Annotated in this window: 58 protein-coding genes and 3 tRNA genes (2 of these 61 running past the window's edge); 32 read left to right on the top strand and 29 right to left on the bottom strand. The window is 53.8% G+C overall.

The genetic code is table 11. The features are described 5' to 3' along the window. Positions 1-874: the 3' portion of an FAD:protein FMN transferase gene (locus tag OVA10_RS10535; RefSeq protein WP_268195885.1), read on the top strand. Its footprint begins 92 nt before the window's first position; the window shows 874 of its 966 coding nt (coding positions 93-966); its start codon lies beyond the left edge, outside the window; it ends in the stop codon at positions 872-874. Here OVA10_RS10535 and dcuR read toward each other — a convergent pair. Then, a complete protein-coding gene (dcuR, locus tag OVA10_RS10540) occupies positions 855-1,574 on the bottom strand; it encodes a two-component system response regulator DcuR (protein WP_100779675.1) in 720 nt (239 codons plus the stop codon). The two genes, OVA10_RS10535 and dcuR, sit on opposite strands and share 20 nt — an antisense overlap. Next, positions 1,571-3,187, bottom strand: coding sequence for a sensor histidine kinase (locus OVA10_RS10545; protein ID WP_102104040.1), 1,617 nt, complete (start codon positions 3,185-3,187; stop codon positions 1,571-1,573). Before OVA10_RS10545 ends, dcuR begins: the two co-directional genes overlap by 4 nt. 164 nt (positions 3,188-3,351) lie before the next feature. Here OVA10_RS10545 and OVA10_RS10550 point away from each other — a divergent pair, with 164 nt between their 5' ends. From OVA10_RS10550 to OVA10_RS10570, 5 genes are all read left to right on the top strand, one after another. Then, positions 3,352-4,215, top strand: coding sequence for an N-acetylmuramic acid 6-phosphate etherase (locus OVA10_RS10550; protein WP_268195887.1), 864 nt, complete (start codon positions 3,352-3,354; stop codon positions 4,213-4,215). A 211-nt stretch (positions 4,216-4,426) separates the two neighbouring features. Next, the gene (gene drpB, locus OVA10_RS10555) at positions 4,427-4,696 is read left to right on the top strand and encodes a cell division protein DrpB (RefSeq protein WP_100779678.1); all 270 of its coding nucleotides are present in this window, start codon (positions 4,427-4,429) and stop codon (positions 4,694-4,696) included. Positions 4,697-4,744: 48 nt separating this feature from the next. Beyond that, positions 4,745-5,440, top strand: a complete 696-nt coding sequence (locus OVA10_RS10560; RefSeq protein ID WP_268195889.1) for a phosphohydrolase — start codon at positions 4,745-4,747, stop codon at positions 5,438-5,440. A gap of 49 nt (positions 5,441-5,489) precedes the next feature. Next, on the top strand, positions 5,490-6,923 hold the full coding sequence (locus OVA10_RS10565) for a DNA cytosine methyltransferase (protein ID WP_268195891.1): 1,434 nt from the start codon (positions 5,490-5,492) through the stop codon (positions 6,921-6,923). Beyond that, on the top strand, positions 6,904-7,395 hold the full coding sequence (locus tag OVA10_RS10570; RefSeq protein ID WP_248858684.1) for a very short patch repair endonuclease: 492 nt from the start codon (positions 6,904-6,906) through the stop codon (positions 7,393-7,395). The genes OVA10_RS10565 and OVA10_RS10570 overlap by 20 nt, the downstream gene beginning before the upstream one ends. Here OVA10_RS10570 and yedA read toward each other — a convergent pair. Beyond that, positions 7,367-8,281, bottom strand: coding sequence for a drug/metabolite exporter YedA (gene yedA, locus OVA10_RS10575; protein WP_268195892.1), 915 nt, complete (start codon positions 8,279-8,281; stop codon positions 7,367-7,369). The two genes, OVA10_RS10570 and yedA, sit on opposite strands and share 29 nt — an antisense overlap. 177 nt (positions 8,282-8,458) lie before the next feature. Here yedA and OVA10_RS10580 point away from each other — a divergent pair, with 177 nt between their 5' ends. The 3 genes from OVA10_RS10580 (at position 8,459) to dgcQ (ending at position 11,449) form a co-directional block, all read left to right on the top strand. After that, positions 8,459-9,370 (top strand): DUF808 domain-containing protein, encoded by a 912-nt coding sequence (locus OVA10_RS10580; protein ID WP_100779682.1) that lies wholly within the window; start codon positions 8,459-8,461, stop codon positions 9,368-9,370. Positions 9,371-9,448: 78 nt separating this feature from the next. Further along, entirely contained in the window at positions 9,449-9,631 is a 183-nt protein-coding gene (locus tag OVA10_RS10585) for a YodC family protein (RefSeq protein WP_100779683.1), read from the top strand. A gap of 126 nt (positions 9,632-9,757) precedes the next feature. Beyond that, positions 9,758-11,449: a cellulose biosynthesis regulator diguanylate cyclase DgcQ gene (gene dgcQ, locus OVA10_RS10590; RefSeq protein WP_268195893.1), complete on the top strand. Its 1,692-nt coding sequence runs from the start codon at positions 9,758-9,760 to the stop codon at positions 11,447-11,449. Here dgcQ and OVA10_RS10595 read toward each other — a convergent pair. After that, positions 11,416-12,243 carry a mannosyl-3-phosphoglycerate phosphatase-related protein gene (locus tag OVA10_RS10595; RefSeq protein ID WP_231275930.1) on the bottom strand — a complete coding sequence of 276 codons (828 nt, stop codon included), beginning with the start codon at positions 12,241-12,243 and terminating at the stop codon, positions 11,416-11,418. The two genes, dgcQ and OVA10_RS10595, sit on opposite strands and share 34 nt — an antisense overlap. Positions 12,244-12,536: 293 nt before the next feature. Beyond that, on the bottom strand, positions 12,537-12,764 hold the full coding sequence (gene yodD / locus OVA10_RS10600) for a YodD family peroxide/acid resistance protein (protein WP_268195894.1): 228 nt from the start codon (positions 12,762-12,764) through the stop codon (positions 12,537-12,539). A 128-nt stretch (positions 12,765-12,892) separates the two neighbouring features. Between yodD and dsrB the strand changes: the two genes are divergently transcribed. Beyond that, complete coding sequence (gene dsrB, locus OVA10_RS10605) at positions 12,893-13,087, top strand: protein DsrB (RefSeq protein ID WP_181826524.1); 195 nt, start codon at positions 12,893-12,895, stop codon at positions 13,085-13,087. An 89-nt stretch (positions 13,088-13,176) separates the two neighbouring features. Here dsrB and rcsA read toward each other — a convergent pair whose 3' ends face one another. The 14 genes from rcsA to fliF all read right to left on the bottom strand — a co-directional run bounded on the left by rcsA (position 13,177) and on the right by fliF (position 24,704). Beyond that, positions 13,177-13,800 carry a transcriptional regulator RcsA gene (gene rcsA / locus OVA10_RS10610; protein ID WP_100779687.1) on the bottom strand — a complete coding sequence of 208 codons (624 nt, stop codon included), beginning with the start codon at positions 13,798-13,800 and terminating at the stop codon, positions 13,177-13,179. A 286-nt stretch (positions 13,801-14,086) separates the two neighbouring features. Next, positions 14,087-14,881 carry a flagellar biosynthetic protein FliR gene (gene fliR, locus OVA10_RS10615; protein ID WP_100779688.1) on the bottom strand — a complete coding sequence of 265 codons (795 nt, stop codon included), beginning with the start codon at positions 14,879-14,881 and terminating at the stop codon, positions 14,087-14,089. 8 nt (positions 14,882-14,889) lie between these two features. After that, positions 14,890-15,159: a flagellar biosynthesis protein FliQ gene (gene fliQ / locus OVA10_RS10620; RefSeq protein ID WP_039032550.1), complete on the bottom strand. Its 270-nt coding sequence runs from the start codon at positions 15,157-15,159 to the stop codon at positions 14,890-14,892. Positions 15,160-15,169: 10 nt separating this feature from the next. Then, complete coding sequence (gene fliP / locus OVA10_RS10625; RefSeq protein WP_100779689.1) at positions 15,170-15,907, bottom strand: flagellar type III secretion system pore protein FliP; 738 nt, start codon at positions 15,905-15,907, stop codon at positions 15,170-15,172. Continuing rightward, on the bottom strand, positions 15,907-16,281 hold the full coding sequence (gene fliO, locus OVA10_RS10630) for a flagellar biosynthetic protein FliO (RefSeq protein ID WP_123427516.1): 375 nt from the start codon (positions 16,279-16,281) through the stop codon (positions 15,907-15,909). The genes fliP and fliO overlap by 1 nt, the downstream gene beginning before the upstream one ends. Before the next feature lie 2 nt (positions 16,282-16,283). Continuing rightward, positions 16,284-16,697 (bottom strand): flagellar motor switch protein FliN, encoded by a 414-nt coding sequence (gene fliN / locus OVA10_RS10635; RefSeq protein WP_100779691.1) that lies wholly within the window; start codon positions 16,695-16,697, stop codon positions 16,284-16,286. Beyond that, positions 16,694-17,698, bottom strand: a complete 1,005-nt coding sequence (fliM, locus tag OVA10_RS10640) for a flagellar motor switch protein FliM (protein WP_107703323.1) — start codon at positions 17,696-17,698, stop codon at positions 16,694-16,696. Before fliM ends, fliN begins: the two co-directional genes overlap by 4 nt. A gap of 4 nt (positions 17,699-17,702) precedes the next feature. Beyond that, the gene (gene fliL / locus OVA10_RS10645; protein WP_100779693.1) at positions 17,703-18,170 is read right to left on the bottom strand and encodes a flagellar basal body-associated protein FliL; all 468 of its coding nucleotides are present in this window, start codon (positions 18,168-18,170) and stop codon (positions 17,703-17,705) included. 105 nt (positions 18,171-18,275) lie between these two features. After that, positions 18,276-19,502 (bottom strand): flagellar hook length control protein FliK, encoded by a 1,227-nt coding sequence (gene fliK / locus OVA10_RS10650; protein ID WP_268195895.1) that lies wholly within the window; start codon positions 19,500-19,502, stop codon positions 18,276-18,278. After that, positions 19,499-19,942, bottom strand: a complete 444-nt coding sequence (fliJ, locus tag OVA10_RS10655) for a flagellar export protein FliJ (RefSeq protein ID WP_100779695.1) — start codon at positions 19,940-19,942, stop codon at positions 19,499-19,501. The genes fliK and fliJ overlap by 4 nt, the downstream gene beginning before the upstream one ends. 21 nt (positions 19,943-19,963) lie before the next feature. Beyond that, entirely contained in the window at positions 19,964-21,334 is a 1,371-nt protein-coding gene (gene fliI / locus OVA10_RS10660) for a flagellar protein export ATPase FliI (protein ID WP_100779696.1), read from the bottom strand. Beyond that, positions 21,334-22,041, bottom strand: coding sequence for a flagellar assembly protein FliH (gene fliH / locus OVA10_RS10665; RefSeq protein WP_100779697.1), 708 nt, complete (start codon positions 22,039-22,041; stop codon positions 21,334-21,336). The genes fliI and fliH overlap by 1 nt, the downstream gene beginning before the upstream one ends. After that, on the bottom strand, positions 22,034-23,029 hold the full coding sequence (gene fliG / locus OVA10_RS10670; protein ID WP_100779698.1) for a flagellar motor switch protein FliG: 996 nt from the start codon (positions 23,027-23,029) through the stop codon (positions 22,034-22,036). Before fliG ends, fliH begins: the two co-directional genes overlap by 8 nt. After that, complete coding sequence (gene fliF, locus OVA10_RS10675) at positions 23,022-24,704, bottom strand: flagellar basal-body MS-ring/collar protein FliF (RefSeq protein ID WP_100779699.1); 1,683 nt, start codon at positions 24,702-24,704, stop codon at positions 23,022-23,024. The genes fliG and fliF overlap by 8 nt, the downstream gene beginning before the upstream one ends. 228 nt (positions 24,705-24,932) lie before the next feature. Between fliF and fliE the strand changes: the two genes are divergently transcribed. Both fliE and yedD read left to right on the top strand, forming a co-directional pair. After that, complete coding sequence (fliE, locus tag OVA10_RS10680; RefSeq protein WP_100779700.1) at positions 24,933-25,247, top strand: flagellar hook-basal body complex protein FliE; 315 nt, start codon at positions 24,933-24,935, stop codon at positions 25,245-25,247. Positions 25,248-25,332: 85 nt separating this feature from the next. After that, positions 25,333-25,746: a lipoprotein YedD gene (gene yedD, locus OVA10_RS10685; protein WP_123427523.1), complete on the top strand. Its 414-nt coding sequence runs from the start codon at positions 25,333-25,335 to the stop codon at positions 25,744-25,746. 45 nt (positions 25,747-25,791) lie between these two features. On the opposite strand, the gene amyA is transcribed toward yedD, so the two are convergent. The 4 genes from amyA to fliD all read right to left on the bottom strand — a co-directional run bounded on the left by amyA (position 25,792) and on the right by fliD (position 29,578). After that, positions 25,792-27,279, bottom strand: coding sequence for an alpha-amylase (gene amyA, locus OVA10_RS10690; protein ID WP_123427525.1), 1,488 nt, complete (start codon positions 27,277-27,279; stop codon positions 25,792-25,794). Positions 27,280-27,380: 101 nt separating this feature from the next. Beyond that, the gene (gene fliT / locus OVA10_RS10695; protein ID WP_102104022.1) at positions 27,381-27,740 is read right to left on the bottom strand and encodes a flagella biosynthesis regulatory protein FliT; all 360 of its coding nucleotides are present in this window, start codon (positions 27,738-27,740) and stop codon (positions 27,381-27,383) included. Further along, the gene (fliS, locus tag OVA10_RS10700; protein WP_268195896.1) at positions 27,740-28,150 is read right to left on the bottom strand and encodes a flagellar export chaperone FliS; all 411 of its coding nucleotides are present in this window, start codon (positions 28,148-28,150) and stop codon (positions 27,740-27,742) included. The genes fliT and fliS overlap by 1 nt, the downstream gene beginning before the upstream one ends. A 24-nt stretch (positions 28,151-28,174) precedes the next feature. Next, positions 28,175-29,578 (bottom strand): flagellar filament capping protein FliD, encoded by a 1,404-nt coding sequence (gene fliD, locus OVA10_RS10705; protein ID WP_123427527.1) that lies wholly within the window; start codon positions 29,576-29,578, stop codon positions 28,175-28,177. 239 nt (positions 29,579-29,817) lie between these two features. On the opposite strand from fliD, the gene OVA10_RS10710 reads away from it, so the two are divergent. The 4 genes from OVA10_RS10710 (at position 29,818) to OVA10_RS10725 (ending at position 36,717) form a co-directional block, all read left to right on the top strand. Beyond that, positions 29,818-30,723 (top strand): flagellin N-terminal helical domain-containing protein, encoded by a 906-nt coding sequence (locus OVA10_RS10710; protein ID WP_102104019.1) that lies wholly within the window; start codon positions 29,818-29,820, stop codon positions 30,721-30,723. Between the two features lie 183 nt (positions 30,724-30,906). After that, positions 30,907-31,815, top strand: a complete 909-nt coding sequence (locus tag OVA10_RS10715) for a flagellin N-terminal helical domain-containing protein (RefSeq protein ID WP_268195897.1) — start codon at positions 30,907-30,909, stop codon at positions 31,813-31,815. 183 nt (positions 31,816-31,998) lie between these two features. Next, complete coding sequence (locus OVA10_RS10720) at positions 31,999-32,901, top strand: flagellin N-terminal helical domain-containing protein (RefSeq protein ID WP_102104017.1); 903 nt, start codon at positions 31,999-32,001, stop codon at positions 32,899-32,901. A 174-nt stretch (positions 32,902-33,075) separates the two neighbouring features. After that, positions 33,076-36,717, top strand: a complete 3,642-nt coding sequence (locus tag OVA10_RS10725) for a glycosyltransferase (protein WP_268195898.1) — start codon at positions 33,076-33,078, stop codon at positions 36,715-36,717. Positions 36,718-36,755: 38 nt separating this feature from the next. Here the strand turns inward: OVA10_RS10725 and OVA10_RS10730 are convergent, their stop codons facing one another. Both OVA10_RS10730 and OVA10_RS10735 read right to left on the bottom strand, forming a co-directional pair. After that, positions 36,756-40,310, bottom strand: coding sequence for a glycosyltransferase (locus OVA10_RS10730; RefSeq protein ID WP_268195899.1), 3,555 nt, complete (start codon positions 40,308-40,310; stop codon positions 36,756-36,758). Between the two features lie 22 nt (positions 40,311-40,332). Continuing rightward, positions 40,333-41,109: a dTDP-4-amino-4,6-dideoxyglucose formyltransferase gene (locus OVA10_RS10735; protein WP_268195900.1), complete on the bottom strand. Its 777-nt coding sequence runs from the start codon at positions 41,107-41,109 to the stop codon at positions 40,333-40,335. Between the two features lie 284 nt (positions 41,110-41,393). Between OVA10_RS10735 and OVA10_RS10740 the strand changes: the two genes are divergently transcribed. The 8 genes from OVA10_RS10740 to sdiA all read left to right on the top strand — a co-directional run bounded on the left by OVA10_RS10740 (position 41,394) and on the right by sdiA (position 48,470). Then, a complete protein-coding gene (locus OVA10_RS10740; RefSeq protein ID WP_181826519.1) occupies positions 41,394-42,569 on the top strand; it encodes a DegT/DnrJ/EryC1/StrS family aminotransferase in 1,176 nt (391 codons plus the stop codon). Positions 42,570-42,781: 212 nt separating this feature from the next. Next, positions 42,782-43,501 (top strand): RNA polymerase sigma factor FliA, encoded by a 720-nt coding sequence (gene fliA / locus OVA10_RS10745; protein ID WP_100779721.1) that lies wholly within the window; start codon positions 42,782-42,784, stop codon positions 43,499-43,501. Between the two features lie 53 nt (positions 43,502-43,554). Further along, positions 43,555-44,106, top strand: a complete 552-nt coding sequence (gene fliZ, locus OVA10_RS10750) for a flagella biosynthesis regulatory protein FliZ (protein WP_100779722.1) — start codon at positions 43,555-43,557, stop codon at positions 44,104-44,106. Between the two features lie 85 nt (positions 44,107-44,191). After that, a complete protein-coding gene (gene tcyJ, locus OVA10_RS10755) occupies positions 44,192-44,992 on the top strand; it encodes a cystine ABC transporter substrate-binding protein (RefSeq protein WP_100779723.1) in 801 nt (266 codons plus the stop codon). A 106-nt stretch (positions 44,993-45,098) separates the two neighbouring features. Next, on the top strand, positions 45,099-46,085 hold the full coding sequence (dcyD, locus tag OVA10_RS10760) for a D-cysteine desulfhydrase (protein ID WP_268195901.1): 987 nt from the start codon (positions 45,099-45,101) through the stop codon (positions 46,083-46,085). A gap of 20 nt (positions 46,086-46,105) precedes the next feature. Then, on the top strand, positions 46,106-46,774 hold the full coding sequence (gene tcyL / locus OVA10_RS10765) for a cystine ABC transporter permease (protein ID WP_181826516.1): 669 nt from the start codon (positions 46,106-46,108) through the stop codon (positions 46,772-46,774). Beyond that, positions 46,771-47,523, top strand: coding sequence for an L-cystine ABC transporter ATP-binding protein TcyN (gene tcyN, locus OVA10_RS10770; RefSeq protein WP_268195903.1), 753 nt, complete (start codon positions 46,771-46,773; stop codon positions 47,521-47,523). Before tcyL ends, tcyN begins: the two co-directional genes overlap by 4 nt. Before the next feature lie 224 nt (positions 47,524-47,747). Next, positions 47,748-48,470, top strand: coding sequence for a transcriptional regulator SdiA (gene sdiA / locus OVA10_RS10775; RefSeq protein WP_100780854.1), 723 nt, complete (start codon positions 47,748-47,750; stop codon positions 48,468-48,470). Positions 48,471-48,539: 69 nt separating this feature from the next. Here the strand turns inward: sdiA and OVA10_RS10780 are convergent, their stop codons facing one another. Then, complete coding sequence (locus OVA10_RS10780; RefSeq protein ID WP_100779727.1) at positions 48,540-48,764, bottom strand: DUF2594 family protein; 225 nt, start codon at positions 48,762-48,764, stop codon at positions 48,540-48,542. A 468-nt stretch (positions 48,765-49,232) separates the two neighbouring features. Between OVA10_RS10780 and uvrY the strand changes: the two genes are divergently transcribed. The 7 genes from uvrY (at position 49,233) to OVA10_RS10815 (ending at position 54,043) form a co-directional block, all read left to right on the top strand. Beyond that, positions 49,233-49,889 carry a UvrY/SirA/GacA family response regulator transcription factor gene (gene uvrY / locus OVA10_RS10785; RefSeq protein ID WP_268195904.1) on the top strand — a complete coding sequence of 219 codons (657 nt, stop codon included), beginning with the start codon at positions 49,233-49,235 and terminating at the stop codon, positions 49,887-49,889. Further along, positions 49,886-51,718 carry an excinuclease ABC subunit UvrC gene (uvrC, locus tag OVA10_RS10790; RefSeq protein WP_123427543.1) on the top strand — a complete coding sequence of 611 codons (1,833 nt, stop codon included), beginning with the start codon at positions 49,886-49,888 and terminating at the stop codon, positions 51,716-51,718. Before uvrY ends, uvrC begins: the two co-directional genes overlap by 4 nt. A 56-nt stretch (positions 51,719-51,774) precedes the next feature. Continuing rightward, complete coding sequence (gene pgsA / locus OVA10_RS10795; protein ID WP_100779730.1) at positions 51,775-52,323, top strand: CDP-diacylglycerol--glycerol-3-phosphate 3-phosphatidyltransferase; 549 nt, start codon at positions 51,775-51,777, stop codon at positions 52,321-52,323. 150 nt (positions 52,324-52,473) lie between these two features. Next, positions 52,474-52,549 (top strand) — tRNA-Gly (locus OVA10_RS10800). A 51-nt stretch (positions 52,550-52,600) separates the two neighbouring features. Continuing rightward, positions 52,601-52,674: transfer RNA gene (locus OVA10_RS10805), tRNA-Cys, on the top strand. A 12-nt stretch (positions 52,675-52,686) separates the two neighbouring features. After that, positions 52,687-52,773, top strand: a tRNA-Leu gene (locus OVA10_RS10810). 601 nt (positions 52,774-53,374) lie between these two features. Then, positions 53,375-54,043: a YecA/YgfB family protein gene (locus OVA10_RS10815; protein WP_100779731.1), complete on the top strand. Its 669-nt coding sequence runs from the start codon at positions 53,375-53,377 to the stop codon at positions 54,041-54,043. Positions 54,044-54,101: 58 nt separating this feature from the next. Here OVA10_RS10815 and tyrP read toward each other — a convergent pair whose 3' ends face one another. Further along, positions 54,102-55,313 carry a tyrosine transporter TyrP gene (gene tyrP / locus OVA10_RS10820; RefSeq protein ID WP_268195905.1) on the bottom strand — a complete coding sequence of 404 codons (1,212 nt, stop codon included), beginning with the start codon at positions 55,311-55,313 and terminating at the stop codon, positions 54,102-54,104. A 182-nt stretch (positions 55,314-55,495) separates the two neighbouring features. Here tyrP and OVA10_RS10825 point away from each other — a divergent pair, with 182 nt between their 5' ends. Continuing rightward, positions 55,496-55,735: a YecH family metal-binding protein gene (locus tag OVA10_RS10825; protein WP_268195906.1), complete on the top strand. Its 240-nt coding sequence runs from the start codon at positions 55,496-55,498 to the stop codon at positions 55,733-55,735. A 30-nt stretch (positions 55,736-55,765) separates the two neighbouring features. Here OVA10_RS10825 and ftnA read toward each other — a convergent pair whose 3' ends face one another. After that, the gene (gene ftnA / locus OVA10_RS10830; RefSeq protein WP_100779734.1) at positions 55,766-56,263 is read right to left on the bottom strand and encodes a non-heme ferritin; all 498 of its coding nucleotides are present in this window, start codon (positions 56,261-56,263) and stop codon (positions 55,766-55,768) included. A gap of 206 nt (positions 56,264-56,469) precedes the next feature. Continuing rightward, positions 56,470-56,786: the 3' portion of a YecR family lipoprotein gene (yecR, locus tag OVA10_RS10835; RefSeq protein WP_100779735.1), read on the bottom strand. Its footprint extends 19 nt past the window's final position; only the last 317 of its 336 coding nucleotides appear in the window; the start codon falls outside the window, past its right edge; its stop codon occupies positions 56,470-56,472.

Below are 56,786 nucleotides of genomic sequence, written 5' to 3' on the forward strand. Positions count from 1 at the left end.
ATCTCGCGTGTTTCGCCTCATCAAACAGTACGAAGATCTCCTGACCGTCAACCGCGCACCGTCGCAGGTGATGGACATCAACCAGGCTGCCGGGAAACACCCCGTCAGCGTCAGCCGTGCGGTGTATGAGCTGATCCGCGTCGCGAAGGCCGCAAGCACACTGGAAAACAGCGCCTTCAATCTGGCCATCGGCCCGCTGGTGAAGCGCTGGAAGATTGGATTTCAGGGTGACAGCGTGCCGCCCGCAGAGGAGATCGCAGCGCTAATGGCGCTGACCGATCCGGCTGATGTTTTACTCGACGATTCGGCCAGCAGCGTATTCCTGACCAAACCGGGCATGGAAATTGATCTCGGGGCCATCGCCAAAGGCTACATTGCCGACAGGGTGCGCGATTACCTGCGCAAAGAGGGCGAAACCCTCGGCCTGATTAACCTCGGCGGCAATATTCAGACGCTCGGCGCGCCGGAAGGGGGCTGGTCCCTCGGCATCAAAACGCCTTTCGGCGGGGCCGATGAGCTGGTCGGTACACTGACGGTGGAGAATAAGTCGGTGGTGACATCGGGCACTTACGAACGCTTTTTCGAACGCGACGGCAAGCTCTACCACCATATTCTGAACCCGCGCACGGGCTATCCGCTGGATAACGAACTCGATAGCGTCACCATTATCTCGACGAACTCTATCGACGGGGATATCTGGACCACGCTGATTTACGGGATGGGCGTGGAGAAGGGCTGTGCCGCGCTGCGCGCGCGGCCTGATATTGAAGCGGTGTTTGTCACCAAAACGAAAGAGGTGGTGCTCTCCTCCATGAAGCATTTCCGCTTCACGCTTCTGGATAATCGCTATCGCCTTACTGGCAATATTGTTTGAGCAGACCCGCCTGCTCTGGCTGCAGCCGGTAGCGATACACCGGACGCCCCGTCGCACCATAGTGAATGCTGGTGAACAGAATGTTAATCTGCGCCAGCCAGATCAGATACTTACGGCACGAGACGCGGGAAATTCCCACTGAGTTCGCCAGATCGTCGGTGGAAAACTCGGTGTCGGGATGGGCTTCAATCCACTGGCAAATGGTGCGCAGCGTCTGCGGTGTTAAGCCTTTCGGCAGACGCTTGCTGTCTGCCAGCTCCGGCGCGCCGCCGTGCAGCAAGCGATCCACATCGGCCTGTTCATAATACTGATGCGAGCCCATCAGCTGCTTCTTCTCCTTCCAGCCGTTCAGCGCCTCTTCAAAACGCGGGAACTGGAAAGGTTTGATCAGATAATCCACCACGCCGTAGTGCATCGACGTCTGAATAGTAGTGGCATCGGACGCCGACGAAATCATGATCACATCAATCGGGCGGCCAGAAGCGCGAATCACCGGCAGCAGGTCGAGACCGTTGTCCTGCTGCATATAGACATCCAGCAGCACCAGATCGACAGGCTGTGCAGGATTATTAATCACCGCTTCGGCCTGATTCAGCGTAGAGGCGACGCCGCAGCAGCTAAACCCCTCAACCCGGTTAACGTACAGACGGTTCAGGTCGGCCACCATGGCATCATCATCGACAATTAAGACATTTATCACGCGATTTTCCTCTCGCTATCCCAGGGGATCTGTACAAAAAATTGAGTAAATACGCCAGGCTCGGATTCGACGGCAATCTCACCGCCCAGTTTTTCGAGCTGCTGGCGAACAAGGAAAAGCCCCACGCCGCGATTTTCACCCTTCGTGGAAAAGCCCTTCGTAAAAATATGCTCCAGCTGCGCAGGATCGATACCCGGACCGTCATCGCTGATTTCACAGCTGAGCCAGCCATGTTGATAATGCATCAGCAGACCCACTTCGCCCTCAGGCTGGCCGGTCATCGCATCCAGCGCGTTTTCGATCAAATTACCCAGCACGGTAATCAGCACCGTCACCTGTTCCGTATTCGGCGTGTCCGGCACCTGACACTCGTCGGCCAGCGTCAGGGTAAACCCCGCTTCCTTGGCGCGGTTGATTTTACCGAGCAGGAACCCGGCGATGACCGGTGATTTAATTTTATGCTGAATAGCGCCGATATCGGTCTGATAATTCTGCGCGGTCTGAATGACGTACTCTTCGAGCTTGTCGTAGCGCTTCATGTGCAGCAGGCCGAGGATCACGTGCAGCTTATTCATAAACTCATGGGAGTGCGTGCGCAGGGCGTCGACATAGCTCACCATGCCATCCATGCGCTGCATCAGCTCGCGAACTTCGGTCTTGTCGCGAAAGGTGCTGATCGCCCCAATCACTGAATTCTGGCTTCTGACCGGAAAGGTGTTGCACAGCAGCAGACGTCCGTTGCAGTCGATCTCCTGATCCTGCAGGGCTTTTCCGGTTTGCGACACCCGGCGCAGGGAGGCGAGCATCGGCATGTGGCGCGGCTCATCGGTGCTGCTGGCGGGCAGGAGCAGGATCTGGCGGGCGGCATGGTTAATCATGGTCACGCGCCCCTGGCTGTCGACGGCGATCACCCCCTCTTTCAGAGACTGCAGCATCGCCTGGCGCTGTTCAAACAGGGCGGAGATTTCATAGGGTTCCAGCCCAAACAAAATCCGCTTGAGCAGATGTACCAAACCCCAGGTGCCGAGCGTACCCATTAGCGCGCTGAAGAGCACCGTCCAGATCGCCCCCCAGCGGCTGCGGCTGATCTGTTCATCGACTTTGTTGAGGGAAATCCCGACGGCGACCACGCCAATCTGCTGGTGATTATCGTCGTACACCGGCGTGAACACGCGCAGCGCTTCGGCCAGCACGCCGTGGTTGACCGAGACGTTCTCCTTCCCTTCCAGCGCGGGTTTGATGTCGTCGCCGATAAAGCGTTTGCCGAGCAGGGTGTTGTTCGGGTGAGAGTAACGCACGCCCTGCATGTTGGTGACAACCGCGAAAAGCAAATCGTTTCGGCGAGTGATCGCATCAGAAACGGACTGGATGGGGCTGTTTTCCGGCGAGTGTTGCAGGCCGCGTTTCACATCCGGGCTGTCGGCGAGGGTACGGGCGATGGCCAGCGCGGTATCTTTGACGCCGTCGCGCGTGGCGCGGGTGACCTGCATAAAGTAGAGCGCGAACGTCACCAGCAATACTGACCCAATCACGCTGCACACCATCAGCGTGACAAGGGTATTGAGCTTCATTGGGCGCTTGCGCGTCATGGCTAAAGGCTGCAAATCGCTCATCGAAACCCCGTGGATAATGATAAAGGGGTAATTATCGCTGATGACGGCGCTTTCTTAAAGCGATGTAAAAGCTGACGAATGCTCGCCTTTTCGTGACCCCCCTCGCAGGTCATCCATATAAAACACTTTATAGTGTGGGGGAATTCATAAATAAGGAGCAGTTTATGAGCGTTAAGCTGAACGGTTTGGTCACGGAAAGACGCCACGCGGATACGGCGGATATCGACAGGTTGTCAACCCTGGACATGCTGAATGTGATTCATCAGGATGATAAGTGCATTACCGATTCTATTACTCCCTTCTTACCCGTCATTGCCCGTGTGGTCGATAACGCGGCGGCTACACTGAGCCACGGCGGACGGCTGTTTATTGTCGGCGCCGGAGCCTCCGGCCGAGCGGCGCTGCATGCGGCGCTGGAGTTTGCGCCGGGAAAACACCCGGTGATGGGTCTTGATGCCGGAGACGGCGCGGGAAACTACGATCGTGGTGTGGCCGATCTGCAGGCGATGAATTTTGGCGATCACGACATGATGCTGGCGCTCTCTGTCAGCGGCAAAACGCCGTGGGTCTGGGGGGCGATGCGCCACGCCTGGTCACTGGGATCGCCGGTCGCCATCATTACGCATGAAGCACAAAGCGAAGCGGCACAGCTGGCGAGTATGGTCATTGCGCCGCAAACCGGGCCAGACGCGGTAGCAGGCTTTACGAATGCCAAAGCGGGGATGGCGCAAAAACTGATCCTCAATATGATTGCGACGGGATTAGCCGTTCGCACGGGCCGGGTTTACAGCAATATGCGCGTGGATCTGGAAGCAAAAAACACCAAATGGGCCGAACGACAAATTGCGATTGTGATGGAAGCGGGTGGCTGCACGCGTGCCGTCGCTAAAGCGGCGCTGGAGAGCTGCAATCACCACTGTAAGACCGCCGTGCTGATGGTATTGACCGGTCTGGACGCCTGGCAGGCCCGTGATTTGCTCGAAAATAACAATGGATTTATTCGCGTGGCGTTGCAGGAAGCGCCGTAAATCCTGAGGTGGTGAACAAAAAGGTCGCAGATGCGGCCTTTTGTGTTTTTGAGATTCTGATGATTAATTGCGTGCGATCAACTTAAGGTAAATCCCTTCACCTTTACCGTCGCCTGACGACAAAAACAGTGCCAAAATGTGACTTTATTCACACTTTTGAGCGCGCAATGTGAAAGCAGTAACGTCGTTACCGCTGCAGTAAAGGGTAAACATGGAACAGAACACGACTCGAGGCCTGGGAGGCAAGCTCGCCCTGTGGGCGTTTTACGCATTTTGCGGGTACTTTGCCTGGGCAATGCTCCGCTATTTATGGGTGGTCAGCAAAATTCCGTCTGCGCCGGATATGGTTGTCGAGGGCGATTTAGGCTCAACCAGCGGGAAGTGGATCGGTGCGTTTCTCGGTTTTCTGGTGCTCGGGGCGGTGGGCCTGATACTGGGCGGTATCGCCTGGTACACGCGCCCGCGCGGCAACAACGAGTGAATGGCCGACGGAAAATTGTTAAGGTGAGCGTTTTGTGAAGGAGAGAGCATGGAACTTGCCCACTGGCCCCAACGCTACGAAACCTGGTTAACGGAACACCACGCCACGGATGATGCGGCCCATGACATTTCGCATTTCCGCCGCGTGTGGATGACGGCGCAGCGCATAATGGTGGGGCAACCCGTCGACGCGCTGGTCGTCCTGACGGCCTGTTATTTCCATGACATAGTCAGCCTGCCGAAAAATCATCCGGAACGCAGCCACTCCTCGCGGCTGGCGGCGCGCAAAACCCGGCAAATCCTCACTGATTTTTTCCCGGATTTCCCGGCGGATCGCTTTCCGGCCCTGGAACATGCCATCGAAGCCCACAGCTTCAGCGCCGGGATTGCGCCGCAAACCCTTGAAGCCAAAATTGTGCAGGACGCCGACCGGCTGGAAGCACTCGGTGCGATTGGTCTGGCGCGCGTCTTTGCCGTTTCGGGAGCGCTTGGCGTGGCGCTGTTTGATGCCGACGATCCCTTTGCTGATGAGCGCGAACTCAACGACAAACAGTTTGCCCTCGACCATTTCCAGACCAAACTGCTGCGTCTGCCAGAGACCATGCAAACTGAAATGGGGCGCGAGCTTGCGAATCATAACGCGCACTTTTTGGTGCAGTTCATGGCGAAACTCAGCGCGGAGCTGCAGGGCGATTGTCTTGGCAGCGATGCGCAGGTGCTGAGCCGATTCCAGCGCAGTCTGTAGCGTCGAACTATGGTAATCTGTCCCCAGTCTCTTTTGCCCGGTTAAAGGTATGCAGGAAAAACGATCAGTGATACCGCCCGCACTTCTGCTGGCAGAGAAATCCACGGCCACGGTGCAGGCGTTATTAAGCAAACTGCTGACCATCTATGATGCGAAAACGCTGGTCAATGACCTGAATGCGCAAGGTGAAAGCCACTGGAGTCCTGCGATCCTGAAGCGACTGGTCACCAGCGAGCGGGCAGGGCACCGTCTTAGCGAGCGGGAATTCATCTACCTGCAAAATCTGCTGCCGCGCCCGCCAGCCATTCATCCCAATTATGCTTTCCGCTTTGTCGACTTGTTCGCCGGTATCGGTGGGATCCGCAACGGCTTCGAGGCCATCGGCGGTCAGTGTGTCTTTACCAGCGAATGGAACAAACACGCGGTACGCACCTATAAAGCCAACTGGTACTGCGATCCGCATGCCCACCATTTTAACGAAGACATCCGCGATGTGACGTTAAGCCACAAAGCGGGCGTCAGCGATGCAGAGGCGGCGGAGCATATCCGACAAAATATTCCTCAGCATGATGTGTTGCTGGCCGGCTTCCCTTGCCAGCCGTTCTCGCTGGCTGGCGTGTCGAAAAAGAATGCCCTTGGGCGGGCACACGGATTTGCCTGCGATACGCAGGGCACGCTGTTTTTTGATGTCGTGCGGATTATCGACGCCCGTCGTCCGCCGATTTTTGTGCTGGAAAACGTCAAGAACCTGAAAAGCCACGACGGCGGAAAAACCTTCCGCATTATTATGCAAACCCTGGACGAGCTGGGCTATGACGTGGCGGATGCACAGGATATGGGTGCCGACGATCCCAAGATTATCGACGGCAAGCACTTCCTGCCGCAGCACCGCGAGCGCATTGTGCTGGTGGGCTTTCGCCGCGACCTGAACCTGAAAGGCAACTTTACGCTGCGCGATATTCCGTCGCGCTATCCGGCGCATCGTCCTTCCGTGGCCGAACTGCTGGAGCCGGTGGTGGACGCCAAATTTATCCTCACGCCGGTGCTGTGGAAATACCTCTACCGCTATGCCAAAAAGCATCAGGCGAAAGGCAACGGCTTTGGTTTTGGCATGGTCGACCCGACCAATCCGCACAGCGTGACCCGCACGCTGTCGGCCCGTTATTACAAGGACGGAGCCGAGATTCTGATCGATCGCGGCTGGGATAAAGCGCTCGGAGAAGTGAATTTTGACGACCCGCAGAACCAGCGCCATCGTCCGCGCCGCTTAACGCCGCGCGAGTGCGCGCGCCTGATGGGCTTCGAATCGCCGCAGGGTTACCGCTTCCGCATTCCGGTTTCTGATACCCAGGCCTATCGCCAGTTCGGTAACTCCGTGGTGGTGCCTGCGTTTGCGGCGGTGGCAAAACTGCTTGAGTCGCGTATCCAACTGGCCGTCAAATTACGCCTGAGCGAGGCCGTCAATGACGGATGTGCACAATAAGGCGACGCGCAGCAAAAACATGCGTGCGATTGGCACGCGTGACACCGCAATTGAAAAACGGCTGGCAGGGCTTTTAACCTACAGCGGCTTTGTATTTCGCGTGCAGGATGCGGCACTGGCAGGCCGCCCTGATTTCGTCCTCGACGATTATCAATGCATTATCTTTACCCACGGCTGTTTCTGGCACCATCACGACTGTTATCTGTTTAAAGTCCCGGCGACGCGCACCGAGTTCTGGCTGACCAAAATCGGCAAGAACGTGGCGCGTGACCAGCGTGATATCACTACGCTGATGGCGCAGGGCTGGCGCGTGTTGATTGTCTGGGAATGTGCCCTGCGGGGCAGACTGAAACTCGATGATGCCGCGCTGACCGAGCGGCTGGAGGAGTGGATCTGCGGCGGCGGTCAAACCGCGCAGATCGACACAACAGGCATTCACGCGTTTACTGCTTTTCCACCTCACACGGGGTAACGGTCGGTTTCGCCGGGAACAGGTATTTTCCGAGCGTCACCAGTACCACCGCCATAATAATCACCCCCAGCGCTATCCATTCGACGGATGACAGCACTTCTCCCGCAAAGGTCGTCCCCAGCAACACGGCTACCACCGGGTTGACGTAGGCGTAGCTGGTCGCAACGGCAGGGCTGACGTTGCGGATCAGGAACATGTATGAGTTGATCGCGATAATCGAGCCAAAAATTGCCAGATAACCGACCGCCAGGAAACCGGACAGCGTCGGCATCGTAGTCAGTTTTTCACCGCTCACGGCCGAGACGAAAAGCAGCGCCATGCCCGCCGCCAGCATCTCGATGGCACCGGCCATCATGCCGGAAGGCAGTTCCACTCGTGAACCCAGAACGGAGCCAAATGCCCAGCTCAGGGAGCCAATCAGAATCAGCACCGCGCCCCACGGATTACCGCTCAGGTTCCCGCCGCTGTTGAGCAGAACAATGCCCGCCAGACCAATGGCGATCCCCATCCACTCCAGCTTGCGGGTGCGGATGCCGAACAATCGGCTAAAGCAGAGGGTAAACAGCGGTACCGTGGCGACCACCACCGCCGCAATACCGGAGGGGACGTTCTGGTGCTCGGCCACCGTCACACCGCCGTTACCGACGGCCAGCAGCAGCAGGCCGATCAGCGCGGCGTTTAACATCGGGCGCAGCGGTGGGAGTTTATGCCCGCGCAGCAGGAGAAATGTCAAAAGCAGCACACCGGCAGAGATAAAACGCACGCCAGCCATCATCAGCGGTGGCCAACTCTCCACGCCGATACGAATCACAAAATAGGTCGAACCCCAAATGATGTAGAGCGAAAACAGCGCTCCAATAAGGGGTAATAATTGCCGAAAACGCATAATCCTTCACCGCGATATAAAAAGGTCGCATACAGTAAACGTGAAAACTATCGGGCTGGCGAGTCCTTTAATTGTGTCTTTGATGTGAATTATTTGTTGACTTGAGCTACCTGTTTCAGCGTTTCGCTTTTTGCTCCATACTATTCACTTAATTATCAAAATAAGAAGGATCAGATTTTGGCAGGAAGTAGCTTATTAACATTGCTTGATGATATTGCCACCTTGCTGGATGACATTTCAGTGATGGGAAAACTGGCCGCGAAGAAAACGGCCGGGGTGCTGGGGGATGATTTATCCCTTAACGCGCAGCAGGTGACGGGCGTGCGCGCCAACCGTGAGCTGCCGGTGGTGTGGAGCGTGGCGAAAGGGTCCTTTATCAATAAAGTGATTCTGGTGCCGCTGGCTCTGCTGATCAGCGCCTTTATCCCCTGGGCCATTACGCCGCTGCTGATGATTGGCGGGGCGTTCCTCTGTTACGAAGGCGTCGAGAAAGTGCTGCACTCCTTCGGTTCCCATAAAGACGCAGAGACCCCGCAGGCGCGTCAGCAGCGCCTGGAAGCGCTTGCGGCGAAGGACCCGCAGGCATTCGAGCGCGATAAGGTGAAAGGGGCCATTCGCACGGACTTTATCCTCTCGGCTGAGATCGTGGCGATCACCCTTGGTATCGTGTCGGAATCGCCGCTGCTTAACCAGGTGCTGGTGCTCTCCGGTATCGCGATTCTGGTCACCGTAGGCGTGTATGGCCTGGTGGGTGTGATCGTGAAACTGGACGACATGGGCTATTGGCTGGAGCAAAAATCCAACGCGCTGGCAAAAGCGGTGGGTAAAGGTCTGCTGGTACTGGCGCCGTGGCTGATGAAATCACTCACCATTATCGGCACCCTGGCGATGTTCCTCGTCGGCGGTGGGATTGTGGTACACGGTATTCCACCGCTGCATCACGCGATTGAACATTTCTCCGCTGAATACGGAGCGGTGGTGGCAGCGATAGCACCGATGATCGCTAACCTGGTGATTGGCTTCATTATTGGCGCCATCGTGATTGCCGCCGTGAAGGGTATCGAAAAGCTGCGCGGGGTTTCGCACTAATTGTTCCCTGCGTCACTATGCAAAAATGCCATTCCTCGTCTAGATTGAAACAGTTTCACCCTGATACAGGAGGCGGGTATGGTCTTTGTGGTCAGTGATGAAGTTAAGTCAAAAAAGGGTGGTCCACCAATGATTGTCACCGGCTATTCCAGCGGTATGGTGGAGTGCCGGTGGTACGACGGGTACGGCATCAAGCGGGAAGCGTTTCGTGAAGACGAGCTTCTGCCAGGTGACGAACGACAGCGTCGCGACACGGCTTAATCACGCAACGCCAGGCATGTCCGGGCGTTTTTGTTGACTATCGTCCTGCGCAGTGCTTGTCTTAAGATATCGAACCGCGGCGTTGGGTTATAAGCGGATGATGCAAGATTTCAGCAGGGAGTGTCTGTGCAGCGCGATGTCTATAAAGCAAAAAAGCAATTTCTGGAACGGTTACGCCATCATCCGGGAAAAATTGTTAATCTCTGTTTTTTGGTTGTCCTCATTTTTTCTACAATCCTGACCTGGCGCGAAGTGGTGGTGCTTGAAGAGGCGTACATCTCAAGCCAGCAAAACCATCTGGAAAATGTCGCCAACTCCCTCGACCGACAGCTTCAGTTCAGCATTGATAAACTGCTCTTTTTTCGTCACAGCATGGGCGATGCGCTGCAAACGCCGCTCGGCTTTCGCGTGTTGCACGATGCGGTAACCAGCTTCAACCGCCTGCGCACCGACCCCTTCTGGCAGCTGGATGTCGACCAGCAGCGCACCTTACCCATTAGCGGCGTCTCAGACGCGACGGTGGCGCGTACCACCTTATTGGCGCGGGATAATCAGCGCATCGGCAATGAACTCTCCGCCGCGCTGGAGGTGGGGTATTTACTGCGTCTCGCCACCTCGACCACCGGTAAAGAGCGGCGCGTCTCGTACGTCTCGCGGGCGGGTTTTTTCCTCTCAACAGATCCCTCACCGCTCAATCACACCCTGATCTCGCGTTATTACGAGCTGGTGACGCGCCCGTGGTTTACCGAGCAGACTGAGCGGCAAAACCGCGCGCGCGGCGTGCGCTGGTTTATAGCACCGGTATCCGGGGCGCAGGAAGAGCGGGTGATCACCGCCAGCCTGCCGGTCTATCTGGACCACTACTGGTACGGCGTGCTGGCGATGGATTTCACCCTCCCGACCATGAAGCAACTGCTGACGGAAGCCGTCGATAAGCGCACGGACGGGGAGTATCAGCTTTACGACAGCCGCCTCAACCTGATCACCACCTCCGAGCCGCCGGACGGCCTGGTGAATCAGTTTGACGAGCGCGAGCGGGCGCAAATTGCTCACGCCATCGAAGGCGACACGGAAGGGGGAATTCGACTGAATTCGCGCTATGTCAGCTGGGAGCGCCTCGATCATTTCGATGGCGTGGTGCTGCGGGTTCACACCCTGCAAGAGGGCGTTAACGGTGAGTTTGGTAGCATCAGCATTGCGCTGGCCCTGCTGTGGGCGCTCTTTACGGCGATGCTGCTGATTTCCTGGCTGGTGATCCGTCGGATGGTCAGCAACATGTACCGGATGCAACATTCCCTGCAGTGGCAGGCGTGGCACGACCCGCTGACGCGTCTGAACAATCGCGGCGCCTTGTTTGAACGGGCGAAGGTGCTGGCCGAAGAGTGCCGTCAGCAGAAATTGCCGTTCTCCGTGATTCAGATCGATCTGGACCATTTCAAAAGCATTAACGACAGATTCGGCCACCAGGCGGGCGATAAAGTGTTGTGCCACGCAGCCGGGCTGATCGCCAGCGCGTTACGCACCAGCGACGTGGCCGGGCGTGTCGGTGGCGAAGAGTTTTGCGTGGTGCTGCCAGGGGCCACGGCGCAGGAGGCGGCAAATGTCGCCGAGCGTATTCGCGCCTGTATCAATCGCAAAGAGATTCTGGTGATGAAGAGCACCACCACGCGGATCAGCGCCTCGCTCGGGGTGAGCAGTACGGAGGAGAACGGTAATTTCGACTTCCCGCAGCTGCAATCCATTGCTGATATGCGCCTCTACCTGGCGAAGCAGCAGGGGAGAAATCAGGTGATGTGGCGCGATGCAGCTAAGAAATGATCGAGTCCTTCACTCCAGCCTTCCGGTCCCGGTTGGGTGGTGTGATAGACCCGCTCAGGAATGTCATCCTGTAGCTGAATACCGAAACGGTTAATGCCTTTTACCACCACGGCGTAATCGACGTTATCGAGCAGGGGGGCGTCATTAGGGCCATCGCCCAGTCCGATGGTGGTGGGAACAAATCCCTCGCGTTTGCGGTACTCGTCTATAAGCCAGTTCACCGCCTGATCTTTACCGCCGCGCGCGTCCAGAATGTGCCAGAACCGTGCTCCCTGCACGAACTTCAGGCCGAGCTGGACCAGTTCAGCTTCAAACTGCGTCATACGCTCATCGCTGTCGCGCCAGATAAGGGTAATCGAGGCTTCATGCAGTCGTGCCAGCGCTGAACGCTCGCGGTTAAGCCCGGTCCATTCCCCGATGACCCGTTCATCGACATCATCGAAAGTCGTGAATTTATACCCGGTGCGCTCACGTATCGGATCAATCAGACGGCGAATCTCAGTGTGCGGTGTCCCGTTAATCAGGCGCGGCGCGTCGGGGTGATCGTCCCAGCGCACGTCGAGCTGAATAACCGCGCCGTTTTCGGCGATAAAGGGCAACCCTTCCAGCCCCAAATCCTGCTGAATTTCGAGCGTTTCGGCAGCCGTTTTGCTGCTGCATAAAATGACCGGGATCTGATGATCCTGCAATTTATTCAGCCAGGACGTGGCGGGGCGCCAGTCATAGGTATGAATATCCAGCAGCGTACCGTCGAGGTCGGTAAAAATCAGCAGCGTCTCCTTAAGTAGGGACATAGCATCTCCTGAAAGGTGTTGTGCCTGAGATTAATCCTAAAACAAATTTTGCATAAGCAGTCCCGATTCCGGAACCGATCCCGCCGACCCGCATGGGGCAAGGGCCGCGATTCATAATCAAAACTGACAGTTACCGCAAATAGCATTTATGAAAGGAATATATCCTTGTCATGCAATTTTATTGGGGATAAGGTAAATCCCACATCAGATTTCCTGGTGTAACGAATTTACAAGTGCTTCTTGCATAAGCAAGTTTGATCCCGGTCATCCCCATGACCGGGATTTTTTTCGCCTCACCGATTCACTTCGCTGACACTGAAATCATGAATGTCTAATTCGAACGCCTCGGCCAGCTCACGGTAGGTGTGATAATCCCGTCCGTCGATGCTTACGCGCGTAGGATCATATTCCGCACGCTTCACTTCGCTCTCACTGATTTCGTTAATCGCGGCCAGCAGGGCATCGACATCGACGTTCACCTCACGTTTCGCCGTGTCGCTGTACTCTTTCGCGGTCTTCATTCTTCATACCTCATTTCGCCGTTCCCAGCGTTAAGTATAGACTGCCCACAAAAGCGCCATTCACTCTTGCAACCGCTGCCAGTTGCTGCGTTTTGTTCTACACTGGCTCAAAACCACAGGAGGATTTTATGAAGGTCAACGATCGGGTCACCGTCAAGACGGACGGCGGACCGCGCCGCCCAGGCGTAGTACTGGCAGTGGAACAGTTCAACGAAGGCATCATGTATCTGGTGTCGCTGGAAGATTACCCGCTCGGTATCTGGTTCTTTAACGAGATTGGCCACTCTGACGGGATCTTTGTGGAAAAAGCAGAATCTGAGTAAGACGGTGTCGGGTGAGGAGAACTCGCCCGGCCCAAAAACGAAAAATCTCTGGCCAGGCCAGAGATTGATATGTGTGAAGAGTGAAATTATCAGCGCATATTGACAAAAATACCGTTAGTCACATTATCTGTCAGACGAACAACATGATAGATGACCTGTTTATTATGCGTTTTTATTTTCCTTTTAATATTACCCTTATGTGACGATACCGTTTTTGCTTTGATATTCATCTGGTCAGAGATTTGAATTGTGCCTTGTCCCGCCATCCACATTCTCAGCATACTCGATTCAGTACGGCTTAATGATAACGTGGGTAAGTTAAACTCAGCTACACTCTTTGTCTCTTTATTCAAATAATCACCCAAAATGTCATCCAGCGACTCGGGCTTAATTGATTTAGAACTGATTAATAGGTTTTTACGCACTAGCAAATATTCATCGAAATGGATATTTGCAATGGCCATAAAAACAATAAACAGGGTTTTAGGATGTTGATTAATGATCTGCTTAATGTGCTGACTGTTGGCTGGATCGTGAATGAAACAGTCCTCATTAATAAACACCACGCCAGGCTTGTAAGTATCACAAGCGGCTGCAAGTTCGCCAACATCATGAACATCGTTGATGTCTCGCTTTTTAACCCCTCTGCTGGTCAGATACCCGGTTAGCCCTAGCCGGGTGTAACTGCATAAATCCATAATGATCGTTGACATGGCATACCCTCACTCAATGCGTAACGATAATTCACCATCTGCCTGAGAGCTCATAAACAGCCATACGGGATGGAATAAAAGGTATAAACCTGTGAGCAATACAAAGACTTTCAGGCGAACTCACTATCCCGTAAAGTTACGTATAATTTGCCAGGAATCATCTTAAAGTAAAGTAAATGTTGAGTAATGTGAAGGGCATAAAAACAAATAAACCGCACCAGATATATCCTGGTAGATGTTTTTCATGTTTTATTTTAAGAATATCCTTAGAGAGACAATATAAACATCAAGGATTAATATTCTTGGGTAGCTCGTGAACAATATCGGCCAGAAGGTTAAACAATTCGCCAAATAAATGTTCACAGAAGGGGGCGATAAGTGGCATTAACAAGCCCATCAATATCAGACCGACGGTTAAGGTGATCGGGAAGCCAATGACAAATACCGACAGCTGCGGCGCCATACGGTTCAGTAACCCGAGCGCGAGGTTAACGGTCAGGAGAAGCGTAATGACCGGCAGCGCCAGCATCAGTCCGTTGAGAAAAATCAGCCCGGCTGCACGGACCAGCGCCATAAACGCATTGCTGTTCACCGGGTTTCCGCCGATCGGCAGCGTGTGGAAGGTATCCACCAGCATCGAAATCAGCCACAGGTGGCCATTGAAGGTTAAGAACAGCAGCAGCGCCAGCATATCGATGATACGCGCCAGCACCGGCATGTTGAGGTGGCTACCCGGGTCAATGAACGTGGCGAAGGACAGACCCATCTGCAGGCCGATCAGCTCACCGGCGGTACGGATGGCCGCAAACGCCAGTTGCATGGTAAAGCCAATCGCCACGCCAATCAGCACCTGCTGTAGCGCAAGCCAGACGGCCTGCGGGGAGAAAATCGCGACATTGACCGGCGGCAGATTAGGGGCAATCACAAAGGTAATCAGCATCCCCAGCCCAATTTTGACGCGCTTGGGGATCGATTTTTCACTCAGCACAGGGGCGGTCATGATCAGCGCCATCACGCGCAGCAGCGGCCAGAAATAGAGTCCGAGCCACTGTATAAACTGGTCGCTGGTGAAATGTAGCATTCAGCCGATCAGCCGATGATGTACGGCAGGTTGGTAAACAGGTTGCGCATGTAGTCGAGCAACAGGTTTAACATCCACGGCCCGGCGATGATAATCGCCACGAAAACCGCGATGATTTTCGGAATGAAGGAGAGCGTCATTTCGTTAATCTGCGTCGCGGCCTGCAAAATACTGATGACCAGACCGGTGACCAGCGCCACCAGCAGCAGAGGGGCGGCCACGGAAATGGCGACTTTCATCGCTTCCGTGCCCATCATCATGACCGATTCGGGTGTCATTCGGCTTGCCTCAACTGTAGAAACTCTGCGCCAGCGATCCGACCAGCAGCTGCCAGCCGTCGACCAGCACAAAGAGCATGATCTTGAAGGGCAGGGCAATGGTGGCGGGGGGCACCATCATCATCCCGAGCGCCATTAGCACGCTGGCGATCACCAGGTCGATAATCAGGAACGGGATAAAAATGGTGAAGCCAATCTGGAACGCGGTTTTCAGCTCGCTGGTCACGTAAGCCGGCAGCAGAATACGCATTGGCACCGCTTCAGGTCCCTGAATCGGGCCGGTGTTCGCCAGGCGAGCAAACAACGCTAAATCCGCTTCACGGGTCTGGCGCAGCATAAATTCTCGCAGCGGCTGAGCGCCTTTTTCGAGCGCCACCTGCATGGAAATTTTGTCTTCACTGAACGGCTGATAGGCGTCGGCGTATATCTTGTCGATCACCGGCGACATAATAAAAAAGGTCAGAAACAGGGCTAATCCGAGCAGCACCTGGTTCGGCGGCGCGGAGGGCGTACCCAGCGCATTTCGCAGCAAACCAAAGACGATGATGATACGGGTGAAGCTGGTCATCATCAGTAGAACGGCCGGGATAAAGGTCAGGGCGGTGATAAACACCAGCGTCTGAACCGGCAGGGACCAGCTTTGACCACCACCAGCAATGGGGGTCGAAATCAGACCGGGTAATTGGGCATAGACCGCGGGAGTAAACAGGGCGATGCCTGCCAGCGTAAGGGACAACAAACGGCGCATCAGGATCTCCCGGAACGCTTAAGCAAACTCTTCATAACGGACTGAAAATCCGCTGGACTCTCTGCGTGCTCTGGCACCGTTTCCGGCGCAGGAGGCAGTTTATGCAGCACAGTAATTTGTGATGCCGTCACGCCCAATACCAGGCGCGCATCTTCTACTTCAACGATCACCACGCGCTCGCGCGGGCCGAGCGACGTACTGGCGCTCACTTTAAGACCGCGCGCGTGGGCGGTTTTACCCGCCAGGCCAAAACGTTTAGCCAGCCACGCGACGATCAAAATAAAGGCAATAATACCGAACAGCGCGCCGCTCACCTGGAGCAGCGGCGAGCCGGGAACCGCAGAGGGCTGTGATACCGTTGCCTCAGTTTTCATGCTTAACGGCTCAGACGACGCATACGTTCGGATGGGGTGATGATGTCGGTGATACGCACGCCGTATTTATCGGCTACCACCACCACTTCGCCCTGTGCAATCAGATAGCCGTTGATCAGAATATCCAGCGGCTCACCGGCAAGCCCTTCCAGCGCCACCACGGAACCCTGCGTCAGGCGCAGCAGCTCTTTGATGGTCATACGGCTACGGCCCAGCTCCACGGTCAGCTTGACCGGGATATCCATAATCAGATCGATATCCTGCAGCGTACCGCTGACGTCGCCGCCGCCTATCTGCTGAAAGACCGCGTCCGCCGCGCTTTTGCTCGGGGTTGCCTGTTGCTCGTTTAACGCATCAGCCCACAGATCGTCCAGTGCTCCGCTGTTTTCATCGGACGGATTGTTTATGTCACTCATTTGGGCTGTTCCTCATTCAGCGAATTCAATATCGGATTGATCAAGTGCTCAACGCGTAGCGCGTATTGACCGTTAACGGTGCCGTACTGACTGGTCAATACCGGTACGCCATCCACATGGGCAATTATGCGGTCGGGTTTTTCTATCGGCAGAACATCGCCGGGTTGTAATTTCAGGATCTGGGACAGGCGCAGCGGGATATCCGCAAAGCTCGCCACCAGTTCAAGCTGTGAGTGCTGAACCTGACGCACCAGATTCTCGCGCCAGTTCTGATCTTCATTGCGCGAGTTTTCCAGCGGTGGGTTTACCAGCACTTCACGCAGAGGTTCAATCATGCTGAAGGGCAGACAAATATTAAATTCGCCGGTCAGGTTGCCGATTTCGACGTGGAACGGCGTATTGACGACGATATCGTTCGGCGACGTGGTGATGTTGGTGAATTTGACCTGCATCTCCGAACGCACGTACTCCACTTCCAGCGGGTTAATCGCTTTCCATGCGTCGCTGTAGGATTCCAGCGCCAGCTTCAGCATGCGGTTAATGACACGCTGCTCGGTATGGGTAAATTCGCGCCCTTCGACCTTCGTCGGGAAACGACCGTCACCACCAAACAGGTTATCCACCGCGATAAAGACCAGGCTCGGTGAAAACACGAACAGCCCGGTGCCACGCAGTGGTTTCAGGTGGATAAGGTTAAGGTTGGTTGGCACCGGCAGGTTGCGGGCAAACTCATGATACGGCTGAATGCGAATCGCCCCGACGGTGATGTCCGGGCTACGACGCAACAGGTTAAACAGCCCCATACGGAACTGACGCGCAAAACGTTCGTTGATGATCTCCAGCGCCTGCAGGCGCTCGCGCACCACGCGACGCTGGGTATTCGGGTCATAGGGGCGAATATCAGGTTCGCCGCCCAGTCCCGGTATTGGTTCATCGCTCTTATCGCTGTCGCCATTGAGCAGCGCATCGATTTCCGCTTGAGAAAGAATACTATCGCCCATGTCTTTACCGCAGGATAAATGCTGTGTACAGAACGTCAGTGACTTCCTGCTTAGGTTGACCTGCTACCAGTGGCGCTGCCAGCGTTTGTTTGATGGCCTCGACCAGCTTTTGCTTCCCGTCATCGGTGGCAAGCCCGGAGGCGTCCTGACGAGAGAAAAGCAGTAACAGGCGGCTGCGCACTTCTGGCAAGTATTCGCTCAGACGGGTGCGAGTTGCGTCATCTTTCAGGCGCAGGGTAATGCCGACGTACAGCACGCGATCCGCATCACCGAGGTTAACGGTGAACGTATCCAGTGCGAAAAAGACCGGGGCCGGAGGCGGCGGGGGTTCGGCAACGGCAGCGGCTGACGGCGCCTGCTGTGAACGCCAGTAACTATAGCCAGCGGTCGCACAAGCGGCGAGCGTAATTAACACCAGCAGCGGGACCCAGATGGAGCGCTTGCTTTTTTTGGTGATAGCGGAGTCAGTCATCTGATTCGAGCATCCTGTTTCGGTACAGCTAATACAGTGATTATCCCGTGTCCTGCTTTGGTCAAAGCGTGGAAAAGACGGGGATAATCACGTTACCTCTGGCGTTTAGGCAAAGATGTCTACGGCGCCATTTCCACGTGCTGCGGACTGCAGTGCAGCAGGCGTGACCAGCAATTCATCGTTGTCGTCGTTAAATCCACCCTGCTGACCAGAGCGCGAAGCCTGCTGTTGCTGCTGGGAAGAGGACTGCTGCTGACCGGCAAAGCTCTCGCTGCTGATGTTGCTTTGCGACAGCTGAATGCCGTTCTCCGCCAGCTGCGTGCGCAGCATAGGCAGCGCTGCTTCCAGCGCCGCACGCACGTTGCTGTGGGCAGAAACCATCTGCAACTGTGCCTGGTTATCTTCAAGTTTAAGCGAAATTTGCACTTGTCCCAGATCTTCTGGATGCAGGCGCAGTTCAGCGCTTTGCTGACCCTGTTTCGTGAACAGCGTGACGTGCTGACTGACGGCCTGCTGCCATTCGTGTGTCCCCAGCGGCTGGCTGATAACCGGCGCGGGAGCGGCGGCTGCGGCAGGCGGGGCGGTAATATTGCTGGCGAGAATTGGCGCAAGCGTGGAGGTTGGCGCCGTCGCCGAACCGGCACTCGCGACGTCCTGCTTCGCGGCAGAGGCTGCGGCTGCCGGTGTTAACGGCTGCGCGCTGGCTGGAAGAGGGTTGCTGTCCGCATCGGCGCTGTTTGCCTGAGTTTTACCGCGAAGCGAAAAATCAGCGACGTCCATCAGTGAACCGCGTCCTGAAGCAGGCTGTGTCGCCGTCGGCTGCGTTGCCACTGTATGGGTCTCAACGGCCTGGGCAACGGCCGCCGTCGCCGTTTGCTGATGCGGTAACATCGCCATCAGCGCACTCAGCCCGGCCAGCTCTTCGTCGTTCAGATCCGTTTTCAGGTCATCTTTTTTCGCGTTCGCGTTCGCCGTCAGCGCTTTCAGCGCATCGCCGTGAGTGGCAGGAATTAACCCGGACACCAGCGTTTGCAGAGGAGCGTCCTGCGCCGTGTCATCGGCCACGAGCTGATCCTGACGTGCCAGCAGAGTGGCGAGTTTCGTCTGGAGAGCGCTATCGCCGTCCTTGAGGATCGCCTCTTTCGACAGCTTGCTGGTGGCGGCTTTCAGGGACGCGAGCGTAATGGGCGCGTCTTTGCCCTGGCCTGCGGTGTCGCTTAACGCACCCGCCAGCAGGGAGAGAAAATCTTGCGCGCCTTCTGCGCCTTTTCCAGTCTGCGTACCGCCGGACAGGTCAGTGTCGGTCATCAGCAGTTGTTGCAGTGTGATCATTCCGGTTTCCTCGTTGATGCGCGCTGGGCAAACTCATCCATTTTTTTCTGATCAAGGCGGTTCTCGGCAAGCAGGGTGGCGGCGGTTTGTCGGTCCTGTAACGTAGTCCAGGCCTGGAGCCGCTGCTTTTTCTCTCGCCAGAAATTCAGTGCCTTATCGACTTTCTGGTCCCACTGGGACAACTGCTGGCGATGCTGCTCGATCGCCTTTTCCAGCGTCTGAATAAACTGCTGATAGTTAATCCAGCGCTGGCTGCCAATGCCCTGTGTCATATCGGTATTGAGGTTGGTGCGATATTCGTGCTGATAGTCGATTAACATCGTCAACTGTTCTTCAGCCTGCTGATATCCGCGTCGCATTGCGCCAAGCTGCAGTGCGGCATCATCAACTTCTTTTTCAGCCAGATCTTTTAGCGTAGCTAATGCGCTGTTTTGCGCCATGATCTTCGCCCTCCACCTGTGTTACACCTGCGGGAATATCAGTTCCAGAGCCTGGATTGAGTCTTCCCAGTCGGCGCGTTCAAAAATACCTTGTTGCAAGAACGCTTCCAGTTGCGGCCAAAGCGTAATCGCCTTGTCCAGCATCGGGTCGCTGCCTTTGGCATATGCCCCCACGCTCACCAGATCGCGGTTGCGCTGGAAGCTTGAGAGCAGTTGTTTAAAGTTACGCACGCGGGCGTAATGTTTTTCGCTGATCAGCGCGGTCATCGCACGGCTGATCGACGCTTCAATATCAATCGCCGGATAGTGGCCCGCTTCGGCCAGACGACGCGAGAGCACGATGTGACCGTCGAGGATCGCACGCGCCGAGTCGGCAATCGGGTCCTGCTGGTCGTCGCCTTCGGTCAGAACCGTGTAAAACGCCGTCACCGAGCCGCCGCCGCTAATGCCGTTACCCGCGCGTTCAACCAGCGCAGGCAGTTTGGCAAACACCGAAGGCGGATAGCCTTTGGTCGCCGGTGGTTCGCCGATCGCCAGTGCGATCTCACGCTGCGCCATCGCGTAGCGGGTGAGGGAGTCCATAATCAGCAGCACGTGCTGGCCGCGATCGCGGAAATCCTCGGCAATACGGGTGGCGTACGCCGCGCCCTGCATACGCAGCAGCGGAGAGACATCTGCCGGTGCGGCGATGACCACGGAACGAGCGCGGCCTTCGGCACCGAGAATGTTCTCGATAAAATCTTTTACTTCGCGGCCACGCTCGCCAATCAGCCCGACGACAATTACGTCGGCCTGGGTGTAGCGGGCCATCATCCCGAGCAGCACCGATTTACCGACGCCGGAACCGGCGAAGAGGCCCATACGCTGGCCGCGACCGACGGTAAGCAGGGCGTTGATCGGGCGCACGCCCGTATCCAGCACGTGTTCAATGGCGGTACGTTGCAGCGGGTTAAACGGCTGGGTGATCAGCGCACCGGTTTCGGTGGTATCCGGAGCGGGCAGGCCGTCGAGCGGTTTACCTGCGCCATCGAGGACACGGCCTAACAGCGCCGGACCGAGCGGCAATTGCTTACCGCTGTGCAGCCCGTCGCCGGCATTATTTTTCGCATACACGCGCGCGCCGGGCAGAATGCCTTCCACCTCTTCCAGCGGCATCAAAAACAGTCGCTGACCGTTAAAACCGACGACTTCGCTTTCCACTTCGCGCGTTTCATTGGCGTCCTGACGTTCAATCACGCAGGTCGCGCCGAGAGGCAACTGCAAGCCGGTGGCTTCCAGAACCAGCCCGGTTGCGCGGGTCAGACGCCCGTAACGACGAACCGATGGCAGTTGCGCCATCTTCGTTTCAAAATTGTCGAGCGTGTTGAGCCAGCGCGTGAGACGGGCGGTCATCAGACAACTCCCGGTGCAGCCAGGCGGCACAGTTCCTGCCAGCGCGTGGCGACGCTGGCATCCAGATCGCCTTCGTCGGCAGAGACTTTACAGCCGCCGTGATGTAACGACGGATCGCCGCGCAGACGCCAGCCGTGCAGGCTCAGCGTCGCGCCCAGCATCTCTTCGACCCGCTGGAGATCGTCAGGGTGTACGCGCAGCTGAGGTTTACCGCTGAACAGCGGCTCCTGCTGGAGCAGACCCTGGATCTGTTTTATCAGCGCCGAGTTATCCACCACCGGCGTATGACCAATCACCTGACGTGCCGCTTCCAGCGCCATCTGCATCAGGCGTGAGGCGATCACGCTATCCAGCGCGTCGAGGGTATTCTGAAATTCGCTCACCAACTGCTGCATCCGCGCATGGATCGGCGCCTGCTGCTGGCGAGACTGCTCAAGACCTTGCTCCAGGCCCTGTGCTTTGCCTTCTTCATAGCCCTGCTGGTGGCCCTGATGGCGACCTTCGCTCAGACCGGCGTTATAGCCTTGCTCATGCGCCTGCATTTGCAGCTGCGCCAGCATCTGCGCACGCTGCTCTTCTTCGCTCAGCTCTGGCGCCTCTTCGTCTGGCTCTTCCGTGAGGGAAGGGGCCAGCGCGGGCATAAACTCCGTCATCGGAGGGGCCAGATCGTCAGGAGTCCAGCGCTTCCACGGCAGCTCCTTAGACATACGCATCGTCTCCGCTGCCAATCACCATCTCGCCAGTTTCGGCCAGACGACGAACGATAAGCAGGATCGCTTTCTGCTCGTTTTCCACCTGAGACAGACGAACCGGGCCACGGTTGGCAAGGTCGTCGCGCAGGATATCCGCCGCACGCTGGGACATGTTGCGCAGGAATTTCTCGCGCAGCGGCTGCTCGGCACCTTTGAGGGCGATAAGCAGGGATTCGGAATCCACTTCCTGGAGCAGGCGCTGAACGCTGCGATCGTCGACCTCGACCAGGTTTTCGAACAGGAACATCTCGTCGATAATTTTCTGTGCCAGCTCGCCGTCGAATTCGCGAACGGCGGTAATAACGGCTTCTTCCTGCTGGGTTTTCATCAGGTTGATGATTTCCGCTGCAGTTCTCACGCCGCCCATTTTGCTGCGCTTGAGGTTCTGGCCATCGAGCAGGCTGTTCAGCACTTCGGTCAGTTCCGCCAGCGCGGCCGGCTGGACACCCCCGAAGGTGGCGATACGCAGCATCACGTCGTGACGCAGACGCTCGTCGAACAGGGCCAGAATATCTGCCGCCTGACCCCGTTTGAGGTGGACCAGAATGGTGGCGATAATCTGCGGGTGCTCGTCGCGAATAAGGTCGGCGGCGCTCTGCGGCTCCATAAAGTTGAGCGTTTCGATGCCGCTGGCGGTATCGCGCGTCTCGAGAATGTCTTCCAGCAGGCTGGCAGCTCGCTCCTCGCCCAGGGCTTTGACCAGGACGGAACGCAGGTAGTCGTTGGCGTTGACGTTGAGGGCAGCAAACTGTTCTGCTTCCTGCTCAAACTCCGCCAGCACTTCCGTCAGCTGCTTGTTAGAGATCTGACGCACGTTCGCCATCGCCGCACTGAGCAACTGCACTTCACGCTGGGAGAGGTGTTTGAACACCTCAGCCGCACGGTCTTCACCGATGGTCATCAGCAGGATGACGCTTTTATCTTTACCGCTTAGATTACTCATCTTCGTTACCCATCCACTGGCGAATCACCAGCGCGACGACGCGTGGATCGTTATCGGACATTTCGCGAATACGCTGGCTCATGACCTCAGCGCCCATGCGCTGGTTGGCACGGCGTTGCTGCATCTGCTCGTCTTTGCTCAGGCGAACTTCAACGGCGTCTTCCGTTTCCTGACGCGAATTCATGCTTTCTTGTGCGGCTTTCAGCTGCTCTGCGCGACGGTTGAGCTGTGGACGAATACCTTTACGCCACAGCAGCCACGCCACAATCAGTACCAGTAACCAGCGGCCTGCAGACATCAGCTGATCGATAAACGACTGCTGTTGCCAGAACGGCAGCTCGCCACCCGTTTCGTCGGTCGCCGTGAACGGAGAGTTCACTACGTTCAGGGTGTCACCGCGTTTCTCGGAGTAGCCCATGGCTTCGCGGGTCAGGTCTTCGATCTGCTTCATCTGATCGGTGGTCAGCGGCAGCGGTTTCCCGTCCGGCAGCGTTTTGTAGTTCACCACCACGGCAACGGAGAGACGCTGTACATCGCCAACATTCATTTTGGTGTGGCGAATGGTACGGTCGACTTCGTAGTTGGTGGTCTCGTTACGGCTGGAGTTACGTGGACCCGTGCTGGCCGCCGTCGAGGTGGTCTGCTGTGCATTATTCTGCTGACCGTTCTGCTGGTTCGCCGGAGGCGTCGAAATTGGCGCCGCGTTAGCCGGGGCAGGGGTATTCGAGAGCGCACCTGGTACGCCGCCCGGATTCTGGCCGCCGATCTGCTCGGTGGTGTTCAACTGACGGGAACGCATGACCGCCTGAGCCGCATCGCCGTTCGGGCTGTACTGCTCTTCCGTCTGCTCTTTATTGGCAAAATCGATCTGTGCAGTGACCTGTGCGTGGACGTTGCCGGTGCCAACGATAGGACCGAGGATCGCTTCGATACGGCGCTGGACGCGGCCTTCCACGTCGGTTGCATACTTCAGCTGGGCGTCGTTCAGGTCACGGCTGCTGGTATTGGACTGGGTCAGCAGATGGCCACCCTGATCGACCACGGTCACGTTACCCGGCGGCAGACCAGCTACGGCGCTGGAGACCAGATGGGTAATGGCGCTGATCTGCCCTTCGTCCAGCGCACGGCCGGGTTCGAGAGTGGCGGTTACCGAGGCGGTCGGCGATTTTTGCTCGCGCACGAAGAGGGACGGTTTTGGCATCGCCAGGTGTACACGGGCCGTTTTGACCGGACCGAGCGTTTCGATGGTGCGGGCCAGTTCACCTTCCAGCGCACGCTGGTAGTTGATCTGCTCGCTGAACTGGCTGATACCGAACTTTTCCTGATCCAGCAGTTCGAAACCGACGGCGCCACCTTTCGGCAGACCTTGCTGGGCCAGACGTAAACGCAGTTCGTGGACTTTGTCCGCAGGAACTTCCAGCGCACCCCCATTATCGGCGAAGCGATAAGGGATGTTCATCTGGGTCAGTTGGGTGACGATAGCCCCGCCGTCCTGATCGGACAGGTTACTATAAAGGGTGCGATAGTCCGGGCTTTTCGCCCACAGGACCATCGCCACGAGAATCGCAATAGCGGCAGCGCCTGCCACGATCAACGGGATTTTAGGGTTCGCGCGCAGGCGGTTCATCCACTCGAGCGATTTATTTTGCGGTGCTGCCGATGCTGTCGCAGTCATAGCGCACCTCGTGGCTCGTTGTGGATAACGTTATTCGTGTAGTGAAACAAAACTGACTCCCGGGTCGGCAAACACGACAAAAGGTCCATATTGATGGCCCTGCCATTATTTGATGATTCGGGATTTTCTATTCGTCAAATAACCTGGTTTTTTAACGCTATTTACCGCCATTATCTCATTGACAAGGTGCTAGTCTTGACCCCGTAAAAAACCATCCAGGGGAGAGTCATGGCAATACAAGGCATTGAAGGGGTGATCAGCCAGTTGCAGGCAACGGCGATGACAGCCCGTAATCAGGACGTTACGGACACACAATCGACGGTCAGCTTTGCAGGACAGCTGCACGCCGCTCTCGATCGCATCAGCGACACGCAAAACGCGGCACGCGCGCAGGCAGAGAAGTTCTCCCTCGGCGAACCGGGTGTGGCGCTGAACGACGTGATGACCGATTTGCAAAAATCATCGGTCTCTTTGCAGATGGGTATTCAGGTGCGTAATAAGCTGGTATCGGCTTATCAGGAAATGATGTCGATGCAGGTGTAGTTCCCGCATGCTATTCAGCATCTTACGCTGGCAGCTTTAACGCTTTAATGCCACAATCTTTTTTTCTTCGCAGGCAGGAAAGATGATGAAAAAAATGATTATGGCTGGCGCGTTGCTGGCATTAACGGGATGTGTGCAGGTCGATAATTATCAGGACGTGATTAAGCATCCTGTTCCCTCAGATCTGGCGGGCTACTGGCAGACCAAAGGGCCGCAGAGCAAAATGGTGAGTCCTGAAGCGATCGCCACGCTGGTAGTGACAGAGCAGGGCGATACCCTGGATTGCCGACAGTGGCAGCGCGTGATTGCGGTGCCGGGTAAAATCATGCTGCGTTCAGATGATTATTACAACGTCACCAGCAAGCTGGATATCTATCCACTCGAACGCGATGGCAACACGCTGGAATATGATGGAATGGAGTTGCAGCGCGTCGACCGTCCAACGGTGGAGTGCGCAGATTACCTGACCAAAAATCCGCTTGAGAGCCAGGTGAAGTGAGTGTTTGCCGGGTAAGCGAGAGCGCCACCCGGCAAACCATCCCCGTTACAGCACATCCTCCATCACCCAGATACTTACGCTGCCGCCATTGCAGGTGAATGTCCCTTCGCCCTCGGCGCTGGTGGTGATCGTCTCTTCGCGATTGCCGAGGAAATCTTTCCAGTTCTTGTTGCCGTAATTATCCCCAAGATTAATCACTTTTTCGCCGTCGTCTCCGTTGGAGAGCACCACGACGCAGCCTGGATCCTCATCCGTCCCGCTGCGGCTGAATGCAATGCAGTTAGGATGATCGAACCACAATGTCTGCACGCCGTGGGCGAAACGCTGGCGGGCCAGGATCAGCTCGTGAAGCTGTTCGATTACCGGCATGTCGATGTGGTAGGTTTCGCCGTCGCCGCCGGTGTCGTCGTAGCTCGCCCCGAACAGATCCGGATAGAACACGCTCGGTACGCCGTTTTCGCGCAATAAAATCAGCGCGTAGGCCAGCGGTTTAAACCAGGCTTCGACCGGCGCTTCCAGGGCCTGCAACGGCTGAGTGTCATGGTTGGCCACAAGCGTGACGGCATGGAACGGGTCGGCTTCAACCAGCGTGCCGGTGAAGATCTGGCTCATGTCATAGTCGCGGCCCTGGCGGGACGCTTCGTGGAATTTCATTTGCAGCGGGGCGTCGAACAGCATGGTTTTGCCCTCCACCTGATCGATATAGTGCTGCAGTTTGTCGACTTCGTGGGACCAGTATTCGGCCACGATAAACAGCGGTTTGGGGGCCACTTCCTGGACGTGTTCGATCCACTCTTTATAGAACCAGGCCGGAATGTGCTTCACCGCGTCGAGACGAAAACCGTCGCATTGGGTTTGCTCCATCACCCAGCGCGCCCAGTATTTTATCTCTTCCGTCACGGCGTGATTGCGGAAATCGATGTTTTCGCCCATCAGATAATCGAAATTCCCCATCTCATCATCGACCTGATCGTTCCAGCCTTCGCCGGTGTAATCATTGACGATCTTAAAGATGCTGTCCTCGTTGGGGTTTTCGATATGGTCGATACCGCTGAAGCATTTGTAGTCCCAGATAAACTCGGAATACTGCCCGGCGCGAACGGGGAAGGTGTAGCGGGTCCAGGCTTCGCATTCGATGATCTCATCGTCAATCTGGGTGCGATCCTGCTCGTTCACACGCTGCACGCGGATTGGCTCTTTCTCATCCGCGCCCATTTTGTGGTTCACCACCACGTCCAGCAGCACCGCGATCTCATTGCTTTTTAAGGCATTGATGGCTTCGAGTAGCTGGGCTTTATCACCGTATTTGGTGGCGATGGACCCTTTCTGGTCAAACTCACCGAGATCGAAAAGATCGTAAGAGTCGTATCCGACGGAATACCCGCCCGATGCGCCTTTGTAAGCCGGAGGCAGCCAAATCATGTTGATGCCGATCTCGTTGAGATTGGGCGCCAGTGCAGTGACTTCCTGCCACAGCTCACCGCCTGTGGGGTAATACCAGTGAAAACATTGTAATAGAGTGGGGTTTTTCATCTTCCGTGCTCCAGAATGAGGACACAGAGAGTATGGTCGAGAAGAAAAGAATTAGCGGGTGAAATACGAAATTTCATTCACCCGCCAGGGCCACCGTCAATCTAGAGATCGTTGGGGAAAAGGATATTGCCTGATAGACGTCCATAGGTCGCATTAAGATTATGTTGTCGGGAGGTTTGCCCAACCAGAGCTTTTAACTCTTCCATACGCTGATGCAATAACGCTTTGAGTTCCACCTCATTGCTGAGGATCTGTTTCAGAATAGGGCGAATTTGTGCCTGAAGCTGGGGCGCAATTTCGCTTGCATCCTGGTAACGGGTAAGTTTTTCTACGGCCGAAAGGTAATCGACTTCATAAGCAATAAGTTCATCCCAACGCCCAGATTTTGTCAGCACCAGCATCGCGGTGCTGGTGGCTAACAACTGCTGATAATGCTGGAGCAACCCGAGATTGGCATCCATTAGTAATTGTCCCGCACGTTTTGAGAATGTGGGCCTATCTCTTTCCAGGCGTCAGCGATGTTATTCAGTAACTCCACCACTTCATTGATGGCATTAATGTCATTATGAAGATTGCCCTGTAAAAGGCGCCTTGTCATATAGTCGTAAAGACTATCAAGGTTTGTCGCCAGTTCTCCGCCAACTTCATGGTTGATCCCGGACTGCAAACCGTTACTGATAATATTAATTGCTTTGCTCAGCGCCTGCCCTTTACCGGGAATATCCCCTTGCTCAATCAGTATCATGGCTTTTTTCATGGCGCTTAACGCGCCATCAAAAAGGAGTACCACTAACTGATGCGGGCTGGCGCTCAGGACGGCGCTCTCCACGCCAACCTGGGCATATGCCTGAATCCCCGATTTTGTATACATGGTAAAACCTCAACTCATCATTGATTAACTGTTCATGGCGTTGAACTGTTGAGTCAGATAGCTACCGGTGGAATCCATCTGAGAAACAAGCTGGCTCAAGCTGGTAAATTGCGTTTTATAACGTGCCATGGTGGCGGTAATTTGGTCGTTGACGCGATCGTATTGATCCGAAAGCTGTTTCAACGTTTTGTTAATGCCGTCGGTGGCGTTTTTAACGGAACCGTCGGTACCTAAGATACTTTTCAGCAAGTTGCTGGTTTCGGTCGCGAAGCCCGTTGTCTTGCCATCACCCGACAGGAACGAAATCACATCGGCCGATTTCTCGGTGAGCGCTTTATTCAGCTTGGTGCTATCAACGGTCAATTTACCGGTGATGTCCTGCGTAATCCCCAGCTGAGACAGAGTGGCTAAATCGCCGCTACCCTGAGGCGCAGAGAGTTTTGAACGCAGCTGAGTCTGAATACTGCGCAGCGTACCATCGCCCAACAGATCGCCGTTGCTGGTGTCCTGCGCGCCATTACCCTGATCAACCTTGGTATATTTCGTCTGGTTACCAATGGTGGTTTGCAGCGAGTTATACGCGTCCACAAAGGCCTGAACCGCGTCGAGCATCGGCTGGTTATCTTTCACCACCGTCAGCGTTTCTGGGCTGCCTTTATTGGTTTTGGTCAGGTTCAGCGTTACGCCTTCTGGCGCATCGGTAATGGTGTTGCTGCTACGGGTAATTTCAATCCCGTTAATTTTTACGACCGCATCGGAAGCCGCAACCTGCTCGGTCATGACATTGCTTGATCCTGCCGGATCGTAGCTCACGTATTTAGCCAGTTCAGCGTCATCCGTGGTGACGGTCATTTTATTCGTCGTGCCGCTATCACGAGACGTCAGTGCCAGATAATAGCTGTTGTCGTCTGCTTTAATAATACTGGCGGTCACGCTGCCCTGTTTGGCGTTAATCGCGTCACGCACATCAGAAAGGCTGGTTTTATCGCTAGCCAGTGTGACGGTCAGCGGATCTTTTTGGCCCGGCTGAGTGATCGTGATCGTGCGCGAACTCATGCTGCTGTCGCCAAGATCGGTATCTTTGCTGGCCACTTTCGGGCTGAGCAAAGATTGTGAAGCGGCTAAAGAACTGACTTCAACTGAATAGGTGCCCGCTGTTGCGCTAGTGGAAAGCGTGGCGCTAAATGCCGAGTTGGTGGTGGACACCTTTGCCTGAGCAATAGCCGAGGTATTTTTTAACGCGTCAGAGGCCGTTTGTAATTTGGTTAACGAAGCCTGAACCACGTTCCACGCAGTGAGTTTTGCTTTATAAGAGGTTTGCTGCGTAGTAATCGGTGTCAGTTTGGTCTGCTCAGCAGTCTGTAAATTGTCATACAACGTACTGAGTCCCAGATTGGTACCTGCGCCGAGCGAACTGATACTTGCCATAACACTTCATCCTTTATTGAGACAATCACTGGATGGTCTATCGGCAGAAACGCAAAAAAGATTAGCGTTAATTTAAAAAAACAATGCGCAAATAAAGGAGGCAAATAATGGGTAGTTTGCGCCTTTAAAAAAATGATCTTTTTTCTAAAGGTTGAGAAAGCGGTGTCGATAATCACATTGACGGCGAGAAAGCCGTAGGCAGACGCCTAAATCTGACAACTAATTCAAAGGAATACACTATGGCTGTTATTAATACTAACACCCTTTCTCTGATGACTCAGAACAACCTGAGCAAATCCCAGTCATCTCTGGGCACCGCCATTGAGCGTCTGTCCTCCGGCCTGCGTATCAACAGCGCAAAAGACGATGCTGCGGGTCAGGCGATTGCTAACCGTTTCACCTCTAACATCAACGGTCTGGGTGTTGCTGCACGTAACGCCAACGACGGTATCTCTCTGGCACAGACCGCTGAAGGCGCGCTGGGCGAGATCAACAACAACTTGCAGCGTATCCGTGACCTGACCGTTCAGGCGCAGAACAGCTCTAACTCTGCATCTGACATCGACTCCATCCAGGCTGAAGTTAACCAGCGTATGGAAGAAATCAACCGCGTTACCACGCAGACCGACTTCAACGGCATCAAAGTGCTGAACACCGGTACTGGTTCAAGCAGCTACAGCTTCCAGGTAGGTTCTAAAGATAACGAAACTATCGCTATCAACCTGACCAGCTCTGACAGCTTCAACCTGTACAACGCCACTGGCGCAACCTTTGATACCTCTGGTCAGACAATTAACGGTACAGCACGTACCACCAAGGCTGAAGGCTTTGACGTGCTGAGCGGTACAGTGAACTCTACCGGTGGCGTAGATGGCGGCCCACTGGCAGACATCGATGCGGCAATCAAATCTGTTGATAACCAGCGCAGCCTGCTGGGTGCGTCTCAGAACCGTTTCGAGTCCACCATCACCAACCTGAACAACACCGTAAACAACCTGTCTGCAGCGCGCAGCCGTATTCAGGATTCTGATTACGCAACGGAAGTGTCCAACATGTCTCGTTCGCAGATCCTGCAACAGGCTGGCTCTTCTGTTCTGGCCCAGGCCAACCAGGTTCCGCAGACCATGCTGTCCCTGCTGCGTTAATACCCTTATTGATGCAAAAAAAGCGCCGCTTGTCGGCGCTTTTTTCTTTTTAGAATCAAATCAAAAACAATAAATAGTTTTAAAACCTAAAGTTTAAAAATGTGGTGTCGATAATCTTTATACAGGCGATGAAGCCGTTGGCACTATGCCAAGCACATGACTCAATTTTGAAGGATACTTACCATGGCTGTGATTAATACCAACACCCTTTCTCTGATGACTCAAAACAACCTGAGCAAATCACAGTCTTCTTTAGGGACTGCGATTGAGCGTCTGTCTTCTGGTCTGCGCATCAACAGCGCAAAAGACGATGCTGCAGGTCAGGCGATTGCTAACCGTTTCACCTCTAACATCAACGGTCTGGGTGTTGCTGCACGTAACGCCAACGACGGTATCTCTCTGGCACAGACCGCTGAAGGCGCGCTGGGCGAGATCAACAACAACAACTTGCAGCGTATCCGTGACCTGACCGTTCAGGCGCAGAACAGCTCTAACTCTGCATCTGACATCGACTCCATCCAGGCTGAAGTTAACCAGCGTATGGAAGAAATCAACCGCGTTACCACGCAGACCGACTTCAACGGCATCAAAGTGCTGAACACCGGTACCGGTTCTAGCAGCTACAGCTTCCAGGTGGGTTCTAAAGATAACGAAACTATCGCTATCAACCTGACCAGCTCTGACAGCTTCAACCTGTACAACGCCACTGGCGCAACCTTTGATACCTCTGGTCAGACAATTAACGGAACGGCGCGTACCACTAAAGCTGAAGGCTTTGACGTGCTGAGCGGCACTGTTGATGCTTCCGGTGCGGTAGATGGTAGCCCGCTGGCAGACATCGATGCGGCAATCAAATCTGTTGATAACCAGCGCAGCCTGCTGGGTGCATCTCAGAACCGTTTCGAGTCTACCATCACCAACCTGAACAACACCGTAAACAACCTGTCCGCTGCACGCAGCCGTATTCAGGATTCTGATTACGCAACGGAAGTGTCCAACATGTCTCGTGCGCAGATCCTGCAACAGGCTGGCTCTTCTGTTCTGGCCCAGGCCAACCAGGTTCCGCAGACCATGCTGTCTCTGCTGCGTTAATACCCTTATTGATGCAAAAAAAGCGCCGCTTGTCGGCGCTTTTTTCTTTTAGAATCAATCAACAAGCATTAAATATTTTTAAAATCTCTAAAGTTTAAAAACCTGTTGTCGATAATGTTTATGTAGGCGATGAAGCCACTGGCGGCATGCCAAACCCATGACTCACTTTGAAGGATACTTACCATGGCTGTGATTAATACTAACACCCTGTCGCTGACGACTCAGAACAACCTGAGCAAATCTCAGTCTTCTCTGGGTACCGCAATCGAGCGTCTGTCTTCTGGTCTGCGCATCAACAGCGCAAAAGACGATGCCGCTGGTCAGGCAATCGCGAACCGTTTCACCTCTAACATCAACGGTCTGGGTGTTGCTGCACGTAACGCCAACGACGGTATCTCCCTGGCGCAGACCGCTGAAGGCGCGCTGGGCGAAATCAACAACAACTTGCAGCGTATCCGTGACCTGACCGTTCAGGCACAGAACAGCTCTAACTCTGCATCTGACATCGACTCCATCCAGGCTGAAGTTAACCAGCGTATGGAAGAAGTTAACCGTGTTACTCAGCAGACCGACTTCAACGGCATCAAAGTGCTGAATACCGGTACCGGTTCAAGCAGCTACAGCTTCCAGGTTGGCTCTAAAGATAACGAAACTATCGCTATCACCCTGAGCAGCTCTGACAGCTACAACCTGTTCAGCACCGCAGGCGCGACTGGCGCAACTGGCGGCATGGTGAACGGCAATGCCCGTACCACTTCTGCTGAAGGTTTCGACGTACTGAGCGGTACCGTCACTTCTGGTGGTACTACCGATGGCAGCCCACTGGCAGACATTGATGCGGCAATCAAATCTGTTGATAACCAGCGCAGCCTGCTGGGTGCGTCTCAGAACCGTTTCGAGTCCACCATCACCAACCTGAACAACACCGTAAACAACCTGTCTGCAGCGCGCAGCCGTATTCAGGATTCTGATTACGCAACGGAAGTGTCCAACATGTCTCGTTCGCAGATCCTGCAACAGGCTGGCTCTTCTGTTCTGGCTCAGGCCAACCAGGTTCCGCAGACCATGCTGTCCCTGCTGCGTTAATTTTCAGACGCGATTCAAAGGCATCTTCGGATGCCTTTTTTTTTGCAATCGAAAGAGATAGCCGCTTTTCTGCCAGCTGTTTTTCGCCTCACATTCCCTCCGGTCACGCACAATAACCTGTTTTCATTTCTGTCTTCTGAACGTTGTGACGTGCAGGCATAAAAAGGAACCAGGATGCAAAGTTACTTACTCAGTGTTGATAAATTCGACGCTTATACCCCCTATACCGTTGAGGTTCTCGACCTGGTCGATTTCTGGTTGTCACAAGGCGCTCGAATTGATCTGTGCACACAATCCGCCGGCAAGGCAATGAAGAGCAAGCTCGATGAGCTGAACACGACAGGGCGTTTTCGTGTCATTACCGAAGACGAGGGTGACATTGATCCGGCTTATGACAGAATCATTATCTGGCGCGGCTTCTTTAGCCAGAAGCTGATGGCCGGGCTGCAGGCGCAGCGTCTGAGCGGCCCGCTGGTCTTCCGCCATTTCAGCGATTATAACGATCTCTATATTCCCTACGGTGTGCAGCTTGAGAATGAGTTGGCCTCTCTGACCTTGGGCCTCTCCGAATTGACCTGCGAACAGCTCAAACTGACCGGGATCCTTGAAGATCAGCTGGCGCTAATGCCCTGGCTCGTTCCCGCACGTTTTATTGACTACCCGAGCGCAACGCGCCCGCCCGAATTAAAACAGGCCTTGTACGTGGCGCCTGAAATGACTGCAGAGGTGTATGAACTTCAGCAGAAGGCAGCGGAGAAGGGCATCACGCTGCACTGGCTGGATGAGAAACAGCAGCTAAACCTCGTTGAACCCGAGTGGTTATCGCAGTATGACGCGGTTATTGGCAACGAGTCTTTGGCTACCAAAACGCTGGCACTGGGTATCCCGCTCTTCTTGGCCGTTAATGGCTATGTGGATGATTACCTTAACGCCGATAACATGGCCGCGCATGAGCATAACCATTTTAGCGGTATGTCACTGCGCAACTGCCCGGACAGTGAAGAATGGCTGTCACTGCTTCAAACGGGCTATCCGTCAGCGGCACGCTGGGCGCGAGACAACCGCGCGCAATGTGCGCAAAAGTGGGGCGTTGAAGCGGTGATGGGGCGCATTTTTGCACAGCCCCTGGCCGTAAAATCACCCGTATTAGATGAAAAATCATCTTATGCCCTGACCTTGCACAGAAAAGCTCTCCTCGCGCATCAGTCACTGAAATACTCTATCAGCCGCTGGCTGGAAGACCGGAAAATCAGCCCGGCCCGCCGGGAAGCGCTTTTGGCTATATCCGGTGATGTTCCGGCAGCTGCACGTCTCGGCGTGGTGGTGATTTCACGCGATGGGGATGCACAGGCCTGCGAGCGGACCATGGCCTCTCTGTCAGCGCAATCTCTTCCGGCCTTGAGTGTGGATGTCATTGATGAGGCGGAAGGCCTGAATTCACTGTTGAGTGAGCGAGACGCCGACGCACTGCTGGTGATCCCCGCCGGTTTTACTCTGATTGACGATGCGCTGCTGCACTTTGCGGCCCATCGCGTTAAAAACCAGACTGCGTTAGCCCTCTATTGCGATGAGATGATGGTCTCGCCCAATGAAGAGCCGCGCCTGACGCTTCGTCCGGGCACCAATATCGATCTTTTGCGGGCAACGCCTTATACAGGGCAAACCTGGCTTATCAACCGCGAGGCCGCGCTGCAGGTGGGCGGAATTCAGGGGCGTTTTAAGGAGATGGCGCTGATTGATCTTGTCTGGCGCTTTGTTGAAGCGGCGGGACCGGGTGCAATTGACAGGGTGGCTGAAGTCCTGGTTTCAACGGATCGGTTGCCTAAAACGTGGCAAAACGCTGCGGGAGTCATGGCTGAGCACAAGCAGATTGTCACAGAGCATCTTGCGCGTCTGGGCATTGCAGCCACCGTTGAGGAGGGGGAGACTTCCGTTGCGCGCATTCGCTATCAGTGGGTGGAGAAGCCACTGATCTCGGTAATCATCCCGACGCGCGACCACGTAGCCTTGCTGCGTCGGTGCATTGAAAGCCTGATGGAGAAAACCCGCTACGCGCATTATGAACTGCTAATTGTCGACAATCAGTCTGTGGACGCGGATGCGTGCGATTTCCTCCAGCAGCTTGAACGGCTGGGTCTCGATCAAGTTCGGATTCTGCGTCACGATGCGCCGTTTAACTTTGCACAAATCAACAATCTGGCTTCGCAGTATGCACGCGGCGAGATCCTGGTTTTCCTCAATAACGACTGTGAAATTATTGATGGCGACTGGCTGGATGCCATGGTTGAACATGCCCTGCGCCCGGAAATCGCGATGGTCGGCGCGCGTCTGGAATATGCGGATGGTCGCGTGCAGCACGGGGGGTATCTCGCCGGTGTTCAGCAGGGGGTTGGGGTCGCTTTTGAGGGCGCTGAAGGTGATAGCGCTGGTTTTGAAAATTACCTTAAAACGCCGCACAACCTGAGTGCCGTGAGCGCCTCCTGCATGATGGTGAGAAAAGAGGTGTTCTTCGCGCTCAATGGCTTCACAGAAGAGAAATTCCCGCTCTATTTTGCGGACGTGGATCTCTGTTTACGCGCGCAGTCTCTGGGATATCTTAATGTCTGGACGCCTTATGCCCGAGTCAAACATATGGGTGGGGCCACCCGTTTACTCAGCCAGAAGTTCCACGTTCAGGAGCGCCCGTTAGGAGGCGATTACGCAAGGCTCAATCAGGAGTGGGGTCAACGATTACTGGCCGATCCGTCGTACCATCCGCTGCTGCAAAAATCAGGAGTACCTTTCACCCTGAGTGAGAGCACGGCACGTTTCCACGAACCGCTGCCGGGTCGTCCATTACCTGTGGTGCTCGCGCATCATATTAACTGGCAGGGTAATGGACACCATCGCGTGTTACAGCCGTTCAAGGCCATGGAACGTCATACGCTGCTCGAAGGGGGGCTGATAAATTCCGTACCTGGGCTAATGGAAGTGGCGCAACTCCAGCCGGATGTTGTGCTGCTCGAGCTTCCTACGGGAAGTCGTTTCCCGGATGTGATGCAGCAGATGCGCAGTCTCTCTGGTGCGAAAATCGTCGTTGAATACGATGATTACCTCCTGAACCTGCCAATGAAAAATGGCAATAACAGCAAGTTCCCGCAGCACATGGTCAAGAGCCTGCGCAAAATAATGGACAATGCCGACTGGGTTGTGGTGTCGACGGAACCGCTGGCAGAAGCGTATAGCCGTTTCCACTCTGATATTCGTATTGCGCAAAACCGTCTGGCGCCAGACCAGTGGGGACATTTGCAAAGTCAGCGCGGCACTGGCAAGAAGATCCGCGTAGGCTGGGCGGGAGGAAGCTCGCATGCGGGCGATCTGGAGATCCTGTTGCCGATCATAAAAGCGCTGGAGAATGAGGTGGAGTGGGTGTTTATGGGCATGAAACCTAAACATGTCCGCTGTGAGTTCCACCCCGGCGTGCCATTCGAAATGTATCCAGAAAAACTGGCGAGCCTGAATCTGGATTTGGCACTGGTGCCTCTTGAAGTGAACCACTTCAATGAGTGTAAGAGCAACCTGAGGCTTCTGGAGATTGGTACCTGCGGCGTACCCATTATTGCCACTGATCTAGTGCCGTATCGCTGCGGTCTGCCCGTGACGCTGGTAGAAAACCGCTTTAAAAACTGGATGAGCGCGATTCGGGCGCACATCAATGATGCGCAGTACCTTGCCTCCCAGGGCGATGCACTGCGTGAAGCTATTCATCGTGACTGGTATCTGCGTGGTCAGGGGCTTGATGACTGGCGTGAAGCCTGGCTGAGGGATCGGAAGTAACAAAAAAGGCACCCGTGAGGGTGCCTTTTGTTTAAGCGTCAGGGTAGCCAGTCACCCACAAACGTTTCCAAATCATCTCGCCACAGCATTCCCTTGCGTCGAACCTGATCCCTTAACCCATCTCCGGCATTCTCGCGAGCCTGCGGGTCCTCCAGGTAGGCTGAGATCGCCTCAAGCCAGGCATTCGTGGTGTTTTTCACGCGAGTGACAAGATACTCATTTCGCATACTGACATTATCACTGCAAATGACCGGATAACCGCATGCGCCGAACTCCAGCAAACGAATGACGCTGCGATGGCGGTTGTACTGATTATCCGCTAGCGGTTCAAGAACCAGATCAAGATTCAAGGACGCCAGCTTTTGCGGGTAGTGTTCCACATTCACGGCTGCGTGATGTTCAGAAACATGAGATCTCAGCGACGGCGGGCAGTATCCCATCAGAACCCATTCCACCCGGTCGGACAATTGCACGATGACTTTATGAATGATTTCAAGATCCGCACTATTTTCGCCATCGCATACCCAGCCAACGCGTGGCTTGTGACCATATCTGCGTTCAATCACCAGATTCCCCCACTGTGCAGACGATACACGAGGCTCGATGAAACGAACGTCGTGATGCCACGATGCACAGGTTTCTGCCAGCATTGCTGAACTGACAATCAGGCGATCCGTATGACGCAAAGTTGCCTGCAGGGCCGCCGTGATTTCCGCAGGCAACGTGTCGCGCAGGAGGGATTTTGCCGGCAGGGCAGGCAGATAATTGTCCAGCGTAAAGACGGTGAACTGAGATGTCGCTTTACGCAGGCGCGCCAGCCATTCCTGCGCTGCGGGTGTGATCGTTTCCTGCAAGATCAGACTTGCAGGGGAGATGCGCGCCATTTCACCGATAGAAGGCGGAACGAAGGGGAGCAACGTCTCGGCGATGGCTTCATCGTGGAGTGACGTCAGCCGATCGAGGAAGTGTCGCTGGTGATGATGCGTCCGATCGGCGGTGATCGCAAGGAGTGTCGGCAGTGGATTCCAGTGCAAGGGTTTCCAGGTTCCCGGCGCATCGACCTGCAGCTGAAAACCGGTGTTATTCAGGGATAAATTAGGGTTGTAAGCCGGATCGTTGGCAATCACCGGTAGCCATTTCTGATACATGGCATCTTGCTCACCCGTAAATCGCTGACGCTTTTTCTCCTGAGTCGCTTTGTCGACGGATTTCTGGCTGACACTGCCCTCATGCATCACGATGGAGTAGGGTGTCCAGACGGTCAGATAGCCCGCTTCACGCACCTTCAGACAGAAATCAACATCGTTGTAGGAGACGCGGAACTGATCCTCGTCCAATCCACCGACCTGCTCGTAAACCGATTTTCGCACCAGAAGGCAGGCGGCTGTGACCACGTTGTAGTTTTGATCGCAGTGCAAACGGTTCATATAACCGGATTTTTCGCTGCTGCTGTCAATAAACGGATGGTCCGCCGGGCCGCGCAACCCCATTACCACGCCCGCATGCTGAATATTCCCGGTTGGATATAACAATTTAGCGCCGGTAATGCCCACTTCTGGGCGTAATCCATGATTGAGCAGATGGTCCAGCCAGTTATTCTCAATTACCCCGGTGTCGTTATTCAGCAATACCAGATACTCACCACGCGCCTCACGAGCGGCCATGTTGTTGATTGCGGAGTAGTTAAACGGATGCGGGTAACGTAAAACACGAATACGCTGTGGATCAATAGTGGAAATACCGTTGAGCCATTCAAGCGCTTCGGGCGTCTCGCTGTTGTTATCGACGATCAGCACTTCATAATTCGGATATCGCGTTTTTTCCAAAAGCGTAGTGACGCAGTGAACCAGCACCGGTAATTGATCTTTGGTTGGGATAATAATAGAGACCAGCGGCTGCTGGTCGTGATGATAACGTAATGCGTAAATGCCTGGTCGCGGGGATTCTACCTCCCCCTGAGAATAACCGCGTTGAATAAGATGATGACGCAGTATATTTTTTTCTTCCTCAACAGCGACGTTGAGCTGGCTATGAGCCACGACCAAAGGTTCAGGAATATGTCCCGCAAACTGAATCCCTTTTTGCTCGATCAGGCGCACGATATAGTCAAATTGCCATGCCTGACGGTACGTCTTATTAAAGCCACCGAGGGAGAGTAGCGTGGTGCGTTTAAAGATCCAGTGGCGCGCCATTTCAGAGGGGTTGCTGAGCAGCAAATCGAGGTTAAAGTCCGGGCGCAGGGTGGTACTGGTGATTCGGCTGCCGTCGAAATTCACTTCATCGCAATAGACAGCATCACAGCCTGAAGCCCCCTCAAGGGCCAAATCGAAGGATAACAATCCGCTGGCCAGCAGCTGTTCGCCTGCGTCAAGCACCATAACCCAGTCGTGTGGGCTGGTGTCGAGATAATCATTGATACGGGCAACGGTGTTAAACACGGTTGCGTCTATGGCTGTCGCCGGGAAGCGGCTTTGAGAAACCATATTGCCGACCACAACAGGGTGGACTGTCAGCCCAAAACCCTGCCAGGCTGCCACGCTTTCCAGGGTCCGATCCAGAGCATCGGCTCTTTCCGTGTCACGGATCAAGATACAAAGTGACTGGCTAACCGCTCGTGATGCCTGGTAAGTGGAGGCCAGTTCTCTGTGCTGCGGAAGTAACGTTCTGCTCTCAAGCCACTGAGCAATTTGCGTGCTCTGGTAATCCAGCGCGCTGTTATGCATCGCCTGGCGTAGTGCCTGCACAAGATTCACCTGATGCCACTCTTCAGGCGAGGATGTCGCGGCAATCAAAACGTGCTGATTCTCCTCTTTCGACCCCTTGTACCACCCCAGTTTTTTAATGAGCTGCGGCATCAAGGAATACGTTCTGGCGACCTGTTCCTGCTGTGATTTTGCCATCTGGCTGGTTTGGCCCGCCGAAATTCTAAATGAGGAAAGAGGTTCGCTGATAAAGGCAAGATCGCCTTTGCGGAATAGTTTGATCATCAATGCGACATCGGCAAAATAGGGCATCTCTTCATGATCGATATTAAATAACTGGTCGCCTAAGGCCAGAAGATCGTCGCGATAACAGAGGAAAACACTCGGCTCACCAATAAAATTAACCTGGTAATCGCAGAGGAAAGAGATGAGGTCATTTCCGTTGAGGAGCGTATCACCACCGAAAGGGAATGCCGTTGCAACAATGTCAGGTAAGATATTTCCAGACTCATCAATACGCGTACGGCGTGAAGAGGCTAAGGTAATACCTGGATTGTCTTCTAAGGCTTTGACTAAGCGTGAGATGCAATTTTTGGCAATAATGTCATCGTCATAAAGGAATTTAATGTATTTTCCTTTAGCATGGCTCAAACAATGCAAAACATTACCGGTTTCCAGTAAGCGGCTAGCATTCTTATGATAAATGACGGGGACGTCGAAAGCGCGGCTAAACTGTTCGCAGTTCACGCGTATGGCGTCGCTATCACTGTCGTCGCAGACGATGATTTCAGTATTTGGCCAGTCTTGATCAATGGCGCTCTGAAGGGCCTCTGCGAAAAAATCAGGCTTGTAGGCTGGGATAAGAATGCTGACTAACTCATGCTGAGACATAATATTTCCAGTGGTTATTATCTTATTCTTCGAATGTCATATTCTCAGATTCTATTTGGACGCGAATATAATGCTTGTGACCTTGAGAATCTTTGAAGAAGGCATTTTTAAGGTTGCCATGGGTTAGGGCACGCAATAAATCAATATGCTCCTGGAGCGTTCCTGTTGCCTTCAAATCCAGCTCACAGCAGGCCTTGAAATCCGCAATGCTATTGTAATTACCTTCCGTTTTTGCAGGCGTCGTTGCGTAATCACCCAATACGAGATTGACGAGGTGATTCGCCAGCAAGACTTTTTCCTGGGCAATAACTTTTCGATAAACGTCTAATGAGGTGTTGCTTTCCTCAACCTTGACTGGTGACTGATAAATAATCGCACCATGATCGACTTCCTGATCCATTAAATGGATAGTCACTCCTGCAGGAAGTTTATTCATGATTGAGAAAACCTGTGGGAACCAGCCGCGATTATGAGGATTAAAACCGGGATGAACATTGATACACCGGATGAGAGTCACCAGCCGTTCCGGAAAAATTTGTTTGCAGTGAAGGCTAAACACGAGTTCAGCCGTAGCAATAATCTCAATCACAGTTTCTTCGTTGCGAAGATCGCAAGGTGTGGCACCAAGAGCCTCCATCCCTGCTGGCTGCGGATTTTTGGCTGAGTAATGAAGTTTGACCGGAATCTGCTGCAATGCAGGAGTGGTGTTCATAACCTCAAGAAAGTATTGAGATAATTCAGGGTTGTCAGAGATAACGAGGACCGCAGACGGAGGCAATGGGGTACGATTTCCGATCATGTTGAATCTCAGCTGATGAGAAAAATTTTGCAGATCAACGCGTTCAACCAGGCGTTTTAACCATACCGGTTGATTGATTTGCTGTGGGCTTGTCAGAGATTTTGCTCATTTTAGCGATGCTGTGCCGCTCTCCATGACGGAAACAGCAGGGCGTTTTGGAGTCTTTTTACCCTATTGGACCTTTTGGACGGGTAATTAGAATACAAATTGGCGTGTGTTCAAACGATCGTTCCTGTTGCCGCCTTATAAGATATTCATTTCATGACTTATATGCGACGCCAGAAATGAACAACAAAATATTTGTGACAAGTCCTCTGCTGCCTCCCCTGGAGGAGTTCATACCCTACCTGGAAAAAATGTGGTCCAGCAGAACGCTCACAAATGGAGGGAGTTTCCACCAGGAGCTGGAGACATCCCTGGCGAGTTATCTCGGCGTTAAGTATGTCAGTTTGTTTTCCAATGGTACGCTGGCTTTATTGACTGCGCTGCAGGCATTACGCGTGACGGGCGAGGTGATAACCACACCCTATTCCTTCGTGGCTACGTCGCACACACTATTATGGAATGGGCTCACGCCCGTTTTCGCCGATATCGATCCTTTAACATTTAACATTGACCCGGATAAAATAGAGGCGCTGATCACACCTCAGACCACGGCTATTTTACCGGTTCATTGTTACGGTATTCCCTGTGAGGTCGATAAAATTCAGCAAATCGCGGATATTTATGGCCTTAGAGTCATTTATGACGCAGCGCATGCTTTTGGTGTTAAAAATAGTGACGGAAGTGTGCTGAATAACGGCGATTTATCCGTGCTGAGTTTCCATGCGACGAAAGTGTTTAACACCTTTGAAGGCGGGGCGATCATCTCCCACGATTTGAAAACAAAACAACGCATTGATTATCTTAAAAACTTTGGGTTTGCAGGTGAAACCAAAGTGGTTGCACCGGGCATTAACGCCAAAATGAGCGAAGTGAATGCCGCCTTTGGTCTGCTTCAGTTAAAGCATATTGACCGCGCCCTGCTGGCAAGAGAGCAAATTTATCAGCGCTATATGCGTGAGTTGCCATCGGCACCCGGTCTGTCCTGCTATGAATTTACCGGGGAGTATGAGTGGAACTACGCGTACTTCCCGCTGCTGGTGGAAGAAGCATTTCCACTCACTCGTGACGAACTCTATGAAATGCTTAAGGAAGAGGATATTTATGCGAGACGCTATTTTTATCCTCTAATAAGTTCTTTCTCAATGTACCGTCATTTACCGTCGGCAGGGCCTGACGAATTGCCGGTGGCAAATCAAATTGCGGAAAAAATCCTGTGCTTGCCGATCTTCCCCGATCTCACTGACGAAGAGCAGGGGAGAATTATTGCGGCACTGCAACGTATAAGTCGGTCTAAATGTTCTGACGATGTAAACGAAAAAAATGTTAACCTGGGTGAATTAGCAATTAATGCTTAACAATTCAGGCGGTTGACTAAATTATACGCGTCATATTTTGCACCAGCCTTCGTCCAGGGCGCGGCCTGGCTCAAAAGCGGAATATGACGCGGCAAAGTGAATAAACCCATTTGTCTAAATAACCCCTCATTTCACCCACTATTCATCCGATTAAAACCCCTCCAGAATCGGATAATAATGCCGATAACTCAATTAACGCAGGGCTGTTTATCGTGAATTCACTCTATACCGCTGAAGGTGTAATGGATAAACACTCGCTGTGGCAGCGTTATGTCCCGCTGGTGCGTCACGAAGCATTGCGCCTCCAGGTGCGATTGCCGGCGAGTGTGGAACTGGACGACCTGCTACAGGCGGGCGGAATCGGGTTACTGAATGCAGTAGACCGATACGACGCTCTGCAAGGAACGGCATTTACGACTTACGCAGTACAGCGTATTCGTGGTGCGATGCTGGACGAACTGCGCAGCCGTGACTGGGTGCCGCGAAGTGTTCGCCGCAATGCCCGCGAAGTGGCACATGCTATCGGACAGCTTGAGCAGGAACTGGGACGCAACGCGACGGAAACCGAAGTGGCGGAGCGGCTTGGCATTGCTGTGGCTGATTATCGCCAGATGTTGCTTGATACCAATAACAGCCAGCTCTTCTCTTATGATGAGTGGCGTGAAGAGCATGGCGATAGCATCGAGCTGGTGACTGATGAAAATCAGAATGAAAACCCGTTACACCATTTACTGGAAAGTAATTTACGCCATCGCGTAATGGAAGCTATTGAAGCTTTACCGGAACGCGAACAGCTGGTGTTAACCCTTTATTACCAGGAAGAGCTGAATCTGAAGGAGATCGGCGCGGTTCTGGAAGTGGGGGAGTCTCGGGTGAGCCAATTGCATAGCCAGGCCATTAAACGCTTACGAACCAAACTGGGTAAGTTATAGGCGATGTATCGCCCGAAAAGTGCCGCACAACGTATTGACAACCAGGAGTTATCATGACGGTGCAGCAATCTAAAAGACGGCCTTTAAGCCGCTACCTAAAAGACTTTAAACACAGTCAGACGCATTGCGCCCATTGCAATAAGTTACTTGACCGTATCACGCTGGTACGTCGCGGCGAAATCGTGAATAAGATCGCGATATCACGCCTCGACACCCTGATGGATGAATCCGCGTGGCAGGAAGAGCAGCAGGAGTGGGTGGCCCTATGTCGGTTCTGTGGCGATCTGCATTGCAAAGAGCAAAGCGACTTTTTTGACATCATCGGCTTTAAACAATTCCTGTTTGAGCAAACCGAGATGAGCCACGGAACCGTGCGCGAATACGTGGTTCGTCTGCGTCGTCTGGGCCAGCATCTGACGGTGCAAAACATCTCCCGCGATCTGCTAAAAACCGGCTATCTGGATGAAAATCTAGAGCCGTGGCTGCCGGCTACCAGCACCAACAACTACCGCATCGCCCTGCGTAAGTACGCGCAATATAAAGCGCAAATGCCAGGTGTGATTAAGCAGAAAGTCTACGCCGGGACAACTTCTGATATATATTAAAATTGAATAAGATGTAGCGGACTCGTGTTTGACGTTATAAACGAAATCCCTACACTACTCAAAAAACCACTATATCGGGGTAACTATGAAATTAGCACTTCTGGGTCGTCAGGCACTGATGGGCGTCATGGCTGTGGCGCTGGTCGCAGGGATGAGCGTGAAAACGTTCGCCGCTGAAAATCTGCTGAATAAAGTGAAAGAGCGCGGCACGCTGCTGGTGGGACTGGAAGGGACGTATCCGCCGTTCAGCTTCCAGGGTGATGATGGCAAACTGACCGGTTTTGAAGTTGAGTTTGCTGAAGAGCTGGCGAAGCATCTGGGCGTGAAAGCGTCCCTGAAGCCGACCAAATGGGACGGTATGCTGGCGTCGCTGGACTCCAAACGTATCGACGTGGTCATCAACCAGGTCACCATCTCTGATGAGCGTAAGAAGAAGTATGATTTCTCTACGCCGTACACCGTCTCCGGGATTCAGGCGCTGGTGAAGAAAGGCAACGAAGGCACGATTAAATCAGCCGCCGATCTGAAAGGCAAAAAAGTGGGCGTCGGTCTGGGCACCAACTATGAAGAGTGGCTGCGCCAGAACGTACAGGGCGTGGATATTCGCACCTATGATGATGACCCGACCAAATACCAGGATCTACGCGTTGGCCGTATCGATGCCATTCTGGTTGACCGTCTGGCCGCGCTGGATCTGGTGAAGAAAACCAACGATACCCTGGCCGTAGCCGGTGACGCGTTCTCGCGTCAGGAAGCCGGTGTGGCGATCCGCAAAGGTAACGAGGACCTGGTGAAAGCTGTCGACGGTGCTATTGCCGAGATGCAGAAAGACGGCAGCCTCAAGGCGCTCTCCGAGAAGTGGTTCGGGGCAGACGTCACCAAATAAGTCTTTCCCTGAAAAAAAAGGCGCTTTTAAAAGCGCCTTTTTCATTTCTGGCACTTCAGCGTGCATAATAAAAATAATAAACAAAAACAGCGTCACCGGAGGATCCATGTCACTGCAAAATTTAACGCGTTTTCCGCGCCTCGAGTTTATCGGCGCGCCAACGCCACTGGAGTACTTACCGCGTTTTTCTGACTATTTAGGGCGCGATATCTTTATTAAACGTGACGACGTGACCCCTATGGCGATGGGCGGGAACAAGCTGCGTAAGCTGGAGTTTCTCGCGGCGGATGCGCTGCGTGAGGGAGCGGATACTCTGATCACCGCCGGTGCCATTCAGTCTAACCACGTGCGCCAGACGGCGGCAGTGGCGGCGAAACTGGGGCTGAACTGCGTGGCGTTGCTGGAAAATCCCATCGGGACGCGGGCGGAAAACTATCTCACGAACGGCAACCGTCTGCTGCTGGATCTGTTCAACGTGCAGATCGAAATGTGCGATGCATTAACGGATCCGGCGGCTCAGCTGGAAGAACTGGCAACCCGCGTCGAAGCGCAGGGTTTTCGTCCGTATGTGATCCCGGTCGGCGGGTCGAATGCCCTGGGTGCGCTGGGCTATGTGGAAAGCGCGCTGGAAATTGCCCAGCAGTGCGAAGGGGCGGTGAGCCTCTCCTCTGTGGTGGTAGCATCCGGTAGCGCCGGGACGCATGCCGGGCTGGCGGTCGGGCTGGAGCAGCTCATGCCGGATGTCGAACTTATCGGGGTGACCGTCTCCCGCAGCATCGCGGATCAGAAGCCGAAAGTCGTCACCCTACAGCAGGCAGTTGCGCATCAGCTCGACGTGCAGGCGAAAGCCGATATTTTGCTGTGGGATGACTATTTTGCGCCTGGCTATGGCACGCCAAACGAAGAAGGGCTGGAAGCGATAAAACTGCTGGCGCGTCTGGAAGGCATCCTGTTAGATCCGGTTTACACGGGTAAAGTGATGGCCGGGCTTATCGACGGCATTACCCAGAAGCGCTTTAAGGATGAAGGGCCGATTCTGTTTGTCCATACCGGCGGAGCGCCCGCGCTGTTTGCTTATCATCCTCACGTTTGAATCACGGGTCGAAAATAATAATGCAAGAAAGTATTCAACTGGTTATTGATTCATTGCCGTACCTGCTGAAAGGGGCGGTGTTTACGCTGCAGCTCAGTCTCGGAGGGATGTTCTTTGGGCTGGTGCTGGGCTTTATCCTCGCATTGATGCGCATGTCGCCGATCCTGCCGATACGCTGGCTGGCGCGTTTTTACATCTCCGTGTTTCGCGGTACGCCGCTGATCGCCCAGCTTTTCATGATCTACTACGGTCTGCCGCAGTTCGGCATTGAGCTGGACCCAATCCCGGCGGCGATGATTGGTTTGTCGCTGAATACCGCGGCGTACACCTCTGAAACGCTGCGCGCGGCGATCTCCTCCATCGATAAGGGCCAATGGGAAGCGGCGGCCAGTATCGGGATGACGCCGTGGCAGACCCTGCGTCGCGCGATCCTGCCGCAGGCTGCACGCGTGGCGCTTCCCCCGCTCAGCAATAGTTTTATTAGCCTGGTCAAGGACACGTCCCTTGCGGCGACAATCCAGGTGCCGGAGCTGTTCCGTCAGGCGCAGCTTATCACCTCGCGCACGCTGGAAGTTTTCACCATGTATCTGGCGGCGTCGCTGATTTACTGGATCATGGCGACGGTGCTTTCCGCACTGCAAAACTATTTTGAAAACCAGCTTAACCGCCAGGAGCGAGATCCGAAATGAGTGCTATCGACGTCAAAAACCTGGTCAAAAAATTCCACGGACAGACCGTACTGCACGGTATCGACCTGGAGGTGCAAGAGGGCGAAGTGGTCGCGATTATCGGGCCGAGCGGCTCGGGTAAAACCACGCTGCTGCGCAGCATAAATTTGCTGGAGCATCCGGAAGGGGGCACCATTCGGGTCGGTGATATTACTATCGATACCGGTAAGTCTCTCGCGCCGCAAAAAGGGCTGATTCGCCGTCTTCGCCAGCATGTGGGCTTTGTATTCCAGAGCTTTAATCTGTTTCCGCATCGCACGGTACTCGAGAACATTATTGAGGGGCCGGTCATCGTAAAAGGTGAACCGAAAGAAGAGGCCATTGCCCGTGGGCGGGAGCTGCTGGCGAAAGTCGGGCTTTCCGGGAAGGAGACCAGTTATCCACGCCGTCTGTCGGGCGGGCAGCAGCAGCGTGTGGCCATTGCCCGTGCGCTGGCGATGCGCCCGGACGTGATCCTCTTTGATGAACCCACTTCTGCGCTGGATCCGGAGCTGGTGGGCGAGGTGCTGAACACCATTCGCCAGCTGGCGCAGGAGAAACGCACGCTGGTGATCGTCACCCACGAGATGAGTTTTGCCAGAGATGTGGCTGACAGGGCGATTTTCATGGACCAGGGTCGCATTGTCGAACAGGGCCCCGCAAAAGAATTGTTTACGCATCCCCAACACCCTCGCACCCGTCAGTTCCTGGAAAAGTTCCTGACACGGTAGAGATTCTCCTGACTGATTTGCTCCAGAAGGATGTTCTGGAGCAAATTATTCTCCATATTTGCCCGTTTATAGATTCTTATATTCTATTTATCGACACTGAAAGTGAGGAACATGAAAGTTATTCTCACTTGGGTCGATATTTTATACATATAAATAAGATTTATGTGTTAGGTTATATTCACCATAATAATGATTATCTTTTTCAGGGGCTTCATTCAGTAAGTATGAGGGATACAGACTTTTTCACCTGGCGACGGAATTGCTTCCTGCGATTCCAGCAAATGGGGACGGCGGACGAGGTTTATCAGGAACTTCAGCAACAAACACAGGATCTTGAATTCGATTATTACTCACTCTGTGTTCGCCATCCGGTTCCGTTTACGCGCCCTAAAATTACGGTTCATTCGAGCTATCCGGCTGAATGGATGTCGCAATATCAGTCAGAAAATTATTTCGCCATTGACCCGGTATTAAAGCGGGAGAATTTCATTCAGGGACACCTTCCCTGGACGGATGCGTTATTTTCTGAGGCACAGCCGCTATGGGACGGCGCGCGCGACCACGGTATTCGAAAGGGAATTACGCAGTGTCTGATGCTGCCTAATCACGCGCTCGGTTTTCTCTCCGTTTCTCGCGCCAGTCAGTTTGGCAAAATGATGGACAGCGATGAAATAGAGCTGCGTCTGCAAATGTTAGTGCAAATGGCATTGACGTCGTTGCTGCGCTTTGAGCATGACATGGTGATGCCACCAGAGATGAAATTCAGCAAGCGCGAGAAGGAAATTCTGAAGTGGACGGCTGAGGGGAAAACGTCGGCTGAAATCGCGATTATTTTGTCGATCTCAGAGAATACGGTGAACTTCCATCAGAAGAATATGCAGAAGAAATTCAATGCGCCGAACAAGACGCAGATTGCCTGCTACGCGGCGGCAACGGGATTCATCTGACCACACATTAGTTGTTCTGCGTGCCAGACACGAAAACGGCTGAATGCAATGCGTTCAGCCGTTCTTTTTTTACTGGCGGTAAGCCTGTTTAATTTGCTTAACCGTATCGGCAAATACATCTGCCTGGCCCTGATCTTCCATCTGGGCGATCTGCTTTTCCATCTTAATGATCACACGGCCCGCGTCAGCCTGGCCCATCGCCTGCAGCATAAGTGCCAGCAGTGCTTTCAGACAGGATACTTCCTGCGCCAGTTCTTGGTTATTTTCGGCGGTGGCGAATTCAGGTGTGCTCATTGTTATTCCTCATTACAAAACGGCGCTTGAGCGCGACGATGAAAGTTATGGCGGCGGAGTATACCACAAGAAAGAGGAAAAAAAGCAGTGGTTATTTTTTGTTCAATTGTGCGCTTTGTTTATTTAAGTAAACACGTTTTAAGTGTAATCACTATAATGTTTTAACCAGCCTAAATTGTTTATAGCCCGTTCTCTTGCTGTTAATTATTGTTACAAAAATATAAGAGCCATACTTTCCTGGCGCAGAGAGGCGATCTTTTCGTAACTTTTTGAATACAGCGGCTTAAAAATAACGGTATTTGACTTTTTAAATCCGATTCTCTTTCCACTTGCTGTACAGGCTAATTTCCAAAAACGAGAACGAAATCGAATGACATGCTTTTTAGCGTTTTAAACTTGGGCAGAAAACCGTTAATATAAGCCAAATTAGTAGTCAGTAGCGTTATCCCTATTTCTGGAGACATTCCTTTGATCAACGTTCTACTTGTTGATGACCACGAACTCGTGCGCGCAGGGATACGACGCATACTTGAAGATATAAAGGGTATTAAAGTCGCCGGTGAAGTTTGCTGCGGCGAAGACGCCGTGAAATGGTGCCGTACCCACTCAGCCGATGTAGTCCTGATGGACATGAACATGCCTGGTATTGGCGGCCTTGAAGCCACGCGTAAAATCGCGCGTGCTTACGTGGACACCAAAGTCATCATGCTGACCGTCCACACGGAGAACCCGCTGCCCGCGAAAGTGATGCAGGCCGGGGCCGCAGGCTATCTCACCAAAGGCGCTGCACCACAGGAAGTGGTTAATGCTATTCGTTCAGTGTTCGCCGGCCAGCGCTATATCGCGTCGGATATCGCTCAACAGATGGCGTTAAGTCAGATTGAACCGGAAAAAACCGGATCGCCATTTGCCAGTTTGTCTGAGCGTGAATTGCAGATTATGCTGATGATCACCAAAGGCCAAAAGGTGAATGAGATTTCTGAGCAGCTGAATCTCAGTCCGAAAACGGTGAACAGCTACCGCTACCGTATGTTCAGTAAACTGAACATTAACGGCGATGTCGAACTCACTCACCTGGCCATTCGTCATGGTCTGTGTAATGCAGAGACCCTAACAAGTCAGTGAGTAATGTGTTCGATTCAAAATCTTTCCTGAAAACCGTAACCAGCCAGCCTGGCGTATATCGAATGTATGACGCTGGCGGTACGGTTATCTATGTTGGCAAAGCCAAAGACCTTAAAAAACGTCTTTCCAGTTATTTCCGCACCAATCTGGCCTCCCGTAAGACGGAAGCGCTGGTGGCGCTGATTCAGCAAATTGACGTCACCGTGACGCACACGGAAACGGAAGCGCTGCTGCTCGAACATAACTACATTAAGCTCTATCAGCCGCGCTATAACGTATTGTTGCGCGATGATAAGTCATACCCATTCATTTTCCTCAGCAGCGACACCCATCCGCGTCTGGCCATGCATCGCGGGGCGAAACATGCGAAAGGGGAGTATTTCGGTCCTTTCCCTAACGGGTACGCCGTGCGTGAAACCCTGGCGTTGCTGCAGAAAATCTTTCCGGTTCGCCAGTGCGAAAACAGCGTCTATCGCAACCGCTCCCGCCCTTGTCTGCAATACCAGATTGGCCGCTGTCTCGGCCCATGCGTGGCGGGGCTGGTCAGCGAAGAGGAGTACGCGCAACAGGTTGACTATGTGCGTCTGTTCCTGGCGGGTAAAGACGATCAGGTCTTAACGCAGCTGATTGCGCGAATGGAAAAAGCCAGCCAGGCGCTGGCGTTCGAAGAGGCCGCACGTATCCGCGATCAAATTCAGGCGGTGCGGCGCGTTACGGAAAAACAGTTTGTGTCGAATACCGGCGACGATCTGGACGTCATTGGCGTTTCCTTTGATGCCGGGCTGGCCTGCGTCCATGTTCTGTTTATTCGTCAGGGCAAAGTTCTGGGCAGCCGCAGCTATTTCCCGAAAGTGCCGGGCGGCACTGAGCTGGGTGAAGTAGTTGAAACCTTCGTCGGTCAGTTCTATTTGCAGGGCAGCCAGATGCGCACGTTGCCATCGGAGATCCTGCTCGATTTTAATCTTGATGATAAAACTTTGCTGGCGGACTCCCTTTCCGAGCTGGCAGGGCGTCGCGTTAACGTTCAGACCAAACCGCGCGGCGATCGCGCGCGCTATCTGAAGCTGGCGCGGACCAACGCCGCGACGGCGCTGACGACGAAGCTTTCTCAGCAATCGACCGTTCACCAGCGCCTGGCGGCGTTGGCTACGCTGCTGAAACTGCCGGACGTGAAGCGGATGGAGTGTTTCGACATCAGCCATACAATGGGTGAGCAAACCGTCGCCTCCTGTGTGGTGTTTGATGCCAACGGGCCGGTGCGCGCGGAATATCGTCGCTACAACATCACCGGGATTACGCCGGGTGATGACTATGCGGCGATGAATCAGGTGCTCCGCCGTCGCTATGGTAAAGCCATTGAAGAGGCCAAAATCCCGGATGTCATTTTGATCGACGGTGGGAAAGGGCAACTGGGCCAGGCGAAAGCCGTTTTCGCTGAGCTCGATGTGCCGTGGGATAAACATCATCCTTTATTGCTTGGTGTGGCAAAAGGAACCGATCGGAAGGCCGGTCTGGAAACACTCTTCTTCGAACCGGAAGGTGAGGGCTTTAGTCTGCCGCCGGATTCCCCAGCGCTGCATGTGATCCAGCATATTCGTGATGAGTCGCACGACCATGCCATCGGCGGACACCGTAAAAAACGCGCGAAAGTGAAAAACACCAGTACGCTTGAGACAATCGAGGGTGTCGGGCCAAAACGTCGACAGATGTTGTTGAAGTACATGGGCGGATTGCAAGGATTACTCAACGCCAGCGTGGAGGAAATTGCAAAAGTGCCGGGTATTTCGCAAGGGCTGGCAGAAAAGATCTACTACTCGTTGAAACATTGAGGGCTCTGTAGCAACATAGAGCTAAATTTTACTGACAACAGACAGTTACCGTCACTATGCGATTTAACATCCCTACGTTGCTCACGCTTTTTCGCGTCGTCCTTATCCCCTTCTTTGTGTTGGCTTTTTACATGCCTTTCACGTGGGCTCCTTTCGCATGTGCGCTGATCTTCCTGGTGGCTGCGGTGACGGACTGGTTTGACGGCTATTTGGCCCGTCGCTGGAATCAAAGCACGCGTTTCGGTGCGTTCCTCGATCCGGTTGCCGATAAGGTGATGGTTGCCATTGCGATGGTGCTGGTGGCAGAGCATTACCACACCTGGTGGGTGACGTTACCTGCGGCGACCATGATCGCGCGTGAGATCATCATCTCCGCCCTGCGCGAGTGGATGGCTGAGCTGGGTAAACGCAGCAGCGTGGCGGTCTCCTGGATTGGTAAAGTGAAAACTACCGCGCAGATGGCGTCGCTGGTGTGGATGCTGTGGCGTCCAAACGCGTGGGTCGAGTGGGCGGGTATCGGCCTGCTGTGGGTTGCAGCGGTGCTGACGCTGTGGTCAATGCTGCAGTACCTGAACGCCGCACGCGGCGATTTGCTTGAACAGTGATCGTTTCGGCGCAATTTTCAGCAAACGATCCTGGGATGCAAAAATAACGTTGACTCACATCGTCATATAAGTAGAATGCAACGCATCGAACGGCGGCACAGTCAGCCGGACGATAATGAAATCAAGTGATTACAAATGACTTGGTGACATGCGGGAATAGCTCAGTTGGTAGAGCACGACCTTGCCAAGGTCGGGGTCGCGAGTTCGAGTCTCGTTTCCCGCTCCAAATTAAAAGCATCGGCAGTTGCGGGTGCTGGTCGAAAGACAACAGATTTACGGCGCGTTAGCAAAGCGGTTATGTAGCGGATTGCAAATCCGTCTAGTCCGGTTCGACTCCGGAACGCGCCTCCAATTTCTTCCCGAGCCCGGATGGTGGAATCGGTAGACACAAGGGATTTAAAATCCCTCGGCGTTCGCGCTGTGCGAGTTCAAGTCTCGCTCCGGGTACCATGGGAAAGCCAAGAATAATCAAAGCAATAAGCAGTGTCGTGAAACCACCCTCGGGTGGTTTTTTTGTTTTTGTCCCTCGCCATCTTCACGCTTCTTACTTGCCCCTATTTTCATTCTGGCTGGTGAGCCGAAATATGCCCGGAGATATACAGCATGAGAAAAAAATCCGTGTACGACTCCGGGCTAAAAAGTACTTAAAGAGCGGGGAAGGTTTGAGCATGAAAATAGAGTGAAGAAACAAAGGACCTTCTCTAGTTAGAACCCCGCAAAAACGTATATTTAAGTCATGGTTAAATAATGGTTTAGCATTTGTAATTTATAACCTCTAAACAAATACTCTCTGCTTCAATCATCCGTCCTCCATTCTTTAATGCGCAGGCATAATATTCATCGGCAATTTTATTGGGGACGTTATTTTGACCGGATAATTTCACCGCAGCATTTCGGGGTCAGAGTCTGGCATGTTGTGCTCAAACCCTGCCTCTCACCAAGTGCATAACGCACTTACTGGCTCAGTGTTCTGCCCGCCAGGCACCGGCATTTAAAGAGTCCTCGCCCGAAGTGTGGTAAGCTCCTTTTCTTTTTTTCAGGAGTATCAGTAATGACTGAAGGCCCATTAAATGAAAACGAAATGGAGTGGCTGGAAGAGACATTAATCTCTCACGGTCATGACGATGCGTCTGTGCTTGACGTTTCCGAACTCGACGGCATGCTAACCGCAGTGCTGTCCGGTCCTCTTGTGGTGGAACCCGACACCTGGCTGGTGGCGATCTGGGGCGGTGAAAAACATATACCGCGCTGGAAAAACGATCGTGAAATGCACCGTTTTATCGATCTCTGCTTTAAGCATATGAACGATATCGCCGAGCGCCTGAGCGACTATCCCGACCAGTTCGAGCCAGTTTTTGGCGAGAACGATGTCGAGGGGACCACCTATACCGTGGTGGAAGAGTGGTGTTACGGCTACATGCGCGGAATGGCACTGACCGACTGGTCTACCTTGCCGGAAGAGCTGAAACCCGATCTGGCGGTGATCGCTCTGCATGGTTCGGAAGAGAACGTTGATCGCGTTGAAGCCATGACGGAAGAAGAGTATCAGGCGAGCGTGGACAGCATCCGTCCGGCTGCGATTCGTCTATATAACTACTGGCTGGCGAATCCACAGCAGCCGGAGGCCAAAAAGCCGATCGTCAACGGAACCAAAGTAGGGCGCAACGATCCGTGCCCGTGCGGTAGCGGGAAGAAATTCAAAAGCTGCTGTTTGCATTAATAAAAAAGGGCTCGCAATGAGCCCTTTAATTACCGCCGGATGCCTGTAGCTCGTCGGTTTATCCCACCTCCGACAACAGCCCCGCTGCAATCGAAAACTGCACCAGAATCACCACAATCCCGCAGGTAAATACCAGCCCTAACAGCGGTTTTCCGCCCCACACCCGGTAACCCGAATCAGGGTGTTGCTGACGGCTTTTCCACGCCAGCAGGGAAGGGAGCAACAGAGCCAGCACGGCCAATGCCACACCCGCGTAGCCCAGCGCCATCACAAACCCACGCGGAAAGAACAGCGCGAAGGCCAGCGGCGGAAGGAAGGTAATCAGGCCCGTCTGAATGCGTCCGCTGACGGAGCGTTTGCGCTGGAACAGATCCGCCAGATAGTCGAATAGCCCGAGGGCGACGCCGAGGAAAGAGGTCGCCAGCGCCAGATCGGCAAACAGATGCACTGCCAGCTCAACGTGCGGCGAAGCCACCACTTCACGCAGCGCCTGCAAGAATCCATTCAGACCTGAATGATCGGCCATTAAGCCAATAAACGTAGACGAATCAATGCTGCCCAGAGTCACCAGTTGCCAGAAGATATAGGCAATGAGGGGGATCGCGCTGCCGATAATGAACACGCGGCGCAGTTTACGAATATTGCCATTCATATAGCTGACGATACTCGGCACGCTGCCGTGGAAGCCGAACGAGGTGAAAATCACCGGAATGGCAGAAAGCGCCAGCCCCTGTTGCAGGGGGAGGGTAAGCAAATTCACTTTGTGAACGTGCGGAGCCAGCAGCGCCAGCATCACTACCAGAAAAACAATCTTGGCGCTGAAGAGAAAGCGGTTAAACAGATCGACCAGTGACGTTCCCACGCATACCACGCCCCCGCCAATCAGCGTAAAGAAGATCACGCCGGTCGCCGGAGAAATAGCAGAGCCAAACCAGTCGTTGACGCTTGACGCGATCAGCTCGCCTGCGCCGCTCATGTAGGCCGCTGTCAGGGCATACATCAGGAACATCATGCTAAATCCCGTAATCCACTGACCGTAGCGGCCAAGATAGCGGGCGGCCAGTGAGCCAAGGCCCGTATCGGCAGGAACGTGCTGATACACCTCAAGCAGCAGTAATGCGGTATAGCACATCAGCGCCCACAGGCAGGCCAGAAGCACCAGCGTGACGCTAAATCCGACGCCCGCAGCGGCCAAGGGCATCGCCAGCATTCCTGCGCCAATCGTCGTGCCAGCGACGATAAAAATACTTCCCAGAGTTCTGTTCTTCACGCTTTCCTCTACCACAACCGCTAATCGCAACCTAATCTGCGGCGCAGAGTAAGACAAAAGTCGTTACTCGTCAAATAGCCGTTACAACCGGTGTAATCATATTTTTACAGTTACAAACCTGTGCCAGCGCAAGGCAGCACGGCGCATACCTGTTTAGTCTGTGGCTTTGATTTGGAGGGGTTATGACATCGATTCACGGACATGATGTGCTCAATATGATGATTGAGTCGGGTAAGCAGTACACGGAGCAAAGCCTGGTTCAGGCGATTGATTCCCGTTTTGGCAATAATGCGCGCTTTCATACTTGCTCGGCAGAGAATATGACAGCGGCGGAGCTGGTGGCATTTCTGGCGGCGCGGGGGAAATTTATTCCGGCAGACGAGGGGTTTTCAACGCACGTAAGTAAAATCTGTCGCCATTAAAAAAAGGGGAGCCAGAAGGCTCCCGAAACTTTATTTCTGCGTGTCGAGAGTCGACAGCTCTTTATCAATAAAGTACAAACCTTCGCCTGATTTACCCGCCAGCGATAATTTATCGAGTACGGATTTAAACAGTTTCTCTTCTTCGTGCTGTTCTGCAACATACCACTGCAGGAAATTAAAGGTCGGATAATCCTGGCCAATCATCGCCGCGTGAGTCAGTTCGTTAATTTTTTGAGTGATCAGCTGCTCGTGTTCGTAAGTGGCGCGGAACAGTTCGTCCAGTGACGCATACTCAGCGAACGGAGATGCCACTGGATTAATGCGTGGCAGGCTGCCGGTGTCAGCGAGATAATCGAACAGACGCTGCATGTGCGTCATCTCTTCCTGGGCGTGGCGACGCAGGAACGCGGCCGCGCCTTCAAAGCTGTGGTAGCTGCACCAGGCACTCATTTGTTGATAAAGCAGGGATGAAAAAAGCTCGAGGTTCATTTGTTCGTTGAGCTTATCGATCATTTCAGTTTTCAGCATAGTGCAGCTCCATGGAATTATTTATTAGTCAGTCAGGGCGCCACTATAATTTGTTATTTAATTATTTGCAAAAGGTAAAATAAAAGATTAATTATTCAAAATACGAATGGGAATAAAACGCATTGGCAGTTGTTTATATATTAATGAGAATGGTTACGCTTCGTATTAAATAGACTGCCAGTGGAAAACTGGCAGCACTATTAATATTACCAGGTTTGCGTCGCTGCGGGATTTACCGCATAGCCCATGCATTTGTACTGGATAGTGACGGTCTGGTTGAGGCAAACCGACCCGCTGAACAAGCTGCAGGTTTTTATCGGCTGACCATAGAAAGAGGCGGTCGCGAAGCCCATGCTCTGGCACTCGCGCGTGGCCGTCCCGTTGGTGACATAGTCATCGTAACGGGCATTCTGGAAAATCGCCTGACCGTAATCCAGTCGCACAACGCCGCCTGGCGCATCGGCGTTACTCACCTGCGCCTGACGAGTGACCGTACAGCCCGCGAGGAGCAGAAATAAACCGG

The sequence above is a fragment of the Lelliottia sp. SL45 genome (genome assembly GCF_026672535.1).
In the GTDB taxonomy this organism is placed as follows: Bacteria; Pseudomonadota; Gammaproteobacteria; order Enterobacterales; family Enterobacteriaceae; genus Enterobacter; species Enterobacter nimipressuralis.

Coding starts and splice junctions, on each gene's coding strand:
- OVA10_RS10545 (WP_102104040.1), bottom strand. CDS start 3,187: ATGAGCGATTTGCAGCCTTTAGCCATGACGCGCAAGCGCCCAATGAAG.
- OVA10_RS10550 (WP_268195887.1), top strand. CDS start 3,352: ATGAGCGTTAAGCTGAACGGTTTGGTCACGGAAAGACGCCACGCGGAT.
- drpB (WP_100779678.1), top strand. CDS start 4,427: ATGGAACAGAACACGACTCGAGGCCTGGGAGGCAAGCTCGCCCTGTGG.
- OVA10_RS10560 (WP_268195889.1), top strand. CDS start 4,745: ATGGAACTTGCCCACTGGCCCCAACGCTACGAAACCTGGTTAACGGAA.
- OVA10_RS10565 (WP_268195891.1), top strand. CDS start 5,490: ATGCAGGAAAAACGATCAGTGATACCGCCCGCACTTCTGCTGGCAGAG.
- OVA10_RS10570 (WP_248858684.1), top strand. CDS start 6,904: ATGACGGATGTGCACAATAAGGCGACGCGCAGCAAAAACATGCGTGCG.
- yedA (WP_268195892.1), bottom strand. CDS start 8,281: ATGCGTTTTCGGCAATTATTACCCCTTATTGGAGCGCTGTTTTCGCTC.
- OVA10_RS10585 (WP_100779683.1), top strand. CDS start 9,449: ATGGTCTTTGTGGTCAGTGATGAAGTTAAGTCAAAAAAGGGTGGTCCA.
- OVA10_RS10595 (WP_231275930.1), bottom strand. CDS start 12,243: ATGTCCCTACTTAAGGAGACGCTGCTGATTTTTACCGACCTCGACGGT.
- yodD (WP_268195894.1), bottom strand. CDS start 12,764: ATGAAGACCGCGAAAGAGTACAGCGACACGGCGAAACGTGAGGTGAAC.
- dsrB (WP_181826524.1), top strand. CDS start 12,893: ATGAAGGTCAACGATCGGGTCACCGTCAAGACGGACGGCGGACCGCGC.
- rcsA (WP_100779687.1), bottom strand. CDS start 13,800: ATGTCAACGATCATTATGGATTTATGCAGTTACACCCGGCTAGGGCTA.
- fliR (WP_100779688.1), bottom strand. CDS start 14,881: ATGCTACATTTCACCAGCGACCAGTTTATACAGTGGCTCGGACTCTAT.
- fliQ (WP_039032550.1), bottom strand. CDS start 15,159: ATGACACCCGAATCGGTCATGATGATGGGCACGGAAGCGATGAAAGTC.
- fliP (WP_100779689.1), bottom strand. CDS start 15,907: ATGCGCCGTTTGTTGTCCCTTACGCTGGCAGGCATCGCCCTGTTTACT.
- fliO (WP_123427516.1), bottom strand. CDS start 16,281: ATGAAAACTGAGGCAACGGTATCACAGCCCTCTGCGGTTCCCGGCTCG.
- fliN (WP_100779691.1), bottom strand. CDS start 16,697: ATGAGTGACATAAACAATCCGTCCGATGAAAACAGCGGAGCACTGGAC.
- fliM (WP_107703323.1), bottom strand. CDS start 17,698: ATGGGCGATAGTATTCTTTCTCAAGCGGAAATCGATGCGCTGCTCAAT.
- fliL (WP_100779693.1), bottom strand. CDS start 18,170: ATGACTGACTCCGCTATCACCAAAAAAAGCAAGCGCTCCATCTGGGTC.
- fliK (WP_268195895.1), bottom strand. CDS start 19,502: ATGATCACACTGCAACAACTGCTGATGACCGACACTGACCTGTCCGGC.
- fliJ (WP_100779695.1), bottom strand. CDS start 19,942: ATGGCGCAAAACAGCGCATTAGCTACGCTAAAAGATCTGGCTGAAAAA.
- fliI (WP_100779696.1), bottom strand. CDS start 21,334: ATGACCGCCCGTCTCACGCGCTGGCTCAACACGCTCGACAATTTTGAA.
- fliH (WP_100779697.1), bottom strand. CDS start 22,041: ATGTCTAAGGAGCTGCCGTGGAAGCGCTGGACTCCTGACGATCTGGCC.
- fliG (WP_100779698.1), bottom strand. CDS start 23,029: ATGAGTAATCTAAGCGGTAAAGATAAAAGCGTCATCCTGCTGATGACC.
- fliF (WP_100779699.1), bottom strand. CDS start 24,704: ATGACTGCGACAGCATCGGCAGCACCGCAAAATAAATCGCTCGAGTGG.
- fliE (WP_100779700.1), top strand. CDS start 24,933: ATGGCAATACAAGGCATTGAAGGGGTGATCAGCCAGTTGCAGGCAACG.
- yedD (WP_123427523.1), top strand. CDS start 25,333: ATGAAAAAAATGATTATGGCTGGCGCGTTGCTGGCATTAACGGGATGT.
- amyA (WP_123427525.1), bottom strand. CDS start 27,279: ATGAAAAACCCCACTCTATTACAATGTTTTCACTGGTATTACCCCACA.
- fliT (WP_102104022.1), bottom strand. CDS start 27,740: ATGGATGCCAATCTCGGGTTGCTCCAGCATTATCAGCAGTTGTTAGCC.
- fliS (WP_268195896.1), bottom strand. CDS start 28,150: ATGTATACAAAATCGGGGATTCAGGCATATGCCCAGGTTGGCGTGGAG.
- fliD (WP_123427527.1), bottom strand. CDS start 29,578: ATGGCAAGTATCAGTTCGCTCGGCGCAGGTACCAATCTGGGACTCAGT.
- OVA10_RS10710 (WP_102104019.1), top strand. CDS start 29,818: ATGGCTGTTATTAATACTAACACCCTTTCTCTGATGACTCAGAACAAC.
- OVA10_RS10715 (WP_268195897.1), top strand. CDS start 30,907: ATGGCTGTGATTAATACCAACACCCTTTCTCTGATGACTCAAAACAAC.
- OVA10_RS10720 (WP_102104017.1), top strand. CDS start 31,999: ATGGCTGTGATTAATACTAACACCCTGTCGCTGACGACTCAGAACAAC.
- OVA10_RS10725 (WP_268195898.1), top strand. CDS start 33,076: ATGCAAAGTTACTTACTCAGTGTTGATAAATTCGACGCTTATACCCCC.
- OVA10_RS10730 (WP_268195899.1), bottom strand. CDS start 40,310: ATGTCTCAGCATGAGTTAGTCAGCATTCTTATCCCAGCCTACAAGCCT.
- OVA10_RS10735 (WP_268195900.1), bottom strand. CDS start 41,109: ATGATCGGAAATCGTACCCCATTGCCTCCGTCTGCGGTCCTCGTTATC.
- OVA10_RS10740 (WP_181826519.1), top strand. CDS start 41,394: ATGAACAACAAAATATTTGTGACAAGTCCTCTGCTGCCTCCCCTGGAG.
- fliZ (WP_100779722.1), top strand. CDS start 43,555: ATGACGGTGCAGCAATCTAAAAGACGGCCTTTAAGCCGCTACCTAAAA.
- tcyJ (WP_100779723.1), top strand. CDS start 44,192: ATGAAATTAGCACTTCTGGGTCGTCAGGCACTGATGGGCGTCATGGCT.
- dcyD (WP_268195901.1), top strand. CDS start 45,099: ATGTCACTGCAAAATTTAACGCGTTTTCCGCGCCTCGAGTTTATCGGC.
- tcyL (WP_181826516.1), top strand. CDS start 46,106: ATGCAAGAAAGTATTCAACTGGTTATTGATTCATTGCCGTACCTGCTG.
- tcyN (WP_268195903.1), top strand. CDS start 46,771: ATGAGTGCTATCGACGTCAAAAACCTGGTCAAAAAATTCCACGGACAG.
- sdiA (WP_100780854.1), top strand. CDS start 47,748: ATGAGGGATACAGACTTTTTCACCTGGCGACGGAATTGCTTCCTGCGA.
- OVA10_RS10780 (WP_100779727.1), bottom strand. CDS start 48,764: ATGAGCACACCTGAATTCGCCACCGCCGAAAATAACCAAGAACTGGCG.
- pgsA (WP_100779730.1), top strand. CDS start 51,775: ATGCGATTTAACATCCCTACGTTGCTCACGCTTTTTCGCGTCGTCCTT.
- OVA10_RS10815 (WP_100779731.1), top strand. CDS start 53,375: ATGACTGAAGGCCCATTAAATGAAAACGAAATGGAGTGGCTGGAAGAG.
- OVA10_RS10825 (WP_268195906.1), top strand. CDS start 55,496: ATGACATCGATTCACGGACATGATGTGCTCAATATGATGATTGAGTCG.
- ftnA (WP_100779734.1), bottom strand. CDS start 56,263: ATGCTGAAAACTGAAATGATCGATAAGCTCAACGAACAAATGAACCTC.